Annotated in this window: 51 protein-coding genes and 1 pseudogene (2 of these 52 only partly in view); 27 read left to right on the plus strand and 25 right to left on the minus strand. The window is 57.2% G+C overall.

What is annotated here, in order from left to right; all coding sequences use genetic code 11:
- Positions 1 to 442: the 5' end (the start) of a bifunctional GNAT family N-acetyltransferase/nucleoside diphosphate kinase regulator gene (locus HBN68_RS02905; protein ID WP_169962480.1), read on the minus strand. It extends 521 nt beyond the left edge of the window; the window shows 442 of its 963 coding nt (coding positions 1-442); its start codon is at positions 440 to 442; its stop codon lies beyond the left edge, outside the window.
- A gap of 490 nt (positions 443 to 932) precedes the next feature.
- On the opposite strand from HBN68_RS02905, the gene HBN68_RS02910 reads away from it, so the two are divergent.
- Both HBN68_RS02910 and cfaB read left to right on the plus strand, forming a co-directional pair.
- A complete protein-coding gene (locus HBN68_RS02910; RefSeq protein ID WP_094994083.1) occupies positions 933 to 2258 on the plus strand; it encodes a serine hydrolase in 1326 nt (441 codons plus the stop codon).
- 181 nt (positions 2259 to 2439) lie between these two features.
- Entirely contained in the window at positions 2440 to 3627 is a 1188-nt protein-coding gene (gene cfaB / locus HBN68_RS02915; RefSeq protein WP_094994084.1) for a C17 cyclopropane fatty acid synthase CfaB, read from the plus strand.
- Between the two features lie 55 nt (positions 3628 to 3682).
- Here the strand turns inward: cfaB and cls are convergent, their stop codons facing one another.
- The gene (gene cls / locus HBN68_RS02920; RefSeq protein WP_094994085.1) at positions 3683 to 5122 is read right to left on the minus strand and encodes a cardiolipin synthase; all 1440 of its coding nucleotides are present in this window, start codon (positions 5120 to 5122) and stop codon (positions 3683 to 3685) included.
- A gap of 137 nt (positions 5123 to 5259) precedes the next feature.
- Here cls and HBN68_RS02925 point away from each other — a divergent pair, with 137 nt between their 5' ends.
- Complete coding sequence (locus HBN68_RS02925) at positions 5260 to 5781, plus strand: DUF3617 domain-containing protein (RefSeq protein ID WP_169962482.1); 522 nt, start codon at positions 5260 to 5262, stop codon at positions 5779 to 5781.
- Positions 5782 to 5822: 41 nt separating this feature from the next.
- Here HBN68_RS02925 and folE2 read toward each other — a convergent pair whose 3' ends face one another.
- On the minus strand, positions 5823 to 6725 hold the full coding sequence (gene folE2, locus HBN68_RS02930; RefSeq protein WP_169962567.1) for a GTP cyclohydrolase FolE2: 903 nt from the start codon (positions 6723 to 6725) through the stop codon (positions 5823 to 5825).
- A gap of 141 nt (positions 6726 to 6866) precedes the next feature.
- On the opposite strand from folE2, the gene zigA reads away from it, so the two are divergent.
- The 3 genes from zigA to HBN68_RS02945 are packed head-to-tail and all read left to right on the plus strand — an operon-like array spanning position 6867 to position 9719.
- A complete protein-coding gene (gene zigA, locus HBN68_RS02935) occupies positions 6867 to 8075 on the plus strand; it encodes a zinc metallochaperone GTPase ZigA (RefSeq protein ID WP_094994087.1) in 1209 nt (402 codons plus the stop codon).
- Entirely contained in the window at positions 8075 to 8713 is a 639-nt protein-coding gene (locus HBN68_RS02940) for a DUF1826 domain-containing protein (RefSeq protein ID WP_094994088.1), read from the plus strand. Before zigA ends, HBN68_RS02940 begins: the two co-directional genes overlap by 1 nt.
- A gap of 40 nt (positions 8714 to 8753) precedes the next feature.
- Positions 8754 to 9719, plus strand: a complete 966-nt coding sequence (locus HBN68_RS02945; protein ID WP_169962569.1) for a CobW family GTP-binding protein — start codon at positions 8754 to 8756, stop codon at positions 9717 to 9719.
- A gap of 224 nt (positions 9720 to 9943) precedes the next feature.
- On the opposite strand, the gene HBN68_RS02950 is transcribed toward HBN68_RS02945, so the two are convergent.
- Positions 9944 to 10351, minus strand: a complete 408-nt coding sequence (locus HBN68_RS02950) for a DUF3301 domain-containing protein (protein WP_169962484.1) — start codon at positions 10349 to 10351, stop codon at positions 9944 to 9946.
- A gap of 114 nt (positions 10352 to 10465) precedes the next feature.
- Here HBN68_RS02950 and pdxY point away from each other — a divergent pair, with 114 nt between their 5' ends.
- Complete coding sequence (pdxY, locus tag HBN68_RS02955) at positions 10466 to 11338, plus strand: pyridoxal kinase PdxY (RefSeq protein WP_169962486.1); 873 nt, start codon at positions 10466 to 10468, stop codon at positions 11336 to 11338.
- Positions 11339 to 11431: 93 nt separating this feature from the next.
- Here the strand turns inward: pdxY and HBN68_RS02960 are convergent, their stop codons facing one another.
- Positions 11432 to 11917 (minus strand): acyl-CoA thioesterase, encoded by a 486-nt coding sequence (locus HBN68_RS02960; protein ID WP_047279223.1) that lies wholly within the window; start codon positions 11915 to 11917, stop codon positions 11432 to 11434.
- 289 nt (positions 11918 to 12206) lie between these two features.
- Here HBN68_RS02960 and HBN68_RS02965 point away from each other — a divergent pair, with 289 nt between their 5' ends.
- Entirely contained in the window at positions 12207 to 13967 is a 1761-nt protein-coding gene (locus tag HBN68_RS02965) for a cation:proton antiporter (RefSeq protein ID WP_169962488.1), read from the plus strand.
- Between the two features lie 104 nt (positions 13968 to 14071).
- On the opposite strand, the gene HBN68_RS02970 is transcribed toward HBN68_RS02965, so the two are convergent.
- The 4 genes from HBN68_RS02970 to uvrD form a co-directional block, all read right to left on the minus strand.
- Complete coding sequence (locus HBN68_RS02970) at positions 14072 to 14479, minus strand: SMI1/KNR4 family protein (protein ID WP_034129154.1); 408 nt, start codon at positions 14477 to 14479, stop codon at positions 14072 to 14074.
- A 135-nt stretch (positions 14480 to 14614) separates the two neighbouring features.
- On the minus strand, positions 14615 to 15463 hold the full coding sequence (locus HBN68_RS02975; RefSeq protein WP_094994092.1) for a Tim44 domain-containing protein: 849 nt from the start codon (positions 15461 to 15463) through the stop codon (positions 14615 to 14617).
- Between the two features lie 178 nt (positions 15464 to 15641).
- Entirely contained in the window at positions 15642 to 16082 is a 441-nt protein-coding gene (locus HBN68_RS02980; protein WP_169962490.1) for an EamA family transporter, read from the minus strand.
- 38 nt (positions 16083 to 16120) lie between these two features.
- The gene (uvrD, locus tag HBN68_RS02985) at positions 16121 to 18304 is read right to left on the minus strand and encodes a DNA helicase II (protein WP_094994093.1); all 2184 of its coding nucleotides are present in this window, start codon (positions 18302 to 18304) and stop codon (positions 16121 to 16123) included.
- Between the two features lie 373 nt (positions 18305 to 18677).
- Here uvrD and HBN68_RS02990 point away from each other — a divergent pair.
- The 3 genes and pseudogenes from HBN68_RS02990 to HBN68_RS03000 form a co-directional block, all read left to right on the plus strand.
- A pseudogene (locus HBN68_RS02990) lies at positions 18678 to 20378 on the plus strand (EAL domain-containing protein); the annotation flags it as partial.
- Between the two features lie 156 nt (positions 20379 to 20534).
- Positions 20535 to 21401, plus strand: coding sequence for a transcriptional regulator HexR (gene hexR / locus HBN68_RS02995; RefSeq protein ID WP_169962495.1), 867 nt, complete (start codon positions 20535 to 20537; stop codon positions 21399 to 21401).
- Positions 21402 to 21536: 135 nt separating this feature from the next.
- Positions 21537 to 21749, plus strand: coding sequence for a hypothetical protein (locus HBN68_RS03000; protein WP_094994095.1), 213 nt, complete (start codon positions 21537 to 21539; stop codon positions 21747 to 21749).
- Here HBN68_RS03000 and HBN68_RS03005 read toward each other — a convergent pair.
- Positions 21691 to 22653, minus strand: coding sequence for a LysR family transcriptional regulator (locus HBN68_RS03005; protein WP_169962497.1), 963 nt, complete (start codon positions 22651 to 22653; stop codon positions 21691 to 21693). The genes HBN68_RS03000 and HBN68_RS03005 overlap by 59 nt on opposite strands.
- A gap of 190 nt (positions 22654 to 22843) precedes the next feature.
- On the opposite strand from HBN68_RS03005, the gene HBN68_RS03010 reads away from it, so the two are divergent.
- Both HBN68_RS03010 and oadA read left to right on the plus strand, forming a co-directional pair.
- Complete coding sequence (locus HBN68_RS03010; protein WP_169962499.1) at positions 22844 to 24259, plus strand: acetyl-CoA carboxylase biotin carboxylase subunit; 1416 nt, start codon at positions 22844 to 22846, stop codon at positions 24257 to 24259.
- 11 nt (positions 24260 to 24270) lie between these two features.
- Positions 24271 to 26079 carry a sodium-extruding oxaloacetate decarboxylase subunit alpha gene (gene oadA / locus HBN68_RS03015; protein WP_169962501.1) on the plus strand — a complete coding sequence of 603 codons (1809 nt, stop codon included), beginning with the start codon at positions 24271 to 24273 and terminating at the stop codon, positions 26077 to 26079.
- Positions 26080 to 26837: 758 nt separating this feature from the next.
- On the opposite strand, the gene HBN68_RS03020 is transcribed toward oadA, so the two are convergent.
- The 3 genes from HBN68_RS03020 to HBN68_RS03030 are packed head-to-tail and all read right to left on the minus strand — an operon-like array spanning position 26838 to position 28619.
- Entirely contained in the window at positions 26838 to 27518 is a 681-nt protein-coding gene (locus tag HBN68_RS03020) for a GNAT family protein (protein WP_169962503.1), read from the minus strand.
- Between the two features lie 14 nt (positions 27519 to 27532).
- On the minus strand, positions 27533 to 27985 hold the full coding sequence (locus HBN68_RS03025) for a GNAT family N-acetyltransferase (RefSeq protein ID WP_169962505.1): 453 nt from the start codon (positions 27983 to 27985) through the stop codon (positions 27533 to 27535).
- Positions 27986 to 27989: 4 nt separating this feature from the next.
- Positions 27990 to 28619, minus strand: a complete 630-nt coding sequence (locus HBN68_RS03030; protein WP_169962509.1) for an FMN-binding negative transcriptional regulator — start codon at positions 28617 to 28619, stop codon at positions 27990 to 27992.
- An 89-nt stretch (positions 28620 to 28708) separates the two neighbouring features.
- On the opposite strand from HBN68_RS03030, the gene HBN68_RS03035 reads away from it, so the two are divergent.
- Entirely contained in the window at positions 28709 to 30256 is a 1548-nt protein-coding gene (locus HBN68_RS03035) for a PLP-dependent aminotransferase family protein (RefSeq protein WP_169962511.1), read from the plus strand.
- Between the two features lie 46 nt (positions 30257 to 30302).
- Here HBN68_RS03035 and HBN68_RS03040 read toward each other — a convergent pair whose 3' ends face one another.
- The 5 genes from HBN68_RS03040 to HBN68_RS03060 form a co-directional block, all read right to left on the minus strand.
- Positions 30303 to 31403, minus strand: coding sequence for a polyamine ABC transporter substrate-binding protein (locus HBN68_RS03040; RefSeq protein ID WP_169962513.1), 1101 nt, complete (start codon positions 31401 to 31403; stop codon positions 30303 to 30305).
- 13 nt (positions 31404 to 31416) lie between these two features.
- On the minus strand, positions 31417 to 32448 hold the full coding sequence (locus HBN68_RS03045) for a histone deacetylase family protein (protein WP_169962515.1): 1032 nt from the start codon (positions 32446 to 32448) through the stop codon (positions 31417 to 31419).
- Between the two features lie 183 nt (positions 32449 to 32631).
- Complete coding sequence (locus HBN68_RS03050) at positions 32632 to 33624, minus strand: AraC family transcriptional regulator (RefSeq protein ID WP_169962517.1); 993 nt, start codon at positions 33622 to 33624, stop codon at positions 32632 to 32634.
- 68 nt (positions 33625 to 33692) lie between these two features.
- Entirely contained in the window at positions 33693 to 34697 is a 1005-nt protein-coding gene (locus tag HBN68_RS03055) for an asparaginase (RefSeq protein ID WP_094994106.1), read from the minus strand.
- A 56-nt stretch (positions 34698 to 34753) separates the two neighbouring features.
- The gene (locus HBN68_RS03060; protein ID WP_094994107.1) at positions 34754 to 36175 is read right to left on the minus strand and encodes an alanine/glycine:cation symporter family protein; all 1422 of its coding nucleotides are present in this window, start codon (positions 36173 to 36175) and stop codon (positions 34754 to 34756) included.
- Between the two features lie 772 nt (positions 36176 to 36947).
- Between HBN68_RS03060 and HBN68_RS03065 the strand changes: the two genes are divergently transcribed.
- On the plus strand, positions 36948 to 37298 hold the full coding sequence (locus HBN68_RS03065) for a DUF3077 domain-containing protein (protein ID WP_169962519.1): 351 nt from the start codon (positions 36948 to 36950) through the stop codon (positions 37296 to 37298).
- 150 nt (positions 37299 to 37448) lie between these two features.
- Here the strand turns inward: HBN68_RS03065 and aspA are convergent, their stop codons facing one another.
- The gene (gene aspA, locus HBN68_RS03070) at positions 37449 to 38873 is read right to left on the minus strand and encodes an aspartate ammonia-lyase (RefSeq protein ID WP_094994109.1); all 1425 of its coding nucleotides are present in this window, start codon (positions 38871 to 38873) and stop codon (positions 37449 to 37451) included.
- Positions 38874 to 39052: 179 nt separating this feature from the next.
- On the opposite strand from aspA, the gene HBN68_RS03075 reads away from it, so the two are divergent.
- On the plus strand, positions 39053 to 39964 hold the full coding sequence (locus HBN68_RS03075) for a LysR substrate-binding domain-containing protein (protein ID WP_094994110.1): 912 nt from the start codon (positions 39053 to 39055) through the stop codon (positions 39962 to 39964).
- 82 nt (positions 39965 to 40046) lie between these two features.
- Here HBN68_RS03075 and HBN68_RS03080 read toward each other — a convergent pair whose 3' ends face one another.
- A complete protein-coding gene (locus HBN68_RS03080; RefSeq protein ID WP_169962521.1) occupies positions 40047 to 40598 on the minus strand; it encodes a reprolysin-like metallopeptidase in 552 nt (183 codons plus the stop codon).
- A 432-nt stretch (positions 40599 to 41030) separates the two neighbouring features.
- On the opposite strand from HBN68_RS03080, the gene purE reads away from it, so the two are divergent.
- The 4 genes from purE to HBN68_RS03100 all read left to right on the plus strand — a co-directional run bounded on the left by purE (position 41031) and on the right by HBN68_RS03100 (position 43592).
- A complete protein-coding gene (purE, locus tag HBN68_RS03085; RefSeq protein WP_047279087.1) occupies positions 41031 to 41522 on the plus strand; it encodes a 5-(carboxyamino)imidazole ribonucleotide mutase in 492 nt (163 codons plus the stop codon).
- Between the two features lie 11 nt (positions 41523 to 41533).
- Positions 41534 to 42619 carry a 5-(carboxyamino)imidazole ribonucleotide synthase gene (locus tag HBN68_RS03090; RefSeq protein WP_094994112.1) on the plus strand — a complete coding sequence of 362 codons (1086 nt, stop codon included), beginning with the start codon at positions 41534 to 41536 and terminating at the stop codon, positions 42617 to 42619.
- Positions 42620 to 42725: 106 nt separating this feature from the next.
- Positions 42726 to 42974: a GlsB/YeaQ/YmgE family stress response membrane protein gene (locus HBN68_RS03095; protein ID WP_094994113.1), complete on the plus strand. Its 249-nt coding sequence runs from the start codon at positions 42726 to 42728 to the stop codon at positions 42972 to 42974.
- A gap of 81 nt (positions 42975 to 43055) precedes the next feature.
- Entirely contained in the window at positions 43056 to 43592 is a 537-nt protein-coding gene (locus HBN68_RS03100) for a DUF3299 domain-containing protein (protein WP_169962523.1), read from the plus strand.
- Positions 43593 to 43664: 72 nt separating this feature from the next.
- Here the strand turns inward: HBN68_RS03100 and HBN68_RS03105 are convergent, their stop codons facing one another.
- Together HBN68_RS03105 and HBN68_RS03110 are read right to left on the minus strand one after the other, a co-directional pair.
- A complete protein-coding gene (locus tag HBN68_RS03105; protein ID WP_169962525.1) occupies positions 43665 to 44573 on the minus strand; it encodes a D-hexose-6-phosphate mutarotase in 909 nt (302 codons plus the stop codon).
- Between the two features lie 56 nt (positions 44574 to 44629).
- Positions 44630 to 45031: an acyl-CoA thioesterase gene (locus HBN68_RS03110; RefSeq protein ID WP_003438129.1), complete on the minus strand. Its 402-nt coding sequence runs from the start codon at positions 45029 to 45031 to the stop codon at positions 44630 to 44632.
- A gap of 377 nt (positions 45032 to 45408) precedes the next feature.
- Here HBN68_RS03110 and HBN68_RS03115 point away from each other — a divergent pair, with 377 nt between their 5' ends.
- The 7 genes from HBN68_RS03115 to HBN68_RS03145 all read left to right on the plus strand — a co-directional run bounded on the left by HBN68_RS03115 (position 45409) and on the right by HBN68_RS03145 (position 54843).
- The gene (locus tag HBN68_RS03115) at positions 45409 to 46698 is read left to right on the plus strand and encodes an MFS transporter (RefSeq protein WP_169962527.1); all 1290 of its coding nucleotides are present in this window, start codon (positions 45409 to 45411) and stop codon (positions 46696 to 46698) included.
- A 169-nt stretch (positions 46699 to 46867) separates the two neighbouring features.
- Positions 46868 to 47854 carry a phosphate ABC transporter substrate-binding protein PstS gene (locus HBN68_RS03120; RefSeq protein WP_047279100.1) on the plus strand — a complete coding sequence of 329 codons (987 nt, stop codon included), beginning with the start codon at positions 46868 to 46870 and terminating at the stop codon, positions 47852 to 47854.
- Positions 47855 to 48030: 176 nt separating this feature from the next.
- Positions 48031 to 50316: an ABC transporter permease subunit gene (locus HBN68_RS03125; protein WP_094994117.1), complete on the plus strand. Its 2286-nt coding sequence runs from the start codon at positions 48031 to 48033 to the stop codon at positions 50314 to 50316.
- 15 nt (positions 50317 to 50331) lie between these two features.
- Positions 50332 to 52002 (plus strand): phosphate ABC transporter permease PstA, encoded by a 1671-nt coding sequence (gene pstA, locus HBN68_RS03130; RefSeq protein ID WP_094994118.1) that lies wholly within the window; start codon positions 50332 to 50334, stop codon positions 52000 to 52002.
- A gap of 99 nt (positions 52003 to 52101) precedes the next feature.
- Entirely contained in the window at positions 52102 to 52935 is an 834-nt protein-coding gene (gene pstB / locus HBN68_RS03135; RefSeq protein WP_169962529.1) for a phosphate ABC transporter ATP-binding protein PstB, read from the plus strand.
- Positions 52936 to 53020: 85 nt separating this feature from the next.
- Positions 53021 to 53782, plus strand: coding sequence for a phosphate signaling complex protein PhoU (phoU, locus tag HBN68_RS03140; protein WP_094994120.1), 762 nt, complete (start codon positions 53021 to 53023; stop codon positions 53780 to 53782).
- Between the two features lie 161 nt (positions 53783 to 53943).
- Positions 53944 to 54843, plus strand: a complete 900-nt coding sequence (locus HBN68_RS03145; RefSeq protein WP_094994121.1) for a response regulator — start codon at positions 53944 to 53946, stop codon at positions 54841 to 54843.
- Positions 54844 to 54858: 15 nt separating this feature from the next.
- Here the strand turns inward: HBN68_RS03145 and HBN68_RS03150 are convergent, their stop codons facing one another.
- The 3 genes in view from HBN68_RS03150 to HBN68_RS03160 are tightly spaced (at most 26 nt apart) and all read right to left on the minus strand, a layout consistent with a single transcriptional unit that may run on beyond the window.
- Positions 54859 to 56820 (minus strand): DUF4105 domain-containing protein, encoded by a 1962-nt coding sequence (locus tag HBN68_RS03150; RefSeq protein WP_169962531.1) that lies wholly within the window; start codon positions 56818 to 56820, stop codon positions 54859 to 54861.
- Positions 56817 to 57137, minus strand: coding sequence for a DUF2388 domain-containing protein (locus HBN68_RS03155; RefSeq protein WP_169962533.1), 321 nt, complete (start codon positions 57135 to 57137; stop codon positions 56817 to 56819). The genes HBN68_RS03150 and HBN68_RS03155 overlap by 4 nt, the downstream gene beginning before the upstream one ends.
- Before the next feature lie 26 nt (positions 57138 to 57163).
- Positions 57164 to 57379: the 3' portion of a DUF2388 domain-containing protein gene (locus HBN68_RS03160; protein WP_094994124.1), read on the minus strand. The gene runs 78 nt beyond the window's last position; only the last 216 of its 294 coding nucleotides appear in the window; the start codon falls outside the window, past its right edge; it ends in the stop codon at positions 57164 to 57166.

Genomic DNA, 57379 nt, shown 5'->3' on the forward strand with positions numbered 1-57379 from the left:
GGTGAATCTTGGCGATGAGCTTCTTGGCCCGCATATCGAGAAAAGCCAGTTTCATCCCTTCACGGATCGTGCGAGCACCGAGGTTCTGGCCCCATTTTTCGCTGTCTCCGATGGCCAGGACTATCTCGCAATTTGAACCAGTCTTGATGAGACGGACAAAGCCCACCGGGGCGTCATGCCGGTCATAGGCCATAAAGAAACGGCCGCCCTGGTTGAATAGATGGGTCAGGATCGGCAATTGAGTCCGATCAATAGCGTGCTCGATGGAGCGGGAGACATGACGCGAATCGCTCAGATAGCAGGTGACGCGTTCATCTTCCAACCAATCCATCAGCGTTAGCGCGTGCGCCCGAGTCACTTCCGGGCACAGCGAAATGAAAGGCTTGTTCATCTTCACCACATTTATTTCTAAAGGATGAAAGCCTGTCATGGCTATGACCATGATGGTTCTTTCGGCAACCGGCTATGTTAAGACATAACGCGAGTAATGCCGAACAGCTCGGAGCGTTCGGATAGTTGGGCGTACGAGCAAACCATCGTTTTACTGAGGTCTGGATTTAACCAGTCAAACGTTCCTGCCTGGATGAAGCTGACCATCAGCGAGAACGATCATCGCTGAATTTTTCTGACCCTTTGATCCGACCTGGCAGGTTCGGGAACACAGGCACCTTCACGACAGCTTTTATTCTTTAAACGCACTCATCGCCGGGCCTTGGCGGGGTTAGTGCTGCAAGGCAGATAAATAATCACGGTGGAGAGTGAGTGACAGCCTGTCGACGCAGGTATAAAAACGCATCTGGGGTTGATTAACCTCTATTCAGGCTATGCAAACTCACTTCTTTTCCCGCAAGGTGGTGTGCGGCCATGAATCGGGCAGGGAACATTCGATTCAGCACTTGGCCAATGTCTTGTTCCTCTACAGAGGTCTCTTCATGCTCAAGCGTTTATCCAGACCCGCTCGAATCAGTGCATTTTTACTTTCAACGTTGGCCGCCTCTGTCGCCTGCGCCGCTGATACCACTTACCCGGATGCAGCTGCTAGCGATCCCGCAAAAATGGGCTGGATGGTTGGGGCTCCACCGCCACCTGACCGCATCATTCGTTTTGCCGATGGCAGTTATTTCAAATTTCCGGCCATGCGCTGGAGTGTGTCCAACTTCCGCCAATTGATGCCGACCACTAACGTATCCCGTGGTTTAGGTGCTCCAGTACCGTTAGCGCGTGCGTTGCGTACAGACATTGATCAACTGACGTTCATCCCGACAGGCAGCAAAGAACCCATGACATGGGAGCAATCCTTGGCAGCCAATTACACCGACGGAATTGTGGTGTTGCATCGCGGGAAGGTGGTGTACGAACGGTATTTTGGTGTGTTGAATCCTGAAGGTGAGCACGCCGCCATGTCAGTGACCAAATCGGTGGTCGGGACAATGGGTGCAATGTTGATTGCAGATGGCACGCTGGATGCCAATAAAAAAATTGTCGATTACGTGCCTGAACTGGCCAACTCTGCGTTTGCCAGTGCAACGCTGCGTCAAGTACTCGACATGACCACCGCGCTCAAATTCAGTGAAGACTACGCCGACCCGAAGGCTGAAGTCTGGCAGCACGCTATGGCCGGTAACCCCTTGCCCAAACCTGCGGGCTACACCGGACCGCAAACCTACATGGAATACCTGCAAACGGTTCAACCGCTGGGTGAACATGGCAAAGCCTTCGGGTACAAGACCGTCAACTCAGATGTATTGGGTTGGGTCATCGCGCGGGTAACGGGGCGCAATGTGGCCCAGTTATTGTCGGAAAAAATCTGGCAACGTCTGGGGGCCGAGCAGGACGCCTACTTTACGGTGGACTCTATCGGTACGCCGTTTGCGGGTGGCGGCTTCAATGCCGGACTGCGTGATATGGCGAGGTTCGGTGAGTTAATGCGCAACGACGGTAAATATTTGGGGCAACAAATCATCCCTAAAGCTGTGGTGGATGATATTCGAGCGGGTGGGGATAAAGCGGCTTTTGCCAAGGCTGGCTACGACCAACTCAAAGGTGGCAGCTACCGCAACATGTGGTGGGTGACACATAACGCCGATGGCGCCTACATGGCGCGGGGCGTTTATGGGCAGCGTATTTACATCGACCCTAAAGCCGAGATGGTGATTGTGCGTTTTGCCTCCAACCCCATTGCCAGTAATTCGGCCAATGACCCTGTGACCATTCCCGCTTTCGAAGCATTGGCCAAACAGTTGATTGCTCACCCCTAATTACTCAAGGCGTGACTAATCCGGTTTGAGGGTTAGTGTTTGAATGATTCAACGTCTGGGGCGGTGAAACTTAAAAAAGGTTTCATCCGCTCTAGATCAAACCTTTTGGCCCGTGAGCCTGACAGTTTCAGTTAATCGACTACCCTTATTTTTTGACGTCTGAAATGAGGGAGGACTCCTGATGCTCGCGCAACTGCCACCAGCTTTACAGAATCTTAAAATTCCACTTCGCCTGAAGCTATGGGATGGTCTCGAATTTGATTTGGGCCCGGCTCCCAGTGTGACGATTGTGGTCAAGGACCCGACCATCGTTTCAGAAATCACACATCCTACGCTCGACTTGTTAGGCAGCGCTTTTGTAGAAGGGCGCCTGGAGTTGGCTGAGGGCTCCATCAGTGAAGTCATTCGCGTGTGCGACGAGCTCAGCCAGGCGCTATTGGTTGAGGATGATGACACCACGCCCGCACGTCATTACCACGACAAGGCCACAGATGCCGAATCGATCTCCTATCACTACGATGTTTCCAACGCGTTTTACCAGCTCTGGCTGGATCGAGAAATGGTGTATTCCTGTGGCTATTTTGAGACGGGCGAAGAAAGTCTGGAGGAGGCGCAGCAGGCCAAGTTTCGTCACTTGTGCCGTAAATTGCGACTCAAGCCAGGTGAGTACCTGTTGGACGTCGGGTGTGGTTGGGGCGGGCTTGCGCGCTTCGCGGCACGCGAATTCGGGGTCAAAGTGTTCGGTATCACCTTGAGCAAGGAGCAACTTGCCCTGGCTAAAGAGCGCGTTAAGGCTGAAGGTTTGCAAGATAAGGTCGACCTGCAACTGTTGGATTATCGTGATCTGCCTCAGGACGGCCGTTTCGACAAGATTGTCAGCGTGGGCATGTTTGAACACGTCGGGCATGCCAATCTGCGCGAGTACTGCCATATTCTGTTCAATGCCGTGCGTGAGGGTGGCCTGGTAATGAACCACGGTATCACCGCCAAGCACACCGATGGTCGTCAGGTCGGACGTGGGGCAGGCGAGTTTATTGAGCGTTATGTGTTCCCCAATGGTGAGTTGCCGCACTTATCCATGATCACCGCGCAGATCAGTGAGGCCGGGCTGGAAGTGGTCGATGTCGAGAGCTTGCGCCTGCATTACGCGCGCACGCTTGAGCATTGGAGTCAGCGCCTGGAGCAGAACCTCGATGCAGCGGCCAAGGAAGTACCTGAACAGATTTTGCGTATTTGGCGACTCTACCTGGCAGGTTGTGCCTATGCATTTGCACGTGGCTGGATCAACATCCATCAGATTCTGGCGACTAAACCCTATGCCGATGGATCGATCGAATTGCCTGCGACGCGTGCAGATATCTATCGCTGAGCGTCTATGCCCTGAGATCTATTGAAAGCCGTGTCACTGAGTGACACGGCTTTTTTTATAGAACGGGCGAAACCAGTCTGGCAATGCGCATGCCCAGTTGCTGTAAATGGTGAGTACTTTTGATGTCGTCTTCAGTGATTTCCCGAGCCAATGCAAAGTCGTCATGCAGCATGTGTTCGACTTCTCTAGCAAAGGTTTCATCGACCGTCAGTAACATTACTTCAAAGTTAAGGCGGAACGAGCGGTTATCCATATTGGCGCTGCCGATGGCACTGATTTCGTTGTCGACCAACACGACCTTTTGATGAACGAACCCTGGCTGATAACGGAATATTTTCACCCCTGCTCGAACAGCTTCGAAGGCATAGAGACTTGAAGCGGCGTACACAATTTTGTGGTCCGGGCGCGAGGGAATCAGAATCCGTACATCGACCCCACGCAACACGGCGAGTCGAAGTGCCGAAAAAACAGCTTCATCCGGCACGAAGTAGGGCGTCGTAATCCATACGCGTTCATTAGCAGCATGAATGGCTTCGACGAAAAACAGGGAGCAGGTTTCGTAGGCGTCGGCAGGACCACTGGCCAAGAACTGACACAGCACGCCTCCGTCAGGGTAGGTCTGTGGCAAGATCAGCGGCGGCAATTTACGTGCAGCCCAGAACCAGTCTTCGGCAAATGACTCTTGCAAGCAGGCCACTACCGGGCCAGTCACTTCGACGTGAGTATCGCGCCACGGCGACAAGGGAGGCTTCGCACCCAGGTATTCATCCCCGACGTTGTGACCGCCCACAAAACCGATGACGCCATCGACCACAACCACTTTTCGGTGGTTGCGAAAGTTAACCTGGAAGCGACTGATCCAGCCACCTCGTGTGGCAAACGCTTTTGCCTGAACACCACCTGCGCGCAGGGTTTCACCATAACTGCCGGGCAAGGAGTGGCTGCCGATACTGTCGTATAACAAATACACCTGCACGCCTTGCGCGGCTTTTTTCAGCAACAAGGCGTGCAGTTTCTTACCCAGCTCATCGTCATGGACGATAAAAAACTGTACCAGCACCACCTCTTTGGCCGCTTCAATGGCTGCAAAAATGGCATCGAACGTGGCGGCTCCATTGATGAGTAATCGAACCTGATTGTTGGCTAGGCAAGGCATGCGGCCTAACTTTGGCATTGCCCGAAGCGAGGCATAGGCTTTTGAATTGCGTGCTGCCAGCGCTTCTTCTACCCAAGGCCTCCAGTCCAGATTGGCAATGGCTTCACGCATTTCCTGGTTGGCCTGTCGACGCGCTTTGATGTAATCGTCGAACGTACTGCGTCCAAAAATCAAATAAGGAATGAGGGTGAAGTAGGGGATGAAGAACAACGACATGGCCCAGGCAATTGCACCTTGCGCAGTTCTCACCGTTAATACCGCATGCACGGCGGCAATCAAACCCAGGGTGTGGATCAATAAAATCAGATAACCAAAAACGTGCGGGCCGAGATAATCCATGCGTATCCTTGCTCCTCAATGTTTAACGCCAAGTACATAAAAGACCACGTTCTGGGATGAACGTCCCTAATTGTTTGCTGATGCAACACCCGCTGCTTTGTAACCGCTAACACTGACTTATCAAAAGGAGCTGCTTGATGAATGTTCGTTTGCTTGGGCTTTTCATGGCCTTTGGTTTATCGATCCCTGTGGTGGCTCAAGCCCAAATGCTGCAACCCGGTCTTTGGGAATTGACGTCGAGCAATATGCAGGTGGACGGCAATCAACTTCCCGATTTTCAAATGATGGTGGGACAAATCAAAACCATGCTAACTCCTGTGCAATTGGCTCAACTGGAGAAGCAAGGTATCAACATCGGCGGGAAAGGTGTTCGCGTATGCCTGACCCCTCAACAAGTGAAATCCGATTCCATCCCGCTGACTGATCCTCAGTCTGGATGTAAGCAGCAGATCACTGAGCGTAGTGGAAATCAGTGGAAGTTTCGCTTTAGTTGTCCAAAAGCTCAGGGGACCGGGACGGCGACATTTGCGAGTGACCGTGAGTTCACGACCCATGTCACGGGCACCTTCAATGCGACGGGGCTTAAGCAAACGGGCAGTATGGATTCCGAGGCAGTATGGCTGGGTACTGATTGCGGAGCAGTAAAGCCTCGCGCTTAAACGTATATGCCGCGCGCTGGACCGTCAGCGCGCGCCCCGCACTACACTGTTTGGCAAAGCCAATTCCAACGGCTCTGCGCTACAGCATCATGGCTGTGCAAACTCTCTGCATGCACCACCTTCAGATTGAAACCTTTCACCGTTGATGTGGACTTCAGTGCGACATGCAACCGACGCACCGCATCCTCGCAAAACATTAAATTCTGTCCATTGGCTAACGCGAAGGCTTGTTCATCCTCGCGTTTAACCGCAGTTTGAACTGCAGTGCCGAGCGCCTCCTCTGCCTTATCAATGACATGTTCGATAGGGAAATCGACCACTTCCTCGCTGAGGTTCAATTGCAGGTGGGCTGTACTTCTCTGGCTATGTGGGGTGGCCACGATCCCTTGCGTGCTTCCCAGCCAATCTAAAATCTCTGCGTGCAGAAGTGTTTTGTTAGCAAAGTCATCAATAAATTTATGTTGAATGAGTTGTCGCGCCAATGCAGCCGAGCAAGGGCACGTTGATGAGTATTTGACGTCGACGTTTAGTTCCACGTGGAACATTCCGTTTTTCAAAGATGACTTGATGGTTACGGGGTAGCTTTTCCACCCACTGAGCGGGCTGACCAATGCTGGGCGATTAAACAGCATCTGAGTGTGGATATTCAGGTAAGCACAAATCGATAAGTCGTCATGCGTGTCTAAAAAGCGCTGCAAAATTTTCTTCAAAAGTAACGGGTTCAGGGGCTGCGAATCCAAAACTTTGAGCGCTAAAAATAAGCGTGACATGTGGATGCCGCGCACTTCGCCATCCTCAAGGTTGACCCCAGCATCAGCTATTGCAGTTAATCGTTGCCCGTCAATGAGAATGGGCAACGCAATCCCACACATCCCAACCCAGTCCAGCGGAATGTTTTGAGATGCATTTTGTGAAGCAACGTCAGGCAAGGAGTGTGAGGTCATAAGGCTACCCGTGTAGGAAAGGTCGTTGTGATACATAGTAACAATTCATGGTATGTATTGTTATAGTGTAACAACTTGAGCGATTTTGCCGTGCGCTCTCCACGCGGGCGTTTGACCTGCTCACCCTGATGAGGAACTCCCATGCCCAACCGTCTTCCCGTAACAGTGTTGTCAGGTTTTCTGGGTGCAGGAAAAAGCACCCTGTTGAATCATATCTTGCGCAATCGCGACGATCTGCGCGTGGCAGTCATCGTCAATGACATGAGTGAAATCAATATTGATGGGGCCGAGGTTCAGCGCGATGTGACGCTGAACCGTGCTGAAGAAAAATTGGTTGAAATGAGCAATGGATGTATCTGCTGCACCTTGCGGGAAGACCTGTTGGAGGAAGTCAGCAAACTGGCTCAGGAAGGCCGTTTTGATTATTTATTGATCGAGTCTACTGGCATCTCAGAGCCCTTGCCCGTCGCAGAAACGTTCACCTTTCGGGATGACGCGGGTCAAAGCCTGGCTGATATTGCACGGCTGGATACCTTGGTGACGGTCGTGGATGGGCTTAACTTTCTGCGCGACTATCAGGCCGCCGAGCAGTTGGCGTCTCGTGGTGAAACCCTGGGAGAAGAAGACGAGCGATCCATCACGGACTTGCTGATCGAACAGGTCGAATTTGCGAACGTCATTTTGATCAGCAAGATTGATCTCATCAGCCGGGCCGAACGCGAAGAACTAAAGGCCATTCTTCAGCGACTCAACGCAGAAGCAGAAATTCTCCCAATGGTTATGGGAGAAATTGCGCTGAAAAAAATTCTCGACACCCGTCGCTTCGACTTTGACCGTGCCGCCCAGGCACCGGGTTGGTTAAAAGAAATGCGCGGGGAACATGTGCCTGAAACTCAGGAATACGGTATCGCCTCAACGGCCTATCGTGCGTTCAGGCCTTTTCACCCTGAGCGTTTTTTTAACTTTATCGACCGCCCGTGGACCAACGGTAAATTGCTTCGCTCCAAAGGTTTTTTCTGGCTAGCGAGCAAGTATCAGGAGGCCGGTAGCTGGTCTCAGGCAGGCGGTCTGATGCGCTATGGATACGCGGGCCGCTGGTGGCGCTTTGTACCCAAAGATCAATGGCCAGAAGACGCAGAAACCCGAGCCGAAATCCTTAAGAAGTGGCGACCTGAGACAGCAGATTGTCGTCAGGAGTTGGTGTTTATCGGCCAGCACATCGACTTCAACGCACTCACCGCCGAACTTGATGCCTGCTTGCTGACCGATGCTGAAATCGCGATGGGTCCTGATGCGTGGCAACGGCTGAGCGATCCCTTTGGCGACTGGTACAGCGAGGTGGCCGCGTAATGAATACTGCCCCACGCCTTATTCGGCATGCACAGGGAACAGCCCCGGATGTGTTGACGCGTATCCATGAGGAGAGCGTGAACATGGCCGTTTGGCAGCGCGTACTGCCGGTTCATATCGCAGATTTCTGTGCGCTGTTGTTATCGTCCGGTGACCCCTTGGCGCACGCCTTGAGCCTTGAATTACCCGATGAAAATACGTCGCCCAATCTGCAAGGGCTTGCGCAGCGATTCAGCGACCTGGAAGGCTATACAGGCTTCATTGCTGATGTTGGCTGGTTAGTCAGTGCCTATGCGTGCCTGCTAGGCGTCAAGCGCGTTGGATTGCGTCTCAGAGCCTTAGATAACGCCATGTGTCCACGCTTTCATGTAGATCATGTGCCCGCACGGCTGGTGACGACGTATTCAGGGCCAGGCAGCGAATGGCTTGAAGAAGGCGTGATGGCTCGTCAGCATTTAGGCAATGATCAGGTTGAGGCCCCCGACAGAACGTTGATTCAGCAGATAAAAGCGGGAGACGTTGCGCTGCTTAAAGGCGAGAAGTGGCCGGGCAATCAGGGCGCCGGTTTGATCCATCGTTCACCGGCGTTGAAATCCGGGGAGCGGCGGCTGATTTTGACCCTCGACTGGCTCGCCTGAGGCATATTGCAGCCTTCGATTCCTACAGAAGCGGGCGATGATGTTGCACAACATTCCTACTCATGTAATCGCCGGGCCGCTCGGTGCAGGTAAAACCAGCCTGATTCAGCACCTGATGGCGCAGAAACCTGCACACGAGCGGTGGGCGATTTTAGTGAATGAATTCGGCCAAATCGGCCTCGATGCGGCATTGATGAGTCCGGCAGATGATCAGGTTGCTATCGCCGAGGTTGCAGGTGGTTGCGTGTGCTGTGTGAACGGCGCGCCTTTTCAAATTGGCTTGAGCCGCCTTTTGCGTAAGGTAAAACCGCACCGCCTGTTCATCGAACCTTCTGGACTGGGCCATCCCGCACGCATAGTCGAGCAGTTAAGCGTTACTCCCTGGCTGGGTGTTTTAGCGCTACAGCCGTGCGTAATGGTCCTGGATACAGAAGCCCTCGCTCAGGGAAAACCTTTGCCCGATAGCCAGCGTGAAGCCCTGAAAATGGCCGGTTTATTGGTCATGAATAAATCTAATAGTGTCGAAATAACGCAACGTGAGCAGATTGCATCATGCCTGCCAAAGTGCCCTCTTTTATGGACGGAGCAGGGCTACATCCCGCTAAATACGCTGCCTGCAGCCACTATGAGTGATATTCATGCTGTGGATAACTCGTTGATTTATAAGGATTTTAATTCGATTGTCGACATTTTATCCGGCCCTGAGACGCCCATTATTTTGTTCAGCCAGCAGCCGGAAGGGTGGAGTGCAGGATGGAAATGGCACCCCGCGCGTCAATTTGATCTGCAAGCGTTGAGTCGATGGCTTCAAACCCTGAATTGGCAGCGCGCAAAGCTGGTTGTCCATGGGGTGAGCGGCTGGGTTTCATCGAATTCGCTGGAAAACAGGCTCGAACCTTGGAAAAACAGTGAATGGCGTAAAGATTCACGCGTTGAACTGATCTTCGATGCCCCGCAGGACATGAATGCCCTCAAAGAAGGTCTCCTGAGTTGCCTTTCAAACTGAGCTCAGCAGGCAATTAGGTCAATTTGTACTGGTAAAGTTGTCCTACAATTTGTGCAGGGAGCAACGGTTTAACGTCAAAATATCCACCGGAAGGTGTCTATTTCGGGGCTTTCATGGGTTTTAATGTGTTTTTTTGGAAAAGTTATCCACAGGCCGCGGGGGAGGGCGTCTGGGTGAGTACTGTACGTTTCAGGAGACCATCAACTAGCTTCTGAAACGCGGCACTATTGGCGGGGTTTGGTGTGTTGCTGGCGCCATTGGCTCAGTTCGATGACTTGAGCGCTGGGGATATCGCGCTGTTCAGGCTCTGGGTCGGCCTTGAACGGGTAGGGGGCCAGTTCAATCTTGGCGCTGTGGGCGCCAAATTGAGTAATGGTGCCAGCATGACGCTGATCACCGGTGACGGTAAATTCAAAGTTATACACACGGGCCAATCGCCGGTTGCCTTTAGCGTCAGCGATGAAGCCGATTTTCTTCAGGGCGACGTTTTCATCGAGTAACTCGATATCGAGCTTGTTGCAGTGCTGTTTGACGCGCTCCAGCGCTCGCTCGCGCATGCCGTGGTTATGCCACAGCCAGGCAGCGCCTGTTGCCAACAACATCAGCACAAACATATTTCCAAGGGTCAGCATCACATGTGCTCCAACAGAGTGGGGCCAGCTTAACTGCGTCTACAACCTGTCGTACAGGTTGCTTTTCGTCGCATACTGCGTGGCTTGAACCCCACACGCAGTCTGGAAACCGGCATGAAACGTACGCCTCACCTACTCGCCATCCAATCCCACGTAGTTTTCGGCCATGCCGGCAACAGCGCGGCCGTTTTTCCCATGCAGCGCGTGGGCGTAAATGTATGGCCTTTGAACACGGTGCAGTTCTCAAACCACACTCAGTATGGCCAATGGGCTGGTGAAGTGTTGGCTCCGGAGCAAATTCCGGCACTGGTTGACGGCATTGCCGCCATCGGTGAATTAGGCAACTGCGACGCCGTGTTATCCGGCTACCTGGGCAGCGCTGCACAAGGGCGAGCAATTCTCAGTGGGATAGCGCGGATCAAGGCCGTTAACCCCAATGCGCTGTACTTGTGTGATCCGGTCATGGGCCACCCGGAGAAAGGCTGCATCGTGCCGCACGAAGTCAGTGATTTTCTGTTGAATGAAGCGGCCGCCGTGGCCGACTTCCTGTGCCCTAACCAGTTGGAGCTGGACAGCTTCTGTGGTCGCCACCCGCAGTCGCTGTTCGATTGCCTGGCGATGGCGCGCAGCTTGTTGGCACGCGGCCCCAAGGCAGTTCTGGTTAAGCACCTGTCATACCCGGGCAAGCCTGAAGAAAGTTTTGAGATGCTGCTGGTAACGAATGAAGGTAATTGGCACCTGCGCCGGCCGTTACTGGCGTTTCCCCGTCAGCCCGTCGGTGTAGGCGATCTGACGTCCGGTTTGTTTCTGGCGCGGGTATTGCTGGGAGACAGCCTGGTTGCCGCGTTCGAATTTGCAGCCTCGGCCGTGCATGAAGTGCTGCTGGAAACCCAGGCCTGCACCAGCTACGAACTGCAGCTGGTACGTGCCCAGGATCGTATTGCTCACCCGCGCGTGCGGTTTGAGGCGATGCCGATCCACCTGTAAACCCGGGTGCTGGCGATCTAACCCACTCGATCATTCAAGATGACGAATAGCCTCAATCGTCGGCACACCTGCTCCTACAGGAGCAGGTAAGGTTTACAGCGTTTCGTCTTTCAATTCCTGATAGCGTTTTTCCAGTTCCTGACGGATCTGGCGACGCTGTTTGCCCTGAATAAAGCGGCGTTTGTCTTCGCTGTTAACGGGCTGTAAAGGCGGTACAGCAGCCGGTTTACGATCGTCGTCCACAGCCACCATGGTGAAAAAACAGCTGTTGGTGTGACGGACTGAGCGTTCACGGATGTTTTCAGTGACGACCTTGATGCCCACTTCCATCGAGGTGGTGCCGGTGTAGTTGACCGAGGCCAGGAAGGTCACCAGCTCACCGACATGCACCGGCTCGCGAAAAATAACCTGGTCGACCGACAGGGTCACAACATAGCGCCCTGCATATCGGCTGGCGCATGCGTAGGCGACTTCGTCGAGGTACTTGAGCAGGGTTCCGCCGTGAACATTGCCAGAAAAATTGGCCATGTCCGGGGTCATCAAGACCGTCATCGACAGTTGGGCGTTTCCGGGTTCCATAGCAGCAGGCTCGCGGTAATGTTGCAGCAGTGAAAAAGGTATCTCTGTGGATACTTTTCGCGTTTTTGAAAGCTTCAACAACGGGACGCTGCCGCAGGGGCTGCCGTCACGCTCTGGCGCACATGTTTCCATATATTGCGCCGCCTTTCTGCGGTAAATCGCGGTGTTAACCTGCAAACACCCCTTTAGCGGGTATTTCCTACACTTCAAACGTCCGCCGCGCACAGAGTGATTCTCTGTGTCTGTCGTTCTGTTGCCGGACAGCACACACACAAGGAGGCGACACGCCATGCATGCCATCAGTTTTATTCAGGATTTGGCAGTCATCATGTTGGTCGCAGGTGTGGTGACCATTCTGTTTCACCGTTTCAAACAGCCCGTGGTGCTGGGTTACATCGTGGCGGGTTTCATCATAGGCCCACATACGCCGCCGTTTGGCCTGATTCACGACGAACAGACCATCAAAACCCTGGCGGAGTTGGGGGTGATATTCCTGATGTTCTGCCTGGGGCTTGAGTTCAGTCTGCGCAAACTGTTCAAAGTGGGTGCCACGGCGTTCATCGCGGCGTTCATGGAAATCACCCTGATGATCTGGATCGGCTACGAGATCGGTCGCTGGTTCGACTGGAACACCATGGACTCGTTGTTCCTGGGCGCCATTTTGGCTATTTCGTCGACCACCATCATCGTCAAGGCGCTAAACGACCTGAAGATGAAAAACGAACGTTTCGCACAGCTGATTTTTGGTGTGCTGATCGTCGAGGATATTTTGGGTATCGGGATTATTGCCCTGCTTTCCAGCATTGCCGTCAGCGGCAGTGTGAGCCCGGAGGAGGTGTTTTCGACCGTCGGCAAACTCTCGTTGTTCATGATCGTGGCCTTGGTCATTGGTATCTTGCTGGTGCCCCGTGTGCTGGCTTATGTGGCCCGGTTTGAAAGCAATGAGATGCTACTGATTACCGTGCTGGGGCTGTGCTTCGGATTCTGTCTGCTGGTGGTCAAGCTTGAGTACAGCATGGTGCTGGGCGCTTTTTTGATTGGCGCAATCATGGCCGAATCCCGGCAATTGCTGAAAATCGAAGGGCTGATCGAGCCGGTGCGTGATTTGTTCAGTGCGATTTTTTTCGTCGCTATCGGTTTGATGCTCGATCCCGCTATCTTGTGGGAATACGCTCTGCCGATTGTCGTCATTACCTGTGCGGTAGTCCTTGGCAAGATGTTGTCTTGTGGATTGGGTGCCTTTATCGCCGGTAATGATGGACGCACCTCGCTGAGAGTCGGGATGGGGCTCTCTCAGATCGGAGAATTTTCTTTCATCATCGCAGCACTGGGCATGACCTTGCAGGTCACCAGCAGCTTCCTGTACCCCGTAGCGGTCGCTGTGTCGGTACTGACCACCTTGATGACCCCGTACTTGATTCGTGCCGCTGATCCGCTTTCGCTCAAGCTGGCGCAGGTAATGCCCAACCGGGTGTCTCGCGTGTTTGGGCTCTATGGCGAATGGCTGAGCAGTATTCAGCCTCAGGGCGAAGGGGCACTGTTGGCGGCGATGATTCGCAAAATATTGCTGCAAGTCGGCGTCAATCTGGCCCTGGTGATGGCCATTTTTTTCTCGGGCGGTTACTTCGCTCCTCGGATTGCGGCGTATTTGCAGGGGTGGGTGATGAAGTCGAGCTGGCAAAACGGCTTGATCTGGGGCGCAGCGTTACTGCTGTCGCTGCCGTTTCTGATCGCGGCTTACCGCAAGCTCAAGGCGCTGTCGATGCTCTTGGCAGAGATGGGGGTTAAACCCGAGATGGCGGGGCGGCATACACAGCGCGTACGTCGTGTGATCGCTGAAGTGATCCCGATTCTGTCGCTGCTGGTGATCTTCTTGCTGCTGTCGGCACTGTCCGCCAGCATCTTGCCGACCAATGAGCTGCTGATTGTGATTGGGGTGGTTGCTGCCGGTGTCGCGGCAGTGTTGTGGCGCTGGTTCGTGCGTATTCACACGCGCATGCAAGTGGCCTTGCTGGAAACACTCGACAACCACAAGGATCTGGGCCACTAGCAGGCCTGTTTTTTCTTCTGCAGGAGCAAGCTTGCCGCGTGATGGTGCTTGGTGTTCAGACCATCTCGCGCAGGCTCACTCCTGCAAAGCCGCTGGTGGCTATATCAGCTTTCCAGCCAGACATCCCGTGCCCAGTGCCAGACTGATTCCCACGTCTCCTCGGTAACCAGCTCTTCTTCGCCAGACCACAGCACGACGGTGCCGTCTTCTTCGACGCAGTAGTAGTCGTCACCGTCCTGACAGATAGGGATCAGGCTGCGGTCAACGCCCGCATCCCATGCATTGGCCGCAACGTCTGGCAGGTAGGTGTGCGATTGCGGGTCGGTCACAGTGACCGGCTCCAGGCTGCCATACACCACGTCGCTGACCGTCAGCAAAAACTCTCGGAAAACAAATGGAATATCGATGAACAGCTGTTCTTCGATTTCCACCAGCAAATCTTCGTCAGGCAGCTCCAGGGGAACCGGGACGGGTTCATTTGCCTCACGCAATTGTTCAATGATCTCTTCCACGACCTCAATCCTCATACTCTATGGCGCGGTTTTATATGACGCGCTTTATACAGTAGCTCGTTATAAGTGCAATCGTGAAATGCAAAGCCCCGGACAAGTCCGGGGCTTTGGTTACAACCTGTGAACCGAAATCGATCAGCCGTTCTGACGGATACCGGCTACAAGCCAAGGCTGGTTTTCACCTTGAACGCGTTCCATGTTCCAGCTTTCGCTGAAGGCTTCGCCCTGATCAAAACGTGACGTTTTGGAGATGCCGCTGAAGGTCAGGGTTGCGATGGTTTTGTCGGCGCGATCGTCCAGGCCGTCCAGTTGAACGGTCAGGTTGTCGATGTAAGTCGAATTGAAGCCATCCCCCAGATCAGCGCGCTCACGCTTGAGGAACTCAAGCATTTGCGGGGTCACGAACTCAGCGATCTTGTCCATTTCGTTCGCGTCCCAATGCTGTTGCAAGGACTGGAAATGGTTGCGCGCGGCTTCCAGAAAGCTCTGCTCATTGAACCAGGCTGGTGCGTTGATGACCGGGCGAGCCGTCGCAGAAGAACCGCCACCAAAGATCGACGCCGTGGCTGGCTTGGCGTCGAACGCTTCACGCTGCATCGGAGCGTGGCCGGCCGGGGCCAGGTCAGCCTGTTGCTTGCGGCGACGCGCGGCGATGAAGCGGAAGATCACAAACGCAATGACCGCCATAATCAGGATGTCGAAGATCTGCATGCCCTGGAAGCCGCCGCCCATGAACATGGAAGCGAGCAGGCCGCCGGCAGCGATACCGGCCAGAGGGCCAAGCCAGCGTGAAGCACCACCGGCTTTGGCAGCTGCGCCAGCAGCGGCAGGGGCTGCGGCTGGAGAGGCAGGAGCGGCTTGGCGAGTCTGGTGGCTAGGCGCCGAACCAAAACTTTTGCCGCCGCCGAAGCGCTTGGCATTTGCGTCGAGACTCATCGTCAAACCGATGCACAACGCCATGGCGATGCTAAGAAAACGTTTCATAAAGGGAATTCCCATTTGTGGATGACACGCGCGCCATGGTGCACAGGTGAGGTGTGACTGGCTAGCGGTGAAGTGTTTCGGGTTTTTGCCTAATTTAGAGTAAGACGTTTCTTTGTATTTTGTAGTTCACGTTGAAAAGACAGATTGTCGACTCAGTGGCACGCACGGTGCCGCGTCTCTAACGCTTCAGCGCCAGCATCACCACGCCCGCTGTGATCAAGCCGATTCCGCCCCATTGCCGCAGGTCGAGTTTTTCACCTAGCAGCAGTACACCGATGATGGCCACCAGTACCACGCTGAGCTTGTCCACCGGGGCGACGAGTGACGCGGGCCCCAGCTTCAAGGCGCGGAAGTAGCAAAGCCAGGATGCCCCGGTCGCCAGCCCCGACAACGCTAAAAACAGGTAGCTGCGTGGGGCGATCGAACTCAGCGGTTGATACTGGCCCGTGGCGTAAAGAATCAGCGCCAGGCTGACCAGCACCACGGCGGTACGCAGCAAGGTGGCGAAGTCGGAGTTGACGTTCTCGATGCCGACCTTGGCAAAGATCGTTGTCAGCGCCGCGAACATGGCTGACAACAGGGCCCAGAATGTCCAGGAAGAAAAAAAGCCTGAGCCCATGTTGCCTACCTTATCGTCCGATGGCTGTCGGGTTGCTGTCAGACCGCCTCAAGTTTGGCGTAGCCCATCATCAGCCACTTGCTGCCTTCGGAGAAGTTGACCTGCACCCGGGCCTGCGCACCGGAGCCCTCGAAATTGAGGATCACCCCTTCACCGAACACCGCATGCTTGACCATCTGACCCAATTTGAATTCGGTTTCTGGAATCTGCGAACCACCAAATAGGGTGCTGGCGCTCTGCTGTTGACCTCCGCCGAAAGGGCGGCTGACGCTGTTGGACAAACGCACTTCCTGAATCAGGCCTTTTGGCACTTCACGTACGAATCGAGAAACCTTGTTGTAGGTCTCACTACCGTAAAGGCGTCGTGTCTCAGCATAGGTCATGACCAGGTTCTGCATGGCCCGCGTGATGCCCACGTACGCCAGGCGCCGCTCCTCTTCAAGACGGCCGGGCTCTTCAAGGCTCATCTTGTGCGGGAACAGGCCCTCTTCCATGCCCACCAGGAACACATAAGGGAATTCCAACCCTTTGGCGCTGTGCAGGGTCATCAGCTGGATGCCGTCTTCGTGCTCTTGCGCCTGAGTGTCGCCAGCTTCCAGCGACGCGTGGCCGAGGAATGCGGCCAATGGCGTCAGTTCTTCGTCGTCTTCAGTGTTCTCGAAGTTGCGCGCAGCGCTGACCAGTTCCTCAAGGTTTTCTACCCGTGCCTGGCCTTTCTCACCTTTTTCAGCCTGATGGTAGGCAATCAGCCCGCTCTGCTCGATAACGGTCTGGGTCATCAGATGCAAGGGCATCTCCATAACTTTTGCCGCGAGGTTCTCGATCAGTTCGATAAAGCCGGCAATGGCGCCCGACGCTCGGCCAGGCAGCGCCTTATTGGCGATCAGCTGGCGCATGGCTTCCCACATCGACACATCATTGTGGCGTGCGTGTTCACGAATGGCTTCGACCGTTTTTTCGCCAATGCCGCGAGCCGGGACGTTAATTACACGCTCCAGTGCTGCATCATTCCCACGGCCTTCAAGCAAACGCAGGTAGGCCATGGCGTTCTTGATCTCGGCGCGTTCGAAGAAGCGCTGGCCGCCATAAATCCGATAAGGAATACGCTCGCGCAACAACGCCTCTTCCAAAACCCGTGACTGGGCGTTGGAGCGGTACAAGATGGCAATGTCATTATGGGCAAGACCGGTTTTCAGCGCGCTTTCGATGGTCTCGACCACGTAGCGGGCTTCATCGTGCTCGTTGAATGCCGCGTACAAATTGATCGCTTCGCCATCGCCGCCGTCTGTCCACAGCTCTTTGCCCATGCGCCCTGTGTTATTGGCGATCAGGGCGTTGGCGGCCTTGAGGATGCCCGCGGTGGAGCGATAGTTTTGCTCCAGACGAATGGTTTCGGCGTCCGGAAAGTCAGAGGAGTACTGGTAGATATTCTCAATCTTGGCGCCACGCCAGCCGTAGATCGACTGATCGTCATCACCGACCACCATCAAGCTGTCGCCGCCCTTGGCCAGCAAACGCAGCCAGGCATATTGAACGGCGTTGGTGTCCTGGAACTCGTCCACCAGAATGTGCCGGAAACGCTTTTGGTAGTGCGCCAGCAGCCCCGGGTTATCGCGCCATAGGTCGAGGGCTCGCAGCAATAGCTCGGAGAAGTCGATCACGCCTGCGCGCTGGCACGCGGCCTCATAGGCTTCGTAGATGCTGCGCATGGTGGCCAGGAATAAATCGCCGCTGGCCTGAATATGTTGCGGCCGCAGGCCTTCATCTTTTTGACCGTTGATAAACCACTGCGCCTGACGCACGGGCCAACGCTGTTCGTCCAGCCCCAGCTCACGAATCACACGCTTGACCAAGCGTTGCTGATCGTCGCTGTCGAGGATCTGGAAGGTCTGGCTCAACCCGGCTTCTTGCCAGTGAGCACGCAGCAGGCGATGCGCCAGCCCGTGGAACGTACCGACCCACATGCCAGCCGGGTTGATCCCCATGAGCTGTTCGATGCGATGACGCATCTCGGCAGCGGCCTTGTTGGTGAACGTCACCGACAAGACGGAGTGTGGTGAGGCGTTCTCGACCTGGATCAACCAGGCGATACGGTGCACCAGCACACGGGTTTTGCCGGAACCTGCGCCGGCCAGAACCAACTGACGCCCGACACTGGCCGTGACGGCCTGACGTTGGGCATCGTTGAGGGAATTCAATAAGAGAGAGAGATCTTCGCGCATCGGGGCATTCTAGGGTGCTGGCTCAAACCGGGCAAACGCCAATCCTGTTCCGGCGGGCCGTCTGTCGCTGCTCAGCGCCAGTCTTTTAAAAGAGCGGGATCTGATCCGTAAAGCGCAACGGCTCATTTCGTCTTTTTAATGACGTGTCTCAGTTTGGTCATGAGCATTGCTTGTGTATGCTCGGGCGACTTTTTTGGCTCATCCACTGATAAGAATATTGCCAATGATTCAGGGTCTTAGCGCGTCGGGTGTGTTGATCGGCACCGGACTCGGTTTTTTTCTGACGTTGCTGGGCGTTGTCGGCTGGCAAGTCAATCAGCACCGTCGTGGGAATGCTCAACCTTTGCAGGCACTGCCAGATGTGCAGTCCCCGGCTGCAGAGCGTTTACGCGAGCCCGAGCAGCGGCGTCTGGCGGCCACCGTATTTGAAGCGGCCAGCGAAGGTATTGTCATCCTCGATCCGGACTACAGGATGTTGGCGGTCAATCAGGCCTTCAGCCGCTTTAGCGGGTATGCGGTCGAAGACCTGGTGGGGCAATGCGTGAGTGAGCTGGCGTGCAGCCGCGATGCACTGCGTCACTTCCCGGTCATTCGGCCGGTGCTGGAGCAGCAGGACCGCTGGCAGGGTGAGTTGGTTGAAACGCGCAAAAACGGCGAGTTGTACCCGCAGTGGCTTCAATTGAAAGTGGTGCGTGACGACGACGGGCACGTCAGTCATATCGTGGCGTTTGTCAGTGACCTGTCAGCGCGACGCCGCTCCGAAGCCCGCGTGCGCCACCTCACGCACTTTGATGAGCTGACCGGGCTGGCCAATCGCTTATTGTTCAAGGAGCGGCTTGAAGAAGCCAATCAACGGGCTCGCCAAGGTGCGCGTAACCTTGCGCTGTTGTACATCAACCTGGATCGATTCAAGCTGCTCAACGACAGCCTTGGGCCAGAGCTGGCGGATCAGGTACTGCACAAAGTCGCCAGACGCCTGACCAAAGCGCTGCCTGAAGCCGACACCATCGCGCGGCTGTCCGGGGATGAATTCGCAGTGTTGTTTGATTCTTATGCCAGCCTCACCAGTCTGGCGCGGGTCGCAACGCGGCTGCTGGCCAAGCTGGGCCGGCCGCTTATGATTGATGGCCATGAGCTGGTAATCAGCGCGTCCATGGGGATCAGCCTGCTACCCGACAGTGCGCGGGACATCGCGACGCTGGTCAGTCAGTCCAATCAGGCCATGCTCCAGGCCAAGCATTTGGGCGGTGGCAGTTTTCAATTCTTCAGCCACAGCTTGCAGCACAGCACCCTGGAGCGCTTGCAGCTGGAAAACCAGTTGCGCAAAGCGATTGCCGAACAGCAACTGACGGTCTTCTATCAACCCAAAATGTGCCTGGCGACGGGCCGTCTGCACGGGGCCGAAGCGCTGGTGCGCTGGGATCACCCACAGTTAGGCAGCGTGCCGCCGGGCGACTTCATCGGGCTGGCCGAAGAGACGGGGCTGATCGGTCCCATTGGCGAGTTTGTATTGCGCCAGGCGTGTCGGCAGGCCTGCCAATGGCAGCGCGAAGGGTTGGCGCCGATACGGGTGTCGGTCAATCTGTCGGTGCACCAATTACGACAGGGCAAGCTGGTCAGCCTCGTGCGCCAGGTGCTCGATGAATCAGGGCTGGCGCCGCAGTACCTGGAGCTTGAATTGACGGAAAGCCAGTTACTCGACAGCGTCGAATCCATTATTTCGACCTTTGAACAGTTGCATCAATTGGGCGTCAAACTGGCGATTGACGACTTCGGCACCGGGTATTCCTCCCTCAGCTACCTCAAACGGTTTGCTGTGGATTACGTCAAGATTGACCAGACCTTCATTCGAGGCGTGGGGCGCTGCGCTGAAGACGAAGCCATCACCAAGGCGATCATTGCGATGGCCCATAGCCTTGAGTTAAAGGTCGTGGCAGAAGGCGTGGAAGAAGCCTCGCAACTGGCATTTCTCAAGGCGCAACAGTGCGACGAAGTGCAGGGATATTTGATCAGTCGTCCAATTAACGCCGCCGCTTTGGGCGATTTATTGCGCAGCGATGTAGTCTTTTTGTAGTGCTCAAACGGGCTACATAGAGCGCGGGCGGCCTGAATAGGGGAGAAGCCAGCGGTTTTAGTCATGGATTGGTTGGGCAGAAAACGAATTCTTGTAGTATAACTACAAGATTGCTACATCCTTGGCATCCCACCCTTTCAGACCGAGTCCTGCCCTTTGAACTTGCTGCAACATATCGCCCAGTCTCGCCACTTGTTACGTAAATCGGAACTCAAGGTCGCCGATCACGTGCTGCTTGATCCTGCGGCTGTAATGCACAGTTCCATGGCAGACCTTGCCCATAGCGTTGGTATCAGTGAGCCCACCATCGTGCGCTTTTGCCGGGCGATCGGTTGCTCTGGGTTTCAGGACCTGAAACTCAAGCTGGCGCAAAGCCTTGCGGCGGGTGCCAGCTTTGGCCAATTCGCGATCCACGAAGACGACTCGGTCGCTGACTACAGCCTTAAAATTTTCGACACCACACTCCATACCCTGATGGACGTGCGCGAAAAACTCGACCCGGTCGCTTTACAGCGTGCTGTGACAGCGATGTCTCAGGCCCAGCGCGTCGAGTTTTATGGCTTTGGCGCGTCGGGTGCGGTAGCGGCGGATGCCCAACACAAGTTTTTCCGTTTATTACTGACGGCTGCGGCCTATTCCGACCCGCACATGCAGGCGATGTCGGCTGTCACTTTGAAGCCTACCGACGTGGCGATATGCATTTCCCAGTCCGGGCGCTCGAAGGATTTGTTGATTAGCGCCAATTTAGTGCGTGAAAGCGGCGCGACACTGATTACCTTGTGCCCGAGCCAAACGCCGCTGGCGGAACTGGCGACCGTCAATCTGGCGATTGATGTGCACGAAGACACCGAAATTTATACCCCGCTGACCTCGCGCATTGCGCACTTGGTGGTGATTGATGTGCTGGCCATGGGCGTGGCCATGGCGCGTGGACCGAGCCTGGTCAACCACCTTAAAAGCGTCAAACGCAGTTTGCGCAGCCTGCGCCTTTCGCCTAAATCGCTGAAAAACATCGAAGATTAAAGCCCCACCTGCTCTCCTTCCTGAAGAGAGAGCAGGTGCACGCAGCGTTTTCACGCACCTGTCATCTCAACGTCCCCAATTCGTCACAAACCAAGTCCATCGTAAAGCTCCCGTACACGCCTTGGGAGACTCGAAATGGCCCAGCCTTACGAAGAACGCAACAGCGCCGTCAAAACCCGCCGCCAACAGGAAGACCGGCGCCGCATGGCCTTCCGACGCGCGATTGAAGACCATACGGACCAGCGCCAATTGCGCCTGGAAACAGCCGATTACCCGGACCTGAGCGCCATCAACTATTGGCAAGCGTCGTCGGCAAATGGCCGTCGAAGCGCTCAACCAGCGCGCTGATTTGCAGACGCTCGCTGCGTATAAACCCCAGAAATGCATGCGCTACCGGTGACAGGCGCTTGGCTTTGGCCTGCACCACGCACCAACTGCGGTACAGCGGCAATTCCTCGACGGGCAGCTCGCGCAGCAAACCTGTCGCCAACTCCAGGCTGACGGCGTGGCGCGTCAATAGCGCCACGCCCAACCCTGCGACGGCGCACTCACGCTGGGCATCGGTCGAGGCCACCTCCAGCGTTTGATTGAAGTGCACGCGTTTCTCCTTGAAGTACTCTTCACACGCCATGCGCGTGCCCGAACCTTGCTCGCGCATTAACAGCGTGAAGGGTTCCAGGTCTTGCAAATGCAAGGTTTCGCGCTGGCTCAACGGATGGTCGGGCGGGGCAACGGCCACAATCGGGTTATTCAAAAACGGCAAAAATTCCAGCCCCAGGTCCAGCGGCACCATCGACATGATCACCAGATCATCGCGGTTGTCTGAAAGCCTGCGCACGGCTTGTGCACGGTTCACAACCGTGAGCTGCAAATTAACTTCCGGATGCTGGCGTTTGAACGCCGCGAACAGGTGTGGCACGAAATACTTTGCGCTGGATTCCACCGCCAATTTCAGTTGCCCTTGCAGTGAACCGAGCAGGTCGGACAACTGCATATCGAGGTTTTCCAAGCGCCCAAAAATATCGCGACTGGCACGCTGAAGCGCTTCAGCGGCTTCGGTCATGTACAGTTTTTTGCCCACATAATCGAACAACGGCTGTCCGATCAGCTCTTCAAGCTGACGAATTTGTAGACTTACGGCGGGTTGCGTCAGTGACATTTCTTCTGCCGCACGGCTGTACGAGCCCAGGTCACAGACTTCATTGAACACTTGAAGTTGGCGAAAAGTGATACGCATCAATGACTTACGCATTTTTATAGTTTTTCCTGAAGCAGCAAGTGCTCTGACTATAAGTGATTACTTATGCACGACCCAAGAAATATTGATTTTTGTTTATCAATGCGCAGGTCTAGTGTGACGACACAACGGTTCAGACACATTTGGACACGTGCCGACCTGGTCTAGCAGGTCGTTTGTTCCATGGGCTTTAGGAAAAATCCAAGTGATAAAAAAGATCCTGATCGCCAACCGCGGAGAAATTGCTGTCCGTATCGTGCGCGCCTGCGCCGAAATGGGCATTCGCTCTGTAGCGGTCTATTCCGAAGCGGATCGGCATGCGTTGCACGTCAAGCGCGCCGACGAAGCGCACAGCATTGGTGAAGATCCGCTGGCCGGTTATTTGAACCCGCGCAAACTGGTGAACCTGGCGGTGGAAACGGGCTGTGACGCCTTGCACCCCGGTTACGGTTTCTTGTCAGAAAACGCTGAATTAGCGGACATCTGTGCAGAGCGCGGCATCAAGTTTATTGGTCCGGCTGCTGAAGTCATTCGCCGCATGGGCGACAAGACCGAAGCCCGCCGCAGCATGATCAAAGCCGGTGTCCCGGTCACGCCAGGCACTGAAGGCAACGTGGCTGATATCCACGAAGCGTTGCAAGAAGGCGAGCGCATTGGCTATCCGGTCATGCTCAAGGCCACCTCGGGTGGCGGCGGTCGCGGCATTCGCCGTTGCAACAGCCGTGAAGAGCTGGAGCAAGCGTTCCCGCGCGTGATTTCCGAAGCCACCAAAGCCTTTGGCTCGGCCGAAGTCTTCCTCGAAAAATGCATCGTGAACCCCAAGCACATCGAAGTGCAGATTCTCGGTGACAGCTTTGGCAACGTGGTGCACCTGTTCGAACGCGACTGCTCAATTCAGCGGCGTAACCAGAAGCTCATCGAAATTGCCCCAAGCCCCCAACTGACCCCGGAACAGCGCGCCTACATTGGCGACCTGTCAGTGCGCGCAGCCAAGGCCGTGGGCTATGAGAATGCTGGCACCGTGGAGTTCCTGCTCGCCGAGGGCGAGGTGTACTTCATGGAGATGAACACCCGGGTGCAGGTGGAACACACCATCACCGAAGAAATCACCGGCATCGACATCGTTCGCGAACAAATCCGTATCGCCTCCGGCTTGCCGCTGTCGATCAAGCAAGAAGATATTCAGCACCGCGGCTTTGCCCTGCAATTTCGGATCAACGCCGAAGACCCGAAAAACAACTTCCTGCCCAGCTTCGGCAAGATCACGCGCTACTACGCGCCCGGTGGCCCGGGCGTGCGCACAGACACGGCGATCTACACCGGCTACACCATCCCGCCGTTTTACGACTCCATGTGTCTGAAACTGGTGGTGTGGGCGCTGACCTGGGAAGAGGCGATGGACCGTGGCTTGCGCGCCCTTGACGACATGCGCCTGCAAGGGGTCAAAACCACAGCCGCGTACTACCAGGAAATCCTGCGTAACCCGGAATTCCGTAGCGGCCAGTTCAACACCAGCTTCGTTGAAAGCCATCCTGAACTGACCAACTACTCGATCAAGCGCAAACCCGAAGAGCTGGCATTGGCCATCGCTGCCGCCATCGCCGCCCACGCAGGCCTGTGAGGAACATAAGAATGTCCAAGAAGATTTTTGTAACTGACACCATCCTGCGTGACGCCCACCAGTCGTTGCTGGCTACCCGCATGCGCACCGAAGACATGCTGCCGATCTGCGACAAGCTCGACAAGGTCGGCTACTGGTCGCTGGAAGTGTGGGGCGGCGCCACGTTTGATGCCTGCGTACGTTTCCTCAAGGAAGACCCGTGGGAGCGCCTGCGCCAACTGCGCGCGGCACTGCCCAACACACGTCTGCAAATGTTGCTGCGTGGTCAAAACCTGTTGGGCTATCGCCACTACAGCGACGACGTGGTCAAAGCCTTTGTGGCCAAGGCTGCTGTCAACGGCATCGACGTGTTCCGCATCTTTGACGCCATGAACGACGTGCGTAACCTGCGGGTTGCCATTGAAGCGGTCAAGGCGGCTGGCAAGCATGCGCAGGGCACCATCGCTTATACCACCAGCCCGGTTCACACCACCGAAGCGTTCGTGGCACAGGCCAAGCAGATGGAAGCCATGGGTTGCGATTCTGTCGCCATCAAAGACATGGCCGGCCTGCTCACGCCATTCGCCACGGGTGATCTGGTCAAGGCGCTGAAAGCTGAAATCAGCCTGCCGATTTTTATCCATTCCCACGACACTGCCGGTCTGGCAGCCATGTGCCAGCTCAAAGCAGTGGAAAACGGTGCTGACCACATCGACACGGCCATCTCCAGCTTCGCCTGGGGCACCAGCCACCCCGGCACCGAATCGATGGTTGCAGCCCTCAAAGGCAGCGAATACGACACCGGTCTGGACTTGGCGCTGTTGCAGGAAATTGGTTTGTACTTCTACGCCGTGCGTAAGAAGTATCACCAGTTTGAAAGCGAATTCACCGCCGTTGATACCCGTGTGCAGGTCAACCAAGTGCCTGGCGGCATGATCTCCAACCTGGCCAACCAGCTCAAAGAGCAGGGTGCGCTGAACCGCATGAACGAAGTGCTGGCCGAAATCCCGCGTGTTCGTGAAGACCTGGGCTTCCCGCCGCTGGTGACACCGACCTCGCAAATCGTGGGTACGCAGGCGTTCTTCAACGTGTTGGCGGGCGAGCGCTACAAGACCATCACCAACGAAGTGAAGCTCTACCTGCAAGGCGGCTACGGCAAGGCGCCGGGTGTGGTGAACGAGACGCTGCGTCGTCAGGCGATCGGCAACGAAGAGCTGATCGACGTGCGCCCGGCCGATTTGCTCAAGCCGGAAATGGTCAAACTGCGCGGTGAGATTGGTACGCTGGCCACGTCCGAAGAAGACGTGCTGACCTATGCCATGTTCCCGGACATCGGCCGTAAATTCCTTGAAGAGCGTGCGGCGGGTGCCTTGGTGCCGGAAGCCCTGCTGCCGATCCCGGAAGCGGGCGGCGTCACCAAGGCCGGTGGCGAAGGCGTACCGACCGAGTTCGTGATCGACGTACACGGCGAAAGCTACCGCGTAGACATCACCGGGGTGGGTGTGAAAGCCGAAGGCAAGCGTCATTTCTACCTCTCCATCGACGGTATGCCGGAAGAAGTGGTGTTCGAGCCTCTCAACGAATTTGTCGGCAGCGCGATTGGCAAGCGCAAACAAGCCAGCGAGCCGGGCCACGTCAGCACCACCATGCCGGGCAACATCGTCGATGTGTTGGTCAGCGTCGGTGACACCGTCAAGGCTGGCCAATCGGTACTGATCACCGAAGCCATGAAAATGGAGACTGAAGTACAGGCCGCCATTGCAGGAAAAATCGTCACCATCCACGTAATCAAAGGCGACCGCGTCAACCCGGGCGAAATCCTGATCGAAATCGAAGCCTGATACGCCTTTGATTCAAACGCTTTAAACCTCGGGGGAGCACGTGCTCCCCTTTTTTTTTGCGCGCTCCTGCCACGCTGTTCACCCTGCGTGTCGCTGCTGCTCGCGTCCTGTGCGCGGTCAACACGTATCAAGGGCTGACGCGGTTAAAACGTCCTGTTCTTAGTCTCATTGCCGCCTCAATCCAGGCGCAGAGACAACCTTTGTGGTTTCAACATATCAACCGGCACATTGACCCAATTGCTGATCCCGTCTTGATCAATCATCGCCACCAGCACCGTATCGCTTGCGCCCTTGGGGTTTGAGTAAAGCGACCGAACCCCGCCGTGGCGCCAGAATCCGTCACCTGGATACCCGCTTGGGTGGGTAGCACCTTGGTCGCGGCTGCGGTTGGAGGTTTGTCGGGCCAATTAATGTTGCACTCGCCGCAATGGTCCGATGGGTCATCAGAAAGTCTGCTCGAAGAGGGTTCATCACTACGCCTCTCAGGGTTGCAGGCAGCGGCAGTCTGCAACGGTGGTTAAAACGTACATTGAGTAAATACCTGTTCGAGCAGTACATCGACAGTCTGTTTTATTAACGTTAAGTCATTGCGCGGGTTTAATTTATTTAAAGAAGCGTCTTACATCGATGCGTAATAAGTAGCGTTATTTATTGATGATAAAACGCGAAAGTTGCCGTGTAGTTGTAGGGGATTCTCCAAGTTGGCGATTGAAAGGTAAGGCATGTTGTCGAGGTGAGATGCCTGTTCTGATCATTTTTTATACAGTCATTGCCCTGCAGGCTTCCAGTGTCTTGATTTGGCCGCTTTCTGGCTGGTTATCACGTGCCAGCCATTTTTCAAAGCCGGTGGCGATAGCGGGCCATTCCGTACTGATTATGCTGTACCACGTGGTATCCCTGTTTTTGCCTTTAACTACCATATGCTGGCGAAAAACACCTTCTAATGTGTAACCCAATCGTACTGCAGTACGTTTGGATCGCGCGTTGTCGTTGTTGCATTTCCACTCCAACCGACGATTGCCCAAGTTGAAGGCTTCTCTGGCCAGCAGGTAGACGGCTTCGGTGCTTTTGGGCGAGCGCTGCATGGGTGCGCCAAATGCCACATGGCCAATCTCGATGCGCCCGTGCTCCGGCACGATACACATCAGGCTGAGCAGGCCCTGGGCCTGTTCAGCGGCGCTGTCGATGACTGCATAAAAATGCGGGTCGCGGCTGGCGGCGTTTTTTGTCAGCCATTCATCAAATGCAGAGCGTTCGCTGAAAGGTCCATAAGGCAAGTAATCCCACAGCTTGGGATCACTCGCTGGTCCCTGTAAGGCTAGCCACAAATCGTCGCTATGCCGGGTCGGATCGAGTTTTTCGAGGCGAATGTAAATCCCCTCAAGGGTTCTGCTATCCGGGGCTGCGGCCGGTTGCCAGTGTTGTAGAGATTCGGACATGGCGCGTTCCTTGATTACGACAAAACGTTACGAAATTGAATGAAGCCGGGACGATCTGCGATGCGTTCATACAGGCGAATCGCCGTGGCATTGGTTTCCTGCGTCAGCCAATGCACTTTGGCGCAATCAAGGGCGCGGGCGTGGGCATAAACGTGCTCGATCAACTGGCGTCCTACCCCGGTGCCCCGCAGCTGCGGGCTGACATACAGGTCTTGCAGGTAACAGGAATTACCCACGCTCCAGTTAGAGCGATGAATGACCGTCTGCACCATGCCCACTGCCTCATCACCTTGCCAGGCAAGGGCCAGATGGGTGGGTTCGGACGGGTCCATGAAGCGCTGCCATGTGCTCTCGCTCACTTCGTCGCCCAGCGTGGTGTTGTAGAACGTCAGGTACGCCTGCCAGAGCGGCATCCAGGCGTCACGATCGGCCGCCGTGGCGGGTTTGATTTGAATGGACTGAGTCATGGGGCTATTCCTTGGTGATTAAATGAGCGAGTGCGTGGTCTTGCGGGTTATTACTGGCCAAAAGGCCGTCGCGCACGCCCGCCTGATCGGCAGCGCTGCGGTTTTGGCTGAGTTTGCGTTGGCCGATGAGGCGGCTGATGGGCAGGCTGAAACCGACAATCGCCTTGAGCAGGCTGTCGATGTAGTCGCGCGGTGCGTCACTGACCGCCCACGGTTGGGGTCGATTGGCCTCATGGCGCTCGCTTAACCGGGTGACCACGCGCAACAGGCCTGGGCCGTCATCAAAAACAGTGGCCTTGCCGTAAGCATGAACGGCGACGTAGTCCCATGTCGGCACGGCTTTCCCGTGATCGGCTTTGCTGGGGTAGAAGGTCGGGCTGATGTAAGCCTGTTCACCCGCAAAAATGACCATTGCTTCAGCACCCTCGGCCAAGGCGCGCCATTGCGCATTGGCGCGCGCCAAGTGGCCATAGAGCGTGCCGTGGCTGCCTTCATCAGGGCTTAGCAATAAGGGGATGTGACTCGCTGCCAGACCTTGCTCGCCTTGGGTGACGAGCACGGGTAGCGGAGTTGCCAGGATTTGGGCATGCAAACGTTCGAGGTCGTTTTCTGCAAAGGCGCGGGGTACGTACATGGAAGATTTCCTTGGCGAATGCCTGCATCCTAGGCAGGCTATTGGCTTGTTGTAAGAGCCACTCCCGGTCAATTTCGTAGGTCCAATTTATGTCGGATTCAGCGCTGTCCATCGCTTTCAACCCTGCGGGTATCCAGCTTGACCCCAAAAAGGGGCTGAGCCGACAGCTGTATCACGCGTTGCGTGAGCGCGTGCTGGACGGTCGGCTGAGTAGCGGCGCGCGTTTGCCCGCCAGTCGCGATCTGGCTGCAGCGCTGGGCATTTCACGCAATAGCGTGGTGCGCGCCTACGATCAGCTGTACGCCGAAGGCTTTATCGAGGGACGCATCGGGGACGGCACGTACGTGGCGCAGTTACCCGATAAATCGGCCTTGCCGAAAAAGTTGTCCACCAACTTGTCCATAGGGTTTTCAACAGGCTTACCCACAGGTTTATCCACAAAAATCCCCGTTTTACCTGTGATTACATCCAGTAAAGTTATCCACAGCAGTGCTTTGCACAAGGTAGCCAGGCACTCATTGGACTTGCCGCCGAGTGGTCCCCCGCGGGCTTTTAGGGTGGGCGTTCCGGCCTTTGACTTATTCCCTTTTGATGTGTGGAGCAAGCTGCAAGCGGGTTTCTGGCGAAAACCGGATTTACAACAACTGTGCTACGGCGACCCGGCGGGGGATGCGCGATTACGTGGGCTAATCGCAGCGTACTTACGGGCTTCACGGGGATTATCCTGCACAGCTGAACAAATTTTGATCACCTGCGGCGCGCAACAGGGAATTAGCCTTTGTGCACAGTTGCTGGTGGAGCCCGGCGAAGGCGTGGCTGTGGAAAACCCGGGCTACCACGCTGCCGCGCAAGCGTTTGCGATTGCAGGGGCGCAGGTGCTGGGCGTGCCGGTCGATCAAGAGGGCATGCGCTGCGACTTGTTGGCGAGGCTGGCCAATTGCCGTTTGGCGTATGTCACGCCTTCTCACCAGTACCCTTCAGGTGTGACCCTGAGCCTGGCGAGGCGCCTGGAGCTACTCGATTGGGCCGAGCACACCCAAGGCTGGATCGTCGAAGACGACTACGACGGCGAGTACCGTTACAGCGGGGCACCACTGTCGCCACTGGCGGCGCTGGATCGTCAAGGGCGAGTGATCTATGTAGGCACCTTCGGCAAGGTGGCGTTTCCGGCGCTGCGTTTAGGGTATTTGGTGCTGCCCAACGCCCTGATCGAGCCTTTCGCTCAGCGTCGTTCGTTGGATATGCGTCACTCGGAGGTCAGTACTCAGGCCGTGATGGCTGAGTTCATGGCCAGCGGGCACTTTCAGCGTCATATCAGGCGCATGCGCCGTGCTGCCATCAGTCGGCGCAATGCGTTGATGGCGCATTGGCCGCAGGGGGTGGAAGGCTTGGGAGATTTACCGGCGATTGCAGCAGGCCTGCACGTGACCGTGGCGGTCAGTAGCCTTGAGCGCGAGCAAGCCCTGTTGGCGCAAGCCAATGAGGTGGGTGTGGAAATCAACGGCTTGAGCCGCTACTGGCTGCATCACTCCACCGAGCCTGTGGATAACCGTGCCGGGCTGGTGCTCGGGTTCGCAGCCGTGCCCGAAGCGGATATCAAATCCGCGTTAGCGCGGCTCAGCCGCGTGTGGCGATAAAGCCCTGTCGCCGCTGGCGCTGGTCGCGCCAGCGGCGCCGGTCGACTCAGGTGCCCGACTTGATTTTGGTCCAGGCCCGCGTGCGGGCGCGTTCGGCTTCACGGGGCAGTGGGGTCAGGGTGTACAGCGTTGTCATTGCCGCTTCAGTCGGGTACAGGTTCGGGTTGTTGCGGATGCTCGGGGCCACGAGGTCGGTCGCATCTTTGTTCGGGTTGGGGTACCCGACAAAATCACTGATTGGCGCAATGACCTTGGGTTGTAGCAAGTAGTTGATGAAGGTGTAGGCGTCTTCTTTATCTTTAGCGCCTTTGGGGATCGCAAGCATGTCGAACCAGATCGGGGCGCCCTCTTTAGGTAAGCGCATGTCCACGGTCACGCCGTTGTTGGCTTCTTTCGCCCGGTTGGCCGCTTGGGAGAAACTGCCTGAATAACCCACCGCCACGCAGATGTCGCCATTGGCGATGTCGGCCATGTACTTGGATGAGTGGAAATACGTGACATAAGGCCGAATCTTCAACAGCAGCGCTTCAGCTTTGGCGTAGTCCTTTGGGTTGGTGCTGTTGGGATCAAGCCCCAAATGTTGCAGCGCCAGCGGCAAAATTTCCGACGGAGAATCCAGTAACGCCACACCGCATTGTTTGAGTTTGCTGATGTTCTCTTCGTTGAAAATCAGATCCCAGCTGTCCACAGGCGCATTGTCACCCAGTGCGGCTTTGACTTTGTCCGGGTTGAACCCGATCAAGATAGTGCCGTACATGTACGGCACCGCGAACTGGTTGCCGGGGTCGTTGGCTTCGATCAGCTTCATCAACTTGGGATCAAGGTGGTTCCAGTTCGGCAGCTTGCTGCGATCCAGGGGCTGAAACACGCCCGCCTCGATTTGCTTGGCCAGAAACACATTCGACGGCACCACCACGTCATAGCCTGAGTTGCCGGTGAGCAGCTTGGCTTCTAGCGCTTCGTTAGTATCGAAAATGTCGTAGATGAGCTTCACGTTGGTGTCTTTTTTGAAATCCACCAAAGTTTGCGGGGTGATGTAGTCGAACCAGTTGTAAACCCGCAACGTGCGGTCTTCGGCATGCACGGCGGCGCTTGCCAGTGCCGCAGCACACAGCGCGGGAGTGAATAAACGCGTAAGAGCTTTCATTGTTGTTAGGTCCTTATTGAGCGCTCAAAAAGCCTTCAAGTACGTTGACGGCATTGACGCCAATCTCTTCTACCGCGTACCCACCTTCCATCACAAACAACGTAGGCTTGCCCAGGCGCGCAATGCGTTCGCCCATGCGCAGGTAGTCCGGGCTGTCGAGCTTGAACTGGGAAATCGGGTCGTTTTTGAACGTGTCCACGCCCAACGAAATCACCAGCACCTCGGCGTCGTAACGCTCGATTTCAGCACACGCCTCTTCCAGGGCGGCGCTCCAGCGATCCCAGGCCGAACCGGCGGCCAGCGGATAGTTGAAGTTGAAACCTTCGCCCGCGCCTTCACCCCGTTCATCTTCGTAGCCCAGAAAGAACGGAAACTCGGCTTCGGGGTGACCGTGAATCGAGGTGAACAACACGTCGTTGCGTGCATAGAAAATCGACTGCGTTCCGTTGCCGTGGTGGTAGTCCACGTCAAGGATGGCTACTTTGCTGCGGCCCTGATCGAGGAATGCCTGCGCCGCAATGGCTGCGTTATTGAGGTAGCAATAACCGCCCATCAAATCGCTGGCGGCGTGATGACCCGGCGGCCTGCACAACGCGAAAGCGCTGTGAGCGCCACGCTGAATTTCTGCTTGTGCTGTAAGCGCCACTTGCGCGGCGCTGTAAGCCGCTTGCCACGTGCCCGCTGTAATTGGCGCGCCGCCATCGAAGCTGTAATAACCCAATTGCCCATGCAGGCTCGTGGGAATGACCGCGCGTAAGGTGCGGGCAGGCCAGGTGTAGGGCAACAAGTCGCCGTCGCGCCCGTGCTCGGTCCAGCGCTCCCACGCGCCCTGGAAAAAATCCAGATAGGCCGGGGTATGAATGCGTTCGATGGGCACGCGGCCAAAATCGCGCGGGGCCTGCACCGGGCCCAGTTCACGGGTTTGAACCCGTTGCAGAATGTGATCGGCACGTGAGGGCATTTCGAAGCAAGGCATCAGTTGCCCGTCCATCAACTCGCAACGGCCGTGATGCAGGTGGTGATCATCTGAATAGATCGTCAGCATTTTTCTTATTCTCCGCAGGCTTGATCGGTGACCTACAGTCTTGCGGCCTCGGACGTTTCAGAGAACGGCAGGAGCGGCCAAAAGGGGATGGATATGGCCAAAATGACTGACCTGAATTCGCCCCTTTTCGGCGCGGGTGTGCGCCATTTTCAGGCATAAAAAACAGACGACAGGGTGGTGGGGTTAGGCGCGAAACTGGCTGGGTGAGACACCGCTCCAGCGCACGAACGCGTGGCGAAAGCTGGCGGTTTCGCTAAACCCCAGGTTCTCGGCAATCCGGTAGATCGGCCATTCGGTCTCATTGAGCAGCAGTTTGGCGCGCTCAAAGCGCAGGTCGTCGAGCAGCGTTTGATAGCTGCACCCCATGTCGTGCAAGTGGCGACGCAACGTACGCGGCGAGCAGTTCATTTGTTCGGCCAAGCCCTCCAGCCCCGGGGCGGCATGCAGTTGTGCAGCCAACAGCTGGCGGATGCGATCCAGCCACGACTGGCGGCCCGTGAACTCCAGGTTCTGTTTGCGGCAGCGCTCGGCCATCGCTTGATGGGTCACGGCATCGGCCAGCGGCAAGGGTTCATCGAGCCAGCGCGGGTCGAAGCCGAACGCGTTGTCACAGGCTTGGAAGGCGTGTGGGCAGTCAAAGCTGTGCGCGTAGTGGGCGTAATAGTCCGGGGCGGGGTGAGCGAAGCGTGCGCTCGCGAGGGGAAGCGGACGGCCTAATAAATCCTCGCAAATGACTTTGAGCGACGTCAGGCACAGCTCGGCGTTGAATACAGCCAAGTGCGGGCTTTCGCGATAACCGGTTGCGCAGAACCAGACGACCTCGTCTTCAACGTTCAGGCTCAGTTCAAAAAGTGTTCCCAGCAGCGCCGGGTAGCGCAAAGCCAAGCGTAAAGCGTCACCTAAGGTGGCACTGGTGAGTAAGGCGTAACCCAGCATGCCGTAGGACGACACGTGCATACGTTGACCCAATTCCAGACCGATTTCGCGGCGAATGGCCACGGCGTTGGCGCACACGCGCATTTCCTGATTGGTGGTGATGCGCGTGTCGGCGCGGCTCAAATCGGCGGCGCGTATACCGCTGCCGGCCAATAGCGCTTCACTGGACAAGCCTTCGGCCCTGAAGGTGCTGAGCACCAACGAAACCGCGTTCAGGGTGGTGAGATGGGAGTGCAGCATGCTCGCTTCCAGCGGGAGGATGCTGGAAGGGAGCAAGTTGTGTGCCGGATAACGATGTGATGAGGGCGTTACACCAGCTCCCCGCACACATCGAGTTCAATCAGGCGGCGCACTTCGGTCAATGGCAGGTCGGCACCCAGCAAGGCATGGAGCTTGCCAAACACCGCTTCGCGGGTCATGCCGCCACCTGAGAGCACACCCGCCTCACGTAGGCGGCTACCGGCTTCGTACACGTCCAGCTCCACACCGCCTTCATGGCATTGAGTGATGGCGACAATCACGATGCCGTTTTCCTGCGCCCGTTGCAGGCTGGCGAGGAAAGCCGGGTCGTCACTGGGGCCTGTGCCGCTGCCGAAACACTCCAGTACCAGGGCTTCGATGCCGCTGTTGAGCAGCGCATCGAGTTGCGGCGCGCCAATGCCCGGCACCAGTGGCAGAACGCCCACGTTGGCCATGTGCTTGGGCCGGGTGTAGAGCAGCTCGCCGGGTATGTAATCCGCCGGGGTGCCACCGCCGTTGCGGGTGAGCGTCACGAACGGGTTGCGCCCGAAGCTGCGCACTTTGGCGCAACGGGTGGGCGCCATCAGTTGGCCATGGAAGTACAGCTGAACCCCGTGTGGTTGGCCTTGGCTCAATGCTGACAACGCGCCGCTGACGTTTTCCCACGCGTCGCTGTCAGGCACGCCCGCGGGCAGCATGGAGCCGGTGAACAGTACCGAAGCTGGCAGGCCGATCAGTTGAAAGCTCATTGCCGCCGCGCTGTAGGCCAGTGTGTCTGTGCCATGCAGGACCAGGACGGCGTCGCAGCCTTCCTGCTCGATTGCCGCAATGATCGCGGCACTCAGGCGCAGCCAGTAGGCGGGGGTCATGTTGGCGCTGTCGATCAGCGGGCTCATTTCGCGAAAGCACCATTGCGGCACGTTCAAGTCGGGCTGGCTGGCGAGAAACTCGCCCATGCGCGCTTCAAAACCCGAGGCGGGCGCAAGGCCGTTGGCGCTGGCTTGCATGCCGATGGTGCCGCCGGTGTAGAGCACCATCACGCGTTCGGCAGGGTAGGAAGTGGCAGCAGTCATGTGTAGTCCCCATAAGCAAAAACGCGGCGGTTCTGTTCAGAACCGCCGCGTCAGTGTCAGCGTTTTGTGTCTTCGACCTTGGCGGCCGGTGTCGGCGGCCAGGCCTTCAAGTCCAGGTCCAGGTCCGGGAATTTACTGGAATCGAACACCGGTGTCTTGATCCCGGCGCGACGTTGGTCGTCGTAGTCCTTGAGCACGCGCATACAAATTTTGAACAGCATGGCCAAGGCAATCAGGTTCACGAACGCCAGCATGGTCATGGTGATGTCAGCGAAGGCGAAGACCGTTTGCAGGTTTTCAATCGAGCCCCAGAAGATCAACACCAGCACCAGTGCGCGGTAGCCCATCAGTGCCTTGCGGTTTTCACCGACCAGGAAACGCAGGTTGTTCTCGCCCAGGTAGTAGTTGTAAAGCATCGAGGTGAACACGAACAACGCCAGGGCCACGCTGATAAAAATGCGGCCCCATTCACCGACAACAGCGGCCAGCGAGTTTTGGGTCAGGGCAATGCCGTCGCCTTCAAAGCCCGGCGTGTAAAAGCCCGACAGCAAAATCAGCAGCGCTGTACAGGTGCAGATGACAAAGGTGTCGAGGAACACGCTGAATGCTTGCACCACGCCCTGCGCGATCGGGTGCTCAACGTCTGCCACTGCGGCCACGTTCGGAGCGCTGCCCAAGCCTGCTTCGTTGGCGAATACGCCACGTTTGACACCCATCACAATCGCGCTGCCGATCAGGCCGCCAAACACCGGGTCCATGCCGAAGGCGCTTTTGACAATGTGGCCGAGCATGGCTGGCACTTGGTCAAACTGCAGCACGATCACGTACAGGGTCACGGCGATGTAGGCGAGGGTTTTGACCGGCACCAGCAGGTCGGCCACCGAGGCGATGCGTTTGATACCGCCGATGAACACCAGGCCCAGCAGCACGGCGATGGCGAAACCGGTGTAGTTAACCTCAAAACCGAAAGCGTCTTGCAGCGAGTGCGTCACGGCGTGGGCTTGCAGGCCCATGAAGGCAAAGCCGAAGGTGATCAGCAATAACACCGCCATCAGTTTGCCCATCCAGGCTTTGCCCAACCCGTGCTTCATATAGAAGGAAGGACCGCCCCGCAGTTGGCCTTCGGCATCGCGGCGTTTGTACAGTTGGCCCAAAGAGCATTCGATCAGGCTGCTGGACATGCCGACCAGCGCGGTCACCCACATCCAGAACACGGCGCCGGGGCCGCCGAGGGTCACGGCAATGCCGACGCCCGCGATGTTGCCCGCGCCCACACGGCCCGCAAGGCTCAGCATCAATGCCTGAAACGAGCTCAGTTGACCGGCGCTGCTGCGCAAGCTGTCTTTGAACACCGCAAACATGTGCAGGAAGTAACGAAACTGAACGAAACGCGAGCGGATCGTGAAGTAGCCACCGAGCCCAACCATGAGCACGATTAGCACTTTCCCTGAGAGGAAGTCATTGATGACTTCAAGCATGGATTATTCCTCGCTGTTTTTATCTGATGGCAATACGGCCGGATCGAAATATCGCGTTACACCCGTGTGTGCAGGGCAAAAACGTAGGCGATCAAGGCGACCCTGGCCATGTTGCTGCTTGGTTTACGATGCTGTTTGCGCAGTGCCGCTGGCCGCTGTTGCGGGGCCGATGCATGGCAAGAGGGCGGGCACTATACCTAGGCGCAGTGGAAGCGTCTGCATAAGCCATTGATTTTTCATGTGCACACGTCTGAAAAGTGCTGTTTTGGTGTAGGAATTAACCTTGATTCCGGGGGGGGCCAGCACGTGCCGATATCACTGCGTGGCAGTGGCTGAAAATCGGATGGACGGGCGCCTTGCCCTCGATCGTTGCTGCAAGCCGCACCCTGTTCTTAGGCAGGAGCTCAACGCCACGGACGATGGGCTGCGAACCGCTAAAAAACAGGGTTTTCGTATGACGCTTCCCTTTCAATCCGCAGAAACTTCCTTGAAAATCCCGTTCGCTTGCGCCTGCCAATATCGGGGTCTAGTCTCGGCCCATCGCTGCACACTCAGCGGTCGGGTTTAGTCGCCCGGTATGAAACCAGGCGCAAGGCGCCACCTCCGCGAGGCGTTTTTTTTTCGGCCTCTCGTTTTATGGTGGCCGTGCGCAGGGCGCCTTCGAGCGCGCCGGGTTCCTGGTTTCTCCGGTCGACTAACCTGCGTACGGCTGCCACCCATTCGTTTAGTCGCGACAGGTGACAGCTCCTTTATTGAAACCAGGAGTGATGTCATGAAAAAAATTGTTCCAGATCCCCCTTCGTCCATCCTGCCGGATGCGGCCCAGTGCCTTTCTCCGTCACTTGACCGTGCAGCCGCCGAACGCGCGCTCAATTACTACCTTGACGACCATCAGCCTGCTCGCCCCGTGGGGACGGCCACGTATGCCATCCCGGACAGTGTCAATTTAGAAGCGGCCTTGGCCCAGGCGTCAGACTTGTTGCGCTGCATGGGGGCAACGGCGAGCGAGGCGGGGAATGGATTGAACGGGTCGCCGCGTGATGTGGTGTTGTCGATTGTGTATCTGGCGGAGCTGGCCAAGGCGTACGTCGACAAATCGCTGGACTGTCTGGTGACGCACTAAGCCGCACGCGCCTGCTTGGCGACAGGCGCGTCAAACCCCTTATGGCGTGCAACGATCCGCGAGCAAAAAAAAAGGACCTGCAGATAAATCTGCAAGTCCTCAAAAGGTGAGAGGTGTCTAGTCCCTCGACCTGGTGATCGTGTTACCGCATCAGGCCTTCAGAGGCACCAGACGCGGAGCAATCATGTTTTCCGGGCGCAGGATGTCGTCGAGCATGGCGTCGTCGAGCAAGCCTTCTTCACGCACCAGTTCCAGCACGCCGCGGCCGCTTTCAAGGGCGATGCGGGCGATGCGGGTGGCGTTTTCATAGCCGATGTACGGGTTCAGTGCGGTCACCAGGCCGATCGAATGTTCGACCAGTTCGCGGCAACGCGCTTCGTTGGCGGTGATGCCGACGATGCAGTGTTCGCGCAGCATGTCCATGGCACGTTGCAGCAAGCGGATCGAGTCGAAGATCTTGAAGGCGATCAACGGCTCCATCACGTTCAATTGCAGTTGGCCACCTTCGGCGGCGATGGTCAGTGCCAAGTCGTTACCGATGATCTGGAACGCCACCTGGTTAACGGCTTCCGGGATAACCGGGTTGACCTTGCCGGGCATGATCGAGCTGCCGGGCTGACGCGCTGGCAGGTTGATTTCATTGATACCGGTACGTGGGCCGCTGGACAGCAGGCGAAGGTCGTTGCAGATCTTCGACAGCTTGACCGCTGTACGCTTGAGCATGCCGGAGAACAGTACGAACGCGCCCATGTCGGAGGTGGCTTCGATCAGGTCGGCAGCCGGAACCAGTGGGTGACCGCTGATGGTGGCCAGACGGGTCACGGCCAGGTGCTGGTAGCGCGGGTCGGCGTTGATGCCCGTGCCAATCGCGGTACCGCCCAGGTTCACTTCGGTCAGCAGCTCTGGCGCCAGTGTCTTCAAGCGTGCCAAGTCTTCGCCCAATGTGGTGGCGAATGCGTGGAATTCCTGGCCGAGGGTCATCGGCACAGCGTCTTGCAGCTGGGTACGGCCCATCTTCAGGACGTGGTTGAACTCGACGCCTTTGGCCGCGAAGGCCTGAATCAGGCTGTCGAGGCTGGCCAGCAGCGCGTCGTGACCCAACAACAGGCCCAGACGGATGGCCGTCGGGTAAGCGTCGTTGGTGGACTGCGCCATGTTGACGTCGTTGTTAGGGTGCAGGTATTGGTATTCGCCTTTCTGGTGGCCCATGGCCTCCAGCGCGATGTTGGCGATCACTTCGTTGGCATTCATGTTGGTTGAAGTGCCAGCGCCGCCTTGAATCATGTCCACCACGAACTCTTCATGGAAGTCGCCGCGTACCAGACGGGCGCAGGCTTCGCTGATGGCCGCATGCTTTGGCGCGCTCAGGTGGCCCAGTTCGCGGTTAGCATCTGCCGCGGCTTGCTTGACCATGGCCAGGGCCACAACCAACTTTGGGTAATGCGAAATCGGAACGCCGGAGAGACGGAAGTTGTTCACCGCTCGCAGGGTCTGGATGCCGTAATACGCTTGAGCGGGTACTTCGAGTACGCCAAGCAGGTCTTTTTCAGTGCGGAAAGATGCAGCGGAGGACATGATAGAAATCATCTCGATAAGGACCCGGTATAGGCCGGAACGCTGCGAATCCTAGGCTTGCGGTCTATTTTGGGCCAATGCCTTTAAACACTATCCTATGCAGAAACGGCATAATGCCGACGTGACGCGACGGGCGCGTCGAACGTGTGACCCAAATTGGTGCGCCTCGGGGAGGCTCAATGAATCTCGAAAGTAAATGGCTGGAAGACTTCAGTGCGCTGGCCGCCACCCGCAGTTTTTCTCAAGCGGCTGAGCGTCGTTTCGTGACGCAACCGGCCTTCAGTCGACGTATTCGCAGCCTCGAAGCGGCCTTGGGGCTGACGTTGGTGAATCGTTCCCGCACCCCGGTGGAGTTGACTGCGGCCGGTCAACTGTTTTTGGTCACCGCCCGTACGGTGGTCGAGCAGTTGGGCGAGGTGTTGCGCCACCTGCATCACCTTGAAGGCGGGCAGGGCGAGGTCATGCAAGTGGCTGCCGCGCACTCGCTTGCGCTGGGGTTTTTCCCGCGCTGGATCGCGCAATTGCGCAATGAAGGGCTGAACATTGCGACACGCCTTGTTGCGACTAACGTCGGAGACGCGGTGCATGCATTGCGCGAGGGCGGCTGCGATTTGATGCTGGCTTTTTACGATCCGGACGCTGCGTTGCAGATGGACCCGGAGATTTTCCCGTCGTTGCATTTAGGCAATACCGAAATGTTGCCAGTGTGCGCTGCCGATGCGGACGGCAAACCGCTGTTCGACCTGGAAGGCGATGCAAGCGTGCCCTTGCTGGCCTACAGTGCGGGGGCGTTTTTAGGGCGCTCGGTCAATTTGCTGCTGCGCCAGCGCAGCCTGCGCTTTACCACTATTTATGAAACTGCCATGGCAGATAGCCTCAAGAGCATGGCGCTAGAGGGGCTGGGCATTGCCTGGGTGCCTCATTTGAGCGTGCGCGCCGAGCTGGCGCGCGGCGAACTGGTGGTGTGTGGCGGGCCGCAATGGCACGTGCCCCTGGAGATTCGTCTGTATCGCTGTGCGTTGGTGCGCAAGGCTAACGTGCGATTGCTGTGGCGCAAGCTGGAAGGCGGGGCTACCCCTTCGGCAACGTGAAAAGGAAGGCCTGTCGAGCAGGCCTATCCGCTTATTCGACGCTTTCGTTAAAAGCCGAATGGGCAACCACGCGTGCGGGGGGTTAGGGGGCGTCTTTCAGGTAATTAACAATGTGCTCACGGTTTTGCCGGGTATAGCGATAGCAGTTTGCACGGGCTGCACTCACCTCTGGGTACACATAGGTTTCGCACGGGATACCCCAGGGGTTCCAGCCTATTTCCGCGTCTTCATGAGTCGCTGTGAAACTATGCCCTACTTCATGGGCAATCACTTGGTAGCTACTGACACTGGCAATGAGGGCGGGTTTTCGCGGGATGGCGGCCCCTAATACCTGGTCGTTAATCTTGCCATTGATCACCAGAATGTAGCGCTCGGTTTGGGTCCAGCCCAAGTTGTTGGCGTTTTTATAGGCGGCGGCCACGGCCATCCAGCGATCTGCGACCTCTTGAGCGCTTTTGGAGGTGTAGTTGAAATCAGTGACCCCCGGAATGTTTCTTAGCAAGTTGAATTTGAATGTGCGCCCTGTAATGGCAGAGATTTCGTCCGTGAAGTCTTTGAAATATTGAAGGGCGAGAACACGGTCGCTCAAGGTCACATCGTTGTGTACAAAAATATGAAACGTGATGGGCTTCATCTATAAATCCTTTTATGCATGAAGAGCGCTTTGCAGGGTGTGCTGGGCACGGTGTCATGTCGCTTGTTATCAAGCTGGCTTCATTAGTTAAGGCGTAGACGGGGGGGTTAACGACGCGTGGTGTCTGTGAGTCGACCTGCTTTTTTCGCCTGTGGGTGTAAGTTTTTTCGATTGCGTGTTGGCGTGGCCGCAGGATGCGCGGGCGTGCATGTGGCCTGACCCAAGGGTCAGTAAAACCGGGTGTTTGCACGATTTAAAAGGCTGCGGACAGATGGTCGTCAAAGGTGCTTTTAACGCACTTCTTTGGGGTATACTGCGCGGCCTTCGGCTGGCTTGACCGGCCTTAATTCCTATAACAAGCCACGTCGGATCCCCCACGTGGCTTGTTGTTTTTTGACGCGCCTGCGGGCGCCCAAGAGAAGAGGCGCGACGATGAGTGCACTGGTAGGCGTGATCATGGGCTCCAAGTCCGATTGGTCCACCCTCAGCCACACCGCCGATATGCTGGAAAAACTCGGCATTCCTTACGAAGTGAAAGTGGTCTCTGCCCACCGCACGCCGGATTTGCTGTTCCAGTATGCCGAAGAGGCCGAAGGCCGCGGAATCGAGGTCATTATTGCCGGTGCCGGTGGCGCAGCCCACTTGCCAGGCATGTGTGCGGCAAAAACCCATTTGCCTGTGCTCGGCGTGCCGGTGCAGTCATCGATGCTGTCGGGCGTCGACTCGCTGTTGTCGATCGTGCAAATGCCTGCGGGCATTCCAGTGGCGACGCTGGCCATCGGCAAGGCCGGGGCGATCAACGCCGCGTTGTTGTCCGCCAGCATCCTGGGCGCCAAGCACCCGCAGTTCCATACCGTGTTGAAAGCATTCCGTGCTGAACAGACTGACAGCGTGCTGGACAATCCAGACCCGCGCCTGGCCTGAGGTTTCTAACGATGAAAATCGGTGTAATCGGTGGCGGCCAGTTGGGTCGCATGCTGGCTCTGGCGGGCACTCCGCTGGGCATGAACTTCGCCTTCCTTGACCCTGCGCCTGACGCCTGTGCGGCGCCTTTGGGCGAGCATCTGCGTGCGGATTACGGTGATCCGGATCACCTGCGCCAGTTGGCGGACGAAGTCGATCTGGTGACCTTTGAGTTCGAAAGCGTGCCAGCCGAAACCGTGGCGTTCCTGTCGCAGTTCGTACCGGTGTACCCGAGTGCCGATGCGCTGCGCATTGCCCGTGATCGCTGGTTCGAAAAAAGCATGTTCAAGGACTTGGGTATTCCTACCCCGGCCTTTGCCGACATTCAGTCCCAGGCGGACCTGGATGCAGCGGTGGCCAGCATTGGCCTGCCAGCCGTGCTCAAAACCCGCACCCTGGGTTACGACGGCAAGGGCCAAAAAGTGCTGCGCACCCCGGCCGATGTGGTGGGTACGTTTGCCGAACTGGGCAGCGTCGCATGCTTGCTGGAAGGGTTTGTACCCTTCACGGGTGAAGTGTCGCTGATCGCCGTGCGCGGTCGTGATGGCGAAACCCGGTTCTACCCGTTGGTGCATAACACCCACGACAGCGGCATTCTCAAGCTGTCGGTTGCCAGTACCGACCACCCGCTGCAAGCGCTGGCCGAAGACTACTCCAGCCGTGTGCTCAAGCAGCTGGATTACGTGGGCGTGATGGCGTTCGAGTTCTTTGAAGTCGACGGGGGTCTCAAGGCCAACGAAATCGCGCCTCGGGTTCACAACTCGGGTCACTGGACCACCGAAGGCGCCGAATGCAGCCAGTTCGAAAACCACCTGCGTGCCATTGCTGGCCTGCCGCTGGGTTCGACGGCCAAAGTGGGCGAGAGCGCCATGCTCAACTTTATTGGTACGGTGCCTGCGGTTGAGAAGGTGGTGGCGATTGCCGATTGCCATTTGCATCACTACGGCAAGGCGTTCAAGGCGGGTCGTAAGGTGGGCCACGCCAACTTGCGCTGTGCCGACATGGCGACCCTGCAAGCGCAGATCCTGCGGGTTGAAGCGCTGATCGACGAAGCATAAACGGTACATCGGCGGGAACCATTCGGTTGCCGCCGCCCTCTGATGGCGTGATGCCAAAGTGCTGTCTAGGCTTTGGTTTAACACCATTCAAAGAGAGGGATCGTCCATGGGCATCATCGGAACCATTTTTATCGGCTTGATCGTTGGCCTGCTGGCCCGTTTCCTGAAGCCGGGCGACGACAGCATGGGCTGGATCATGACCATCCTGCTGGGTATCGGCGGTTCGTTGGCAGCTACGTACGGCGGCCAGGCGCTGGGTATCTATAAGGCGGGCGAAGGTGCCGGCTTTATCGGCGCAGTGGTCGGTGCCGTGATTCTGCTGATCATTTACGGCATGGTCTCTAAAAAGAACTGACCGGATGCGGCTTCTCTCTGCGCCAGGCGCAGAGAGGGCTAGAATGCGCGGCGTCCTACGTCTTTCTTAGTTGAGTCCGCCATGCGCCGTCTTGTAATGACCTTTCTTTTGCTGGGCGCAAGCCTGGTACACGCGGCAGACTTGCCGGAAACCGACTGGCTCGAGCTGATGCCGAAGTCGGATCAATTAGCCCTCGAACAAATGCCCGAAATCGATCATGACTCACCTGAAGCGCAGGGGACGTTTACCGATAAGGGTGGCCTGAAACAAAGCGAAGGCCTGCCAGCCGTTATGTATTCCACCAAGACAGTGGCCAGCATGAACGGCAAGACCATCCGTCTGGGCGGCTATCCGGTGCCGCTCGAAAGCGACGCGAAAGGGCGCAGCACGCTGTTTTTCCTCGTGCCTTACCCGGGTGCCTGTATCCACGTTCCGCCTCCGCCTCCCAATCAATTGGTGCTGGTGCGTTATCCAAAAGGCTTGAAGCTGGATGACATTTACACGCCGTTGTGGGTAACGGGCACGTTGAAGGTCGAAAAGGTTACCAATGACTTGGCCGATGCGGCGTATGCGCTGGACGCCGGGCAGGTGCGGGTGGTGAAGGAAGAGGATCTGTAAGGGTTCTGTAAGTCGCTGACAGGCCGCACGTGTTGATCGCGGCCTCGTGCTGATTATCAGCGGTTACAGGTGTCAGAGCGCGGTTGTGCCAATACTGACGCCCAGCGTGTGGATGGCGCCCGGCTCCAGTGTGACGACGTCGTCCATTACGTTGGCGGTTTCGATGCACAGCATGCGCTGCCAGCCGTCGGCGGCCATGTCGTTGAAACGCGCGGTCTTGTCGATCCACGGGTTCCAGATCACAGCGCTGCGTGAACCCTCGCTCTGGAGGGTGATGCGACGTTCCCATTCAGGGTCAACGATGCTCAGTGTGTCAGGGGTGTCGAGGTAGATGCGGTCGGTTTCGCCGCTGAAGGTCAAATCCCCTGACTGCTTGACGCGTTTCCAGTCATCCAAAGTTTCGATGTAGGTCAGCCCCTCCACGCCTTCGACACGCACCTGGCTTACATTGCTGACCGCAAAATAGCTGTGCAGCGCCTGGCTGATGCTCACGGCGGTGTCGCTGCGGTTATGGCTGACGAGACTCAGGTGCAGGTGGGTGTCGAGGCGGATCTTCAGGGTCAGCGTCACGTCGTGCGGCCAGCCGGGCAAGCCGCCCTCTACGTGCGGCAAGCCCAGTTCTATATGCAGCGCTTCGCCGGCGTCATCGTAATCCAGCAGTTCCCACTCTCGGGTGCGTACCAGACCATGGGCGGTGGCGGGTTCAGCGCTGGCACGCATGGCTTGCACGCTGGGCGGGTTGAGGGCCAGGTTGCCAAACCATGGCCAGCAAATCGGTACACCCGCACGAATACCTTTGCCGTGGACGAACTGCGCCTTTTCGTTCAGCCAGATCACCGGTTTGTCGTCGCCGACCTGATAGCTCAGCACCTGCGCGCCCTGTTTGGCGATCAGCAGTTGCGCTTGCCCGTGGATAAAGTGCCAGCAGTCCAGCTCGCCCAATTTCAATGAAGTGCTCGGGAGTGACGTGTGGCTGGGCATGACAGGCTCTCTTTACAGGACAAGGGCAGCAGTAGACAGGCAAAACGCCGTCAGGTTTAACGCCGTGGCGGCACCGAGCGCGTGCGGCCGCTGCCATCGATGGCGACGAACACAAATACGGCTTCGGTCACTTTGCGCCATTCGCTGGACAGCGGGTCGTCGCTCCACACTTCGACCATCATCTGGATCGAGCTGCGGCCGATTTCCAGGGCTTGGGTATAGAAGGACAGCTGGGCACCGACTGCCACTGGGACCAGAAACGCCATGCGGTCAATGGCGACGGTGGCGACACGCCCGCCTGCCACTTTGCTGGCCATGGCCGTGCCAGCGAGGTCCATCTGGGACACCAGCCAACCGCCGAAAATATCACCGAAACCATTGGTTTCGCGTGGCAGTGCAGTAATTTGCAAGGCCAGGTCGCCTTGCGGGATTGGATCTTCTTGTTCGAGCTCTAGCATGCCGAAGGGCCTCTGACCCGTGATTCATCATGTGTATTGCGGGTGAAAAAGCGTCTTTAGAAAAACGATTCAGCCCGAACATACTCCGTTCGTCACGTTCTTCCCAAGCCGCACCAAGGGGAAACAACTTCGAGGTATCGGCTGAAGGGACGCATTAGGGCGTGTCGTACAGCCACTCAAAATCCGTAGGTCGTTGCTTACGGTCCGCGAGTATATCGGTCGGCAACGCCGTCTACGACCGTCTGATTCTGCTTTTTAAAGGGGCGACACGTCTACCTCTGTGCTTTTGCAGGCAATTTGTTATCGTTCGTGACCGCCCGGCCTATGCCTGGGGCGTTGCCGCTTTTGCCTAGCCTAATAAGAGATGCCCAAATCCTATGATCACCGAGCCTTCCAGTGCTGCGCCACCTTCGCGTCCCTTGACCCGTAATGACTACAAAACACTCTCGTTGTCTGCCTTGGGCGGCGCGCTGGAGTTTTACGATTTCATTATTTTTGTGTTCTTTGCCACGGTCGTCGGCAAGCTGTTTTTCCCGGCCGATATGCCCGAGTGGCTACGGCTGATGCAAACCTTCGGCATTTTCGCTGCCGGTTATCTCGCACGGCCACTGGGCGGCATTGTCATGGCGCACTTTGGCGACCTGCTGGGGCGCAAGAAGATGTTCACCTTGAGCATTTTCATGATGGCCGTACCGACGCTGATCATGGGTTTGCTGCCGACGTATGCGCAGATCGGCATGTGGGCGCCGATCCTGTTGCTGCTGATGCGCGTTATTCAGGGTGCGGCCATTGGTGGTGAAGTGCCGGGCGCGTGGGTCTTTGTGGCCGAGCACGTACCGCCACGGCATGTGGGCTACGCCTGCGGCACGCTGACCTGCGGCCTGACAGCGGGTATTTTGTTGGGCTCGCTGGTGGCCACGGCCATCAACACCCTTTACACCCCGATGGAAGTATCTGACTACGCGTGGCGTATTCCCTTCTTGCTCGGCGGCGTATTTGGTTTGTTTTCGGTCTACTTGCGTCGCTGGTTGCATGAAACCCCGGTGTTTGCCGAGTTGCAACTGCGCAAGGCACTGGCCGAAGAAGTGCCGCTCAAAACTGTCTTGCGTGACCACCGTGGTGCCATCGCAGTGTCGATGCTGCTGACATGGTTGTTGTCGGCCGGGATCATCGTGGTGATCTTGATGACCCCGACCGTGCTGCAAACCATTTATGGTTTCTCGGCCACGGTTTCATTGAAAGCCAACAGCCTGGCCATTGTTTTCCTGAGCTTGGGATGCATCGCGTCGGGCGCATTGGCGGACCGATTTGGTGCGGGCAAGGTGTTCGTCTTCGGCTGTGCTGCGCTGTTGATTACCTCGTGGACCTTCTATCACAGCCTGTTGCAACACCCGGATTGGTTGTTTCCGCTGTACGCATTGAGTGGTTTGTTTGTAGGCACCATCGGGGCGGTGCCGTATGTCATGGTTAAAGCGTTCCCGCCCGTTGTGCGTTTCAGCGGTTTGTCGTTTTCTTACAACCTGGCGTACGCGATTTTCGGTGGTCTGACCCCGATGGCCGTGACGTTGCTGCTCAAAGAAAGCCCGATGGGCCCGGCGTATTACGTTGCAATCATTTGCACCATGGGTTTATTGGTCGGTGCTTATCTGTGGAAGAAAGGCCGCTGACCCCCGGCCTCTAGCCCTAGGGCACGCCCGCGCCACTTCTCTGGAAGGCCAGCCATTCATTGCGAATGCTGGCCTTTCATCTAATTGTCACAATCGGTTCATAGAGTAGTCACATGGCCTGCAGATACTGGCCCCCGATTCATCTAACCCCGTTTGCTAGGAGTAAGGCATGAGACTGAAGCGTGTGATGGCGGCCCTGACTTTTGTCGCCGCAGGCGTTGCAACTGCGAATGCGGTTGCCGCGGGTGTTGATCCGGCAATCCAGCCGTACGTTAAGACCACTGGTGTGTCGGGTAACCTCTCCAGCGTTGGTTCCGATACCCTGGCGAACCTGATGACCTTGTGGGCTGAGGCCTACAAAAAAGAATACCCGAACGTCAATATCCAGATTCAGGCTGCCGGTTCCTCGACCGCGCCCCCTGCGATTACAGAAGGCACCGCTAACCTGGGCCCGATGAGCCGCAAGATGAAAGACAACGAACTGGCTGCCTTCGAGCAGAAGTACGGCTACAAGCCGACCGCCATCCCGGTGGCCGTCGATGCCTTGGCGGTGTTCGTGCACAAAGACAACCCGATCAAGCACATGACCATGGAGCAAGTTGACGCTGTCTTCTCCTCCACGCGTCTGTGTGGCGGCAAATCGGACATCAAAACCTGGGGTGACCTGGGAGTGACCGGCGATCTGGCCAACAAGCCGGTGCAACTGTTTGGTCGTAACTCGGTGTCCGGTACGTACGGCTACTTCAAAGAAGAAGCCTTGTGCAAAGGTGACTTCAAGCCAAACGTGAACGAGCAACCGGGCTCGGCCTCGGTGGTGCAGTCGATCAGCAGCTCGCTGAACGGCATCGGTTATTCGGGCATCGGTTACAAGACCGCCAGCGTGAAAACCGTGCCGCTGGCCAAGAAAGGCAGCACTGAGTTCGTTGAAGACACTGAAGAAAACGCATTGAACGGCAAATACCCGCTGTCGCGTTTCCTTTACGTGTACGTGAACAAAGCACCGAACAAGCCGCTGAACCCGCTGGAAGCCGAGTTCATCAAGCTGGTGCTGTCCAAACAAGGTCAAGAAGTCGTGGTCAAGGATGGCTACATCCCGCTGCCCGCCAAAGTTGCTGCCAAAGCCTTGGCCGACCTGGGTTTGAAAGAAGGCGCATAACCCTGTAGTTGCTGCCTCAGGCTGTAATCAAGACATGCAGCCTGCGGCCGCGACATCAGGTTCTGAGCCGGGTAACTACTTAATTTTCCACTCCGCTGCCAGCCCCACTGGGCAGCGGCTTTTTTGCGTCACTGCTTTGTCATCTTTTTGTCATACAGGACCGCTAGGGTGTGCGCATGAATGATCTGGCCAATTCCCCAATGACTACGACATCCGCTCCCAAGCGCATTGATTTCAATACGCCTGAACTGCAACGCAAGCGCCGCATCCGCGCGCTTAAAGATCACCTGACCCGCTGGTATGTATTTATCGGCGGTCTTGCCGTGCTCGGCGCGATCACCCTGATTTTCTTCTTCCTCGGGTATGTGGTGCTGCCACTGTTTCAGGGCGCCGACCTGAATGCCAAGCAGGCGATTACGCCTGTGTGGATGCAGGACGCAGGCAAGCCGTTGATGCTGTCGGTTGAAGAGCAGAATCAGGTCGGTATGCGCGTGTCCGATCAGGGCATGGTGCTGTTTTTCAATGCCAAGAACGGCGATGAGCTCTCCCGCGTGAACCTGCCGCTGCCTGCCGACACTCATGTGACGTCGCTGGGTGAGGATCAACCGGGTAACCCGGTGGTGGCCTTGGGCTTGTCCAATGGCCAGGCGCTGGTGTTCCGCCACACGTATAAAGTCAGCTACCCGGATGGCAACAAGACCATCACCCCGGCCATCGAATACCCGTACGGTCAGGCGCCTGTCGCGCTTGATCCTCAAGGGCGTGCGCTGGATCACGTGAACCTCAGCGTGAACGATTCAACGCTGGTGCTGGCCGGTTCTACCGGCGCGCAGTTGCACGTGCTGTCGTTGGCCAGTGAAGAAAACATGATGACGGGTGAGGTCACGAACTCCGAAACCCGCATCGAGTTGCCGCAGATGACCGAGAAGGTCAAAGCGTTGTACATCGACCCGCGTCAGCAATGGCTGTATGTCATCAATGGTCGTGCTCAAGCGGACGTGTTCAGCCTGCGCGAAAAAAGCTTGAATGGCCGTTACAAATTGGCTGAAGACGCCACCACTGAAATCACGGCCAGTACCCAGTTGGTGGGTGGCATTTCGCTGATCCTGGGTGATTCCACCGGCACCCTGAGCCAGTGGTTCATGGCCCGCGACCCAGATGGTGAACAGCGTTTCAAGCACATTCGCAGCTTCAAAATGGGCGACTCACCGATTGTTGAAATCACCGCCGAACAACGCCGCAAAGGTTTCCTGGCGCTGGACGCCGCAGGTGAAATTGGTGTGTTCCACAGCACCGCGCACCGTACTCTGCTGGTCGAGAAGGTCGCTGAAGGCCCCGGCATCATGGCGCTGTCACCACGCGCCAACCGCATCATCGTGGAAGAGGGCGGCAAGCTGCTGCCGCTGACCTTGAAGAACCCGCACCCGGAAGTGTCCTGGAGCGCGCTGTGGAGCAAGGTCTGGTACGAGAACTACGACGAACCGAAATACGTCTGGCAATCAACTGCGGCCAACACCGACTTCGAACCGAAGATGAGCCTCGCGCCTTTGACCTTCGGTACGTTGAAAGCCGCGTTCTACGCGATGTTGCTGGCTGCCCCGCTGGCAGTTGCCGCGGCTATTTACACCGCTTACTTCATGGCCCCGAGCCTGCGCCGTAAGGTCAAGCCGGTGATCGAACTGATGGAAGCGATGCCGACAGTGATTCTGGGCTTCTTCGCCGGCCTGTTCCTGGCCCCGTATGTGGAAGGGCATTTGCCGGGGATTTTTAGCCTACTGATGCTGTTGCCGATCGGGATTTTGCTGGCGGGCTTCACTTGGAGTCGTCTGCCGGAGTCCATCCGCCTGCGCGTGCCGGATGGCTGGGAAAGCCTGATTTTGATTCCGGTGATTCTGTTCATTGGCTGGCTGTCGCTGTACATGAGCCCGTTCATGGAAGCATGGTTCTTCGGCGGCGACATGCGCTTGTGGATCTCCCACGACCTGGGTATCACCTATGACCAGCGCAACGCTCTGGTCGTCGGCCTGGCGATGGGTTTTGCAGTGATCCCGAACATTTACTCGATTGCTGAAGATGCCGTGTTCAGCGTGCCGCGCGGCCTGACGCTGGGTTCGCTGGCGCTGGGTGCCACGCCGTGGCAAACCATGACCCGCGTGGTCATCCTGACCGCCAGCCCGGGCATTTTCTCGGCACTGATGATCGGCATGGGCCGTGCGGTAGGCGAGACCATGATCGTGCTGATGGCCACTGGCAACACGCCGGTCATGGAAATGAACCTGTTCGAAGGCTTGCGGACTTTGGCGGCGAACGTGGCGGTGGAGATGCCTGAATCCGAAGTGGGCGGCAGTCACTACCGCGTGCTGTTCCTCTCGGCGCTGGTGCTGCTGTTGTTCACCTTCATCATGAACACTCTCGCCGAGCTGATCCGTCAGCGTCTGCGCAAGAAATATTCGTCGCTTTAAGGAAGGTAGAAGTCTGTGAAACAGAATTCCCTCAAAGGTTGGTTCAAGAGCGGCGCCCCGGGCGTCTGGATCAGCGGTGGCGCGGTGTCGCTCGCGGTCATCATGACCATTGGTTTGCTGGCAGTGATTGCCGTGCGTGGGCTGGGCCACTTTTGGCCGGCTGATTTGGTGCTGGCGCAGTACAACGTGCCGGGCTCAGCCAATCACGTGGTGCTGGGCGAAGTGGTGCAAAAGGAAGAAGTGCCCCGCGAACGCCTGAAAAGCGCCGGTTTACCGGTGCCGGAACAAGGCCCCGAATTCATGACCCGCGAGCTGATCAAGGTCGGCAACCGCGACCTCAACGGCAACGACTTTTCGTGGGTGGTGGGCGAGTGGCTGACCGACCAGAAGACGCCGCCCGAGTTGCTGGCGGTCGAGCGTCGCGAGTGGGGTAACTTCTACGGCTATCTGGTCAATGTGAAAGAAAACGGCAAGGTGATTGCCGAAGGTGAAGCGGCGTGGCCTGAGCTGCAGGCGCGGGTCAAGCGCGTTAACGAGCTGGCCAAGCAACTCAGCCAGCTGGAAAAGAAAGACATCGGCGCCATCAACTATGGGCTTGAGCGGATTCGTCTGCAGGGCCGCAAGCTGGAGCTGGAAGGCAAACTGACACCGCAAGCCCAGGCGGACATGGAAGCCGAACGTGCCGAGCTGAATGCGCGCTACAAAGCGATTGAAGACCGCTTGGGTGATCTGCATGCCCAGTTCAATCGCGACAGCCTGACGGCCCGCGATGCCAACGGTAAAGAGCTGGAAATCAACATCGGCAAAGTGGTCAAGGCCTACCAGCCGAACGCCATGAACAGCTGGCAGAAGCTGGCGATGTATTTCAGTAACATTTGGGAATTCCTCAGCGAAGACCCGCGAGAAGCCAACACGGAAGGCGGTATTTTCCCGGCGATTTTCGGCACCGTGATGATGACCCTGATCATGGCTGTGATCGTGACCCCGTTCGGCGTGCTGGCGGCGGTGTACCTGCGTGAATACGCCAAGCAGAACACCCTGACCCGCGTGATCCGTATTGCTGTGAATAACCTGGCCGGTGTGCCGGCAATTGTGTACGGCGTGTTTGGTCTGGGCTTCTTTGTGTACGTGCTGGGCGGGTCGGTTGACCGACTGTTCTTTGCCGAGGCACTGCCCGCGCCAACCTTCGGTACGCCGGGCCTGATGTGGGCCTCGCTGACGCTGGCGCTGCTGGCCGTCCCGGTGGTGATTGTGGCCACTGAAGAGGGGCTGGCGCGTATTCCGCGTACGGTGCGCGAAGGTTCGCTGGCGCTGGGTGCGACCAAGTCCGAGACGCTGTGGAAGATCGTATTGCCGATGGCCAGCCCGGCCATGATGACCGGCATGATCCTCGCCGTGGCGCGGGCAGCGGGTGAAGTGGCACCGCTGATGCTGGTGGGTGTGGTCAAGCTGGCGCCGTCGTTGCCGCTGGACGGCAACTACCCGTACCTGCATTTGGACCAGAAGATCATGCACCTGGGCTTCCATATTTATGACGTGGGCTTCCAGAGCCCGAACGTTGAAGCCGCGCGGCCGCTGGTATACGCCACGGCGCTGCTGCTGGTGCTGGTGATCGCGACCCTGAACCTGTCGGCGGTGTGGATTCGCAACCACCTGCGCGAGAAGTACAAGGCGCTGGAAAGCTGATAACGAACATAGATGGCAGGCGCGGCCCATCGGCCCTTCTGCCAACGAGAAGCCCGGTTTTTAGTAACCGGAACGAATTTTTAGCGTATGGAGCAACCCATGCAGCATGAATCCACGTCCCACGGCATCAACATGTCGGCCTTGGGTCGCAGCAAACAAAGCTTGAACCTGGCCAATGAAGAAATCGCCATTGAAGTCCCGGGGTTAAACCTTTATTACGGCGACAAGCAGGCATTGTTCGACGTGAGCCTGAACATCCCGAAACAACGGGTGACTGCGTTCATCGGGCCGTCGGGTTGCGGCAAGTCCACGCTGCTGCGCACATTTAACCGTATGAACGATCTGGTGGACGGTTGCCGCGTCGAAGGTGAAATCAACCTCTACGGCCATAACATCTACCGCAAGGGCGAAGACGTGGCCGAGCTGCGTCGTCGTGTGGGCATGGTGTTCCAGAAGCCCAACCCGTTCCCCAAGACCATCTACGAAAACGTGGTCTACGGCTTGCGCATTCAGGGCATCAACAAAAAGCGCATCCTCGACGAGGCCGTGGAGTGGGCCCTTAAAGGTGCAGCGTTGTGGGATGAGGTTAAAGACCGTCTGCACGACTCGGCGCTGGGCTTGTCCGGTGGTCAGCAGCAGCGTCTGGTGATTGCCCGTACCATCGCGGTTGAACCCGAAGTGTTGCTGCTCGATGAGCCGTGTTCGGCACTCGACCCGATCTCGACACTGAAAGTCGAAGAGCTGATTTACGAGCTCAAGTCCAAGTTCACCATCGTGATCGTGACCCACAATATGCAACAGGCTGCGCGGGTGTCGGATTACACCGCCTTCATGTACATGGGCAAGATGGTCGAATACGGCGACACCGACACGCTGTTCACCAACCCGGCCAAAAAGCAGACCGAAGATTACATCACCGGGCGCTATGGCTAGTGGGAGCGGCCCCTGCCGCTTGGCGTAATGACACAATTGGCTGGCCGCCTGGCGCGTGCCGCTCACCGATTTGCGGAGCAGAACCATGATTTCAAAGGATGGCCTCACCCATCACATTTCCGCGCAATTCAACGCGGAACTCGAAGAAGTGCGCAGCCACTTGCTGGCCATGGGCGGGCTGGTCGAGAAGCAGGTTAACGACGCGGTCACGGCGTTGATCGAGGCCGACTCCGGGCTGGCTCAGCAAGTGCGTGAAATTGACGAACAGATCAATCAGATGGAGCGCAACATCGACGAAGAATGCCTGCGCATTCTGGCCCGCCGTCAGCCTGCGGCCTCTGACTTGAGGCTGATTATCAGCATTTCCAAGTCAGTCATCGACCTGGAGCGCATCGGTGACGAGGCGACAAAAATTGCACGCCGTGCGATCCAGCTCTGTGAAGAGGGCGAAGCGCCGCGCGGTTACGTAGAAGTGCGGCACATTGGCGATCAGGTGCGCAACATGGTGCGCGATGCCCTGGACGCTTTCGCCCGTTTCGATGCTGACCTTGCGCTGTCTGTGGCGCAGTACGACAAAATCATCGACCGCGAATACAAAACGGCACTGCGTGAGCTGGCCACTTACATGATGGAAGACCCGCGTTCGATTTCGCGGGTGCTGAGCATCATTTGGGTACTGCGTTCGCTGGAGCGGATTGGCGACCACGCACGCAATATTTCGGAGCTGGTGATCTACCTGGTGCGCGGAACGGATGTGCGCCATATGGGCCTCAAGCGTATGCGCGAAGAAGTTGAAGGCACGGGTGTGGATAACGCTAATGTTCCGCAGGTGCCTGACGATAAATAAGACTGCCCGAGATTAAAAACGCCCGGCTTTAGCCGGGCGTTTTACGTTTCGGCGTTCACATTCAGGCGCTCTGCGAACGTAAAGTCATTCGGGGTGCCCCCAAGATTTGGCACATGGCCATCATTCGGCGCATGCTAGTCAAGATTTCAAAGGAGCAGTCGATGAGCAAGGTCAGTGTGTTGGTGGTGGATGACGCGTCGTTTATTCGCGATTTGGTCAAAAAGTGCCTGCGTAACTACTTCCCGGGCATCAAGATCGAAGACGCGGTTAACGGTCGCAAAGCCCAGGCCATACTGGCCCGCGAAACCTTCGACCTGGTGCTGTGTGACTGGGAAATGCCTGAAATGTCCGGCCTTGAGCTGCTGACCTGGTGCCGCGAGCAAGATCACTTGAGAACCCTGCCGTTCATCATGGTCACCAGCCGTGGCGATAAAGAGAACGTGGTGCAGGCGATTCAGGCGGGTGTGTCGGGTTACGTCAGCAAGCCCTTTACCAACGAGCAGTTGCTGACCAAGGTCAAACACGCACTGAACAAGGCCGGAAAGCTCGAAACCCTGCTGGCCAGTGCGCCGACGCGGATGAACTCGGCATTCGGGAATGATTCGCTCAATGCATTGACTGGCGGCAAGGCTCAGACCGTGGCTGCAACGCCTGCCGCTGCGCCTGCACCCGTTGCACGCCCGGCAGTCGCAGCCAAACCTGCGGCAAAGGCACATACACCTGCAGGGCGTGGTCAGGGTCAATTGCGCCTTTCCAGTGGCACACAGGCATGCGTCATTAAGGCCTTGAGCCTCAAGGAGGCGCTGCTGGTGGTGCGTCGTGGCGACGTGCTGCCTCAGGTGCTGGAAAGCGCCGTGCTTGACCTTGAGCAGGGCGAGAGCGCCGAGGTGGCACGTCTCAATGGTTACCTGCACGCGGTCGTTGCCTACGAGCCCAAGCCTGACAGCGACTGGTTGCAACTGACCTTCCGCTTTGTGGATCAGGATGCCGCGAAGATGGGCTACCTCTCGCGGCTGATCGCCCATGGCACCGCACAAAAACACTTTGTGCCCGGTGCGTAACCACTGAACACAGGCTTACGGCAATTGCAGGCCGCCTGAAGCCTTGTGAATCGCCCGCAGATGCTCACCGATCTGTTTGACGTTGGCTTCGGTCGCGGCAATTTCGGCGGCGCGGGCGGGTTCCAGCAGGCTGCGTACTTCCTTGTCCAGATCCCCGGTCAGGCGCAGTAGCTGTTGCTGGCGCTGACTGCTTTCGGATTCGAGCATTTCCCATTCTTGGGCCTGTGGCAGGCCATAGCCGCTGCTGCCCAGCAACTCCGCCGGGCGACTGAGAAAGCCGCTGCTGGCGAGAATTTCTTGAAGCGTCTTGTTGGCCTTGTCCATGCCGGCACCTTCAATGCCGCGCACTTTTAAGTACTTCTGTTTGACTTCGTCTTGAGCCAGCAATAATTGACGGCGAAACGCGGCTTGCTCAAGCAGCAACAACGCAGCGCTGGCGCGCAGATCGGCTTGTTCGACCCACGGACGTCGAGCGTCCGGACTGAGGGCGAGCCAGTCTTCGACGCTGGTTTGCTGGATCGGCAGGCGGGTCTTGAGAACATCGAACATCGCTTGATAGCGATCGCGGTAGGAGTCAAAGCGGTAACCCAAGCGCAGCGCTTCTTTCTTGTCATCCAGCACGCGGGTATCGGCCAGCCCACGCGCTTTGAGCACTTCCAGCAGGCCATTGGGCATGATGCTGTCCAGGCCCTTGAGCTGCGCGTTGTCACTGCCGCTGCGCAGCAACTTCAGGGTTTCGACCGCGCAGTTGTTGGAAATGAAGTAGTAGTTGCCGTCATAACTCCAGTGCATCTCTGCCGCGTGCTCGACCACTTCTTCGATTTCTGGGCGGCTCAGCGTGAGGGGCACAGACGCGAGGCTGCGCAGTTCGGTCTTGGTGTATTCGTCAATCACCTGAGCCAGTGGCAAGACAAAGAGGCGCGACGGGTAGGCGCCGGTCAGGCCGTCCCAGCTCGATAACTGTACGTCGTTGACGAATGCCCGGTAGGACAACACCAGATGTTCTTGCAGGTCGAGTCGGCAATCAGGGCCGCGTGGACGGCCGGGCGCGCAGATTACCAGCCGCAACATGCTGTGGCCCCAGCGGCTGGCCCATTCCTGATTGGCTTCGGCAAGCAGGTAATCGACGGCATACACACGCTCGGGGTCGACGGTGCCGAGGGGTTGTTTGGCAAAATCATTGCCGGCATTGAGAAAGGCGAAGCCTTTGGAACATTCATCCCGGGCAGCCGGGGCCCAACCGAAGTGTTCCTTGTAGTAGCGATACAGCGCCGGGCGGCGACAGGCATAGGCCGGATCAAGGAGGAAATACTCCATGTTCACCGCGACAAACTCCCGGGGGTTGGTGACTTCGTACAAGTCCGGGCTGCGGACGATCTGGTGATTGTCTTGCTCACGCTCGCCACGACGGCCGACATATTGTTGCCAGCCAGCCAGGTCGAGCAGGCGCGGATCATCGCTGAGGGTGAAACGGCGTTCGGTTTGGCCCCGGCACCCGTCCGGCAGGCCAATCAGCCCGGCGCTGTTGTGCTGATGCGTGCAGCGCTGGATGAGCGTGCGCTGTGCGTCCGGCCACAAACGGGCGCGGTCATAAATGTGGGTCAGTTCGTGCAGCACCGTGGCGAGCATTTCCCGGCGCACAGTGCCGTGGGGGCGACTGGTTTGCTCAGTGGCGGCCGAGCCGTCGGTCAAGCTCGTCAGCAGCTTGCGATTGAGATCCAGCTCGGCCACCAACGAAGCTTGCCCGTAGGCGTTGCTCGGCATGTCATCGGTCCAGCCCACCAGGATCTGGCGGTCCAGTTGCTCGATAAACCGCGGTGGCAGCTTCTGCATGGCCTCGTCCAGCAACGCCTGACTGGCCTGCTGTTCAGCCGGGCTCAGGCCGTCGCTCTTGAGTTGCAGATGCAGCGCGGCCTGGGCGCTGCTGCCGATTAGCAGCAGGCCGCAGGCGGCAAGCCAACGCGCGAGTGGCCTCACAGTGCGAGGATAGCTTCGGCAAGTTCCTGGTCGCTGGCGCTGCGAGCTTCTGGCACACGCTCACGCAAGGTGTTGAAGGCGGATTCCAACTGGACGCCGCGAATGTTGCTTTGGCTGGCAACGAAAGTGGCGGCGTCATCGTGGGCTTCACGTACCACTTTGGAGTCGCGTATCGATGTCGTGGTGTCAGACGTGAAGTCAATCGCGCGTCCGAACGCACGAACAATAATGTTACTGGTTTGCACCAGGGTTTGTGCCTGAGCCACATCGGCCAACAACAGCAGGCCAAGGGTGGCGGCAATCAACGGGCTACGCATGAACATTCTCCAGAAAACGCGGGTAGTTATTGGACGAGAATTGCTTGTGCCAGTTCAAGGTCACTGGCAGTCAATTTTGGCTGGTCCTGACGCAAATAGTGCAAGGCTGATTCCAGCCGGGAACCTCGGAGTTGGCCGTCACTGGCGATAAAAGCGGCAGCGTCATCCTGAGCGGCACGAATCAGTTTGTTTTCGAAGGGTGCTGAGGTCACTTTGCTGGTGACATACCCGGTGAGCACAGT

This window comes from Pseudomonas sp. WS 5078, from assembly GCF_012985745.1.
Taxonomy (GTDB): domain Bacteria; phylum Pseudomonadota; class Gammaproteobacteria; order Pseudomonadales; family Pseudomonadaceae; genus Aquipseudomonas; species Aquipseudomonas lundensis_A.

Coding starts and splice junctions, on each gene's coding strand:
- HBN68_RS03065 (WP_169962519.1), top strand. CDS start 36,948: ATGAAAAAAATTGTTCCAGATCCCCCTTCGTCCATCCTGCCGGATGCG.
- HBN68_RS03025 (WP_169962505.1), bottom strand. CDS start 27,985: ATGACTCAGTCCATTCAAATCAAACCCGCCACGGCGGCCGATCGTGAC.
- HBN68_RS03095 (WP_094994113.1), top strand. CDS start 42,726: ATGGGCATCATCGGAACCATTTTTATCGGCTTGATCGTTGGCCTGCTG.
- HBN68_RS03090 (WP_094994112.1), top strand. CDS start 41,534: ATGAAAATCGGTGTAATCGGTGGCGGCCAGTTGGGTCGCATGCTGGCT.
- HBN68_RS03120 (WP_047279100.1), top strand. CDS start 46,868: ATGAGACTGAAGCGTGTGATGGCGGCCCTGACTTTTGTCGCCGCAGGC.
- zigA (WP_094994087.1), top strand. CDS start 6,867: ATGCCCAACCGTCTTCCCGTAACAGTGTTGTCAGGTTTTCTGGGTGCA.
- HBN68_RS03075 (WP_094994110.1), top strand. CDS start 39,053: ATGAATCTCGAAAGTAAATGGCTGGAAGACTTCAGTGCGCTGGCCGCC.
- HBN68_RS03060 (WP_094994107.1), bottom strand. CDS start 36,175: ATGCTTGAAGTCATCAATGACTTCCTCTCAGGGAAAGTGCTAATCGTG.
- HBN68_RS03030 (WP_169962509.1), bottom strand. CDS start 28,619: ATGTACGTACCCCGCGCCTTTGCAGAAAACGACCTCGAACGTTTGCAT.
- uvrD (WP_094994093.1), bottom strand. CDS start 18,304: ATGCGCGAAGATCTCTCTCTCTTATTGAATTCCCTCAACGATGCCCAA.
- HBN68_RS02950 (WP_169962484.1), bottom strand. CDS start 10,351: ATGCTGACCCTTGGAAATATGTTTGTGCTGATGTTGTTGGCAACAGGC.
- oadA (WP_169962501.1), top strand. CDS start 24,271: ATGTCCAAGAAGATTTTTGTAACTGACACCATCCTGCGTGACGCCCAC.
- HBN68_RS02975 (WP_094994092.1), bottom strand. CDS start 15,463: ATGAAACGTTTTCTTAGCATCGCCATGGCGTTGTGCATCGGTTTGACG.
- HBN68_RS03155 (WP_169962533.1), bottom strand. CDS start 57,137: ATGCGTAGCCCGTTGATTGCCGCCACCCTTGGCCTGCTGTTGTTGGCC.
- HBN68_RS03110 (WP_003438129.1), bottom strand. CDS start 45,031: ATGCTAGAGCTCGAACAAGAAGATCCAATCCCGCAAGGCGACCTGGCC.
- HBN68_RS02980 (WP_169962490.1), bottom strand. CDS start 16,082: ATGGGCTCAGGCTTTTTTTCTTCCTGGACATTCTGGGCCCTGTTGTCA.
- HBN68_RS03055 (WP_094994106.1), bottom strand. CDS start 34,697: ATGACTGCTGCCACTTCCTACCCTGCCGAACGCGTGATGGTGCTCTAC.
- HBN68_RS03115 (WP_169962527.1), top strand. CDS start 45,409: ATGATCACCGAGCCTTCCAGTGCTGCGCCACCTTCGCGTCCCTTGACC.
- cls (WP_094994085.1), bottom strand. CDS start 5,122: ATGGATTATCTCGGCCCGCACGTTTTTGGTTATCTGATTTTATTGATC.
- folE2 (WP_169962567.1), bottom strand. CDS start 6,725: ATGACCTCACACTCCTTGCCTGACGTTGCTTCACAAAATGCATCTCAA.
- pdxY (WP_169962486.1), top strand. CDS start 10,466: ATGAAACGTACGCCTCACCTACTCGCCATCCAATCCCACGTAGTTTTC.
- HBN68_RS03125 (WP_094994117.1), top strand. CDS start 48,031: ATGAATGATCTGGCCAATTCCCCAATGACTACGACATCCGCTCCCAAG.
- purE (WP_047279087.1), top strand. CDS start 41,031: ATGAGTGCACTGGTAGGCGTGATCATGGGCTCCAAGTCCGATTGGTCC.
- HBN68_RS02945 (WP_169962569.1), top strand. CDS start 8,754: ATGTTGCACAACATTCCTACTCATGTAATCGCCGGGCCGCTCGGTGCA.
- HBN68_RS03020 (WP_169962503.1), bottom strand. CDS start 27,518: ATGTCCGAATCTCTACAACACTGGCAACCGGCCGCAGCCCCGGATAGC.
- HBN68_RS02910 (WP_094994083.1), top strand. CDS start 933: ATGCTCAAGCGTTTATCCAGACCCGCTCGAATCAGTGCATTTTTACTT.
- HBN68_RS03105 (WP_169962525.1), bottom strand. CDS start 44,573: ATGCCCAGCCACACGTCACTCCCGAGCACTTCATTGAAATTGGGCGAG.
- HBN68_RS03050 (WP_169962517.1), bottom strand. CDS start 33,624: ATGCTGCACTCCCATCTCACCACCCTGAACGCGGTTTCGTTGGTGCTC.
- HBN68_RS03080 (WP_169962521.1), bottom strand. CDS start 40,598: ATGAAGCCCATCACGTTTCATATTTTTGTACACAACGATGTGACCTTG.
- aspA (WP_094994109.1), bottom strand. CDS start 38,873: ATGTCCTCCGCTGCATCTTTCCGCACTGAAAAAGACCTGCTTGGCGTA.
- HBN68_RS02925 (WP_169962482.1), top strand. CDS start 5,260: ATGAATGTTCGTTTGCTTGGGCTTTTCATGGCCTTTGGTTTATCGATC.
- HBN68_RS03000 (WP_094994095.1), top strand. CDS start 21,537: ATGGCCCAGCCTTACGAAGAACGCAACAGCGCCGTCAAAACCCGCCGC.
- HBN68_RS02940 (WP_094994088.1), top strand. CDS start 8,075: ATGAATACTGCCCCACGCCTTATTCGGCATGCACAGGGAACAGCCCCG.
- HBN68_RS03005 (WP_169962497.1), bottom strand. CDS start 22,653: ATGCGTAAGTCATTGATGCGTATCACTTTTCGCCAACTTCAAGTGTTC.
- HBN68_RS02965 (WP_169962488.1), top strand. CDS start 12,207: ATGCATGCCATCAGTTTTATTCAGGATTTGGCAGTCATCATGTTGGTC.
- HBN68_RS02960 (WP_047279223.1), bottom strand. CDS start 11,917: ATGGAACCCGGAAACGCCCAACTGTCGATGACGGTCTTGATGACCCCG.
- HBN68_RS03045 (WP_169962515.1), bottom strand. CDS start 32,448: ATGCTGACGATCTATTCAGATGATCACCACCTGCATCACGGCCGTTGC.
- HBN68_RS03145 (WP_094994121.1), top strand. CDS start 53,944: ATGAGCAAGGTCAGTGTGTTGGTGGTGGATGACGCGTCGTTTATTCGC.
- HBN68_RS03040 (WP_169962513.1), bottom strand. CDS start 31,403: ATGAAAGCTCTTACGCGTTTATTCACTCCCGCGCTGTGTGCTGCGGCA.
- HBN68_RS03035 (WP_169962511.1), top strand. CDS start 28,709: ATGTCGGATTCAGCGCTGTCCATCGCTTTCAACCCTGCGGGTATCCAG.
- cfaB (WP_094994084.1), top strand. CDS start 2,440: ATGCTCGCGCAACTGCCACCAGCTTTACAGAATCTTAAAATTCCACTT.
- phoU (WP_094994120.1), top strand. CDS start 53,021: ATGATTTCAAAGGATGGCCTCACCCATCACATTTCCGCGCAATTCAAC.
- HBN68_RS03100 (WP_169962523.1), top strand. CDS start 43,056: ATGCGCCGTCTTGTAATGACCTTTCTTTTGCTGGGCGCAAGCCTGGTA.
- pstB (WP_169962529.1), top strand. CDS start 52,102: ATGCAGCATGAATCCACGTCCCACGGCATCAACATGTCGGCCTTGGGT.